The following is a 55,531-nucleotide window of genomic DNA, read 5'->3' on the forward strand; positions in this document are numbered from 1 at the left end:
CGCGGAGAGGATGCTCGGCATTCCGCGCGCCGACGTCGTCCGGACGCGCTCGGTCCTCGACTTCCACCTCCCCGAGGAGCTCGCCGCGACCGCGAAGGACGGTGGTTCGCCCGCCGGGTTCGACGCCCTGGTGCACGTCGCGCGGGAGAAGGGCAGCGACGTCCGCGACTGGACCTACGTCGCCGCCGACGGGCGGCACCGGACCGTCTCGGTCGCCATCACGCCGCGCTCCGACGACCGAGGCGCCCACGCCGGCTGGAACTTCGTGGGCACCGACATGACCGAGGTGCGGGCCACCGAGCGGATGAAGGACCAGTTCGTCAGCCTGATCAGCCACGAGCTGCGCACGCCGCTCAGTTCGATCCTCGGCTACCTCGAGCTGGTCATGGACGACGAGGACCAGCCGCTCACCGCCGAGCAGCGGCAGTACCTGTCCACCGTCGAGCGCAACGCCCAGCGGCTGCTGCGGCTGGTCGGCGACCTGCTCTTCACCGCCCAGGTCGAGAGCGGCCGCTTCACCCTGCAGCCGGACGACGTCGACCTCGGTGCGGTGGTCCGTGCCGCGGAGGAGAACGCACGGGTCGCGGCCGCCGCCGCGGGCGTGGAGGTCGCCGTCGACGTCCCCGCCGACGCCCTGGTCGTCTCGGGCGACCCGGTCCGACTGGGCCAGGCGTGCGACAACCTCGTCTCCAACGCGGTCAAGTTCACTCCCGCGGGCGGGCAGGTGCGGCTGACGCTGCGGCGCGCGTGGCGACAGCCGGACGGGCAGCCGGCGGCGAGCGGCGAGCGGCGAGCGGTCCCCGTCGCCCTCCTGTCGGTGGCCGACACGGGGATGGGCATTCCGGCCGGCGAGCAGGGCCAGCTGTTCACCCGGTTCTTCCGCTCGTCCACCGCGCAGCGCAACGCCGTCCCGGGCGTCGGCCTCGGCCTCGCGATCACCAAGGCGATCACCACGGCCCACGGCGGGACGCTGAGCATGGAGAGCACCGAGGGGGTGGGCACGACCTTCACGATGGCGCTGCCGTGCCCCGGCGACCGGTGACCGCCCCGACCGGCACGCGCCCCCCGATCCCGCCCGGGACGGGGGGCGTGCCGCGTCCGGGGGCCGTCGCACTCCCGACTGCGTGGTTCCCGCCGATCCCTTGCGGATTCCTTGCGGAAGGCGGGCGGGTGGCGTGCGGAACGACCTTCAGAGTCCTTGGTGTCGCCGGAGGACACGGCGGCACCGACACGGACACCGGGAGATGCAGGACATGACCGCCAAGACCGCCACCTCGAACACCCGCAAGGTCGTCGGCTCGCTCGGCGTTCTCGCCGCGGCCGCCGCCGTCGCCGGCCTGGGGACCTTCGGCACCTTCACCGACAGCACCACCCCGGTGACCAGCACCGTCGCCACCGGCACCCTCACCCTCACCGCCACCCAGCAGGGCACCCTGCCGTTGGACGTCTCCGGCTTCGTGCCCGGCGACAGCCTCACCCGCTCGATCAACCTGCACAACGACGGCGACGTCGCCTTCTCCGGCATCCAGCTGCACACCACCGACGCGACGCCGACCGTGCTGACCTCGGATGCCACGAACGGCCTGCAGCTGTCCGTCCGCTCCTGCGGTGTCGCGTGGAGGCAGTCCGGTACCGGCTACACCTGCGACAGCGGCGAGAAGTCCCTCGGCTCCGGTCCGGTCCTGCGAAGCACCTACCTGAGCGGCGCGGGCTCGCTCGCGGTCGACGGAACCGACTTCCTCGCCTACACGGTCTCGCTGCCGACGACGGCCGACGACACCTTCCAGGGCAAGTCCGCCGCCCTGAGCCTGACCTTCTCGGGCACGCAGCGCACCGGCATCACCCGCTGACCTCCGCCCGACGACCACCCGGAGACCGCCATGACCACCGTCCTCTCCGTCCGTCGCCCGGGGGCAGCCGCAGCGCCGCTCCCGGCCGGGGACGAGCGCTCCACGGCCGGCCGCCGCGCCGACCGGGGCCACCACGTCCTGGGCCGCACGGCCCCGTGGCTGGTCCGCGGGGTCATGGGGATCGCCGTGCTGGCCTTCGCGTTCCTGGCCGTCGGGCCGCACGCCTTCGGCTACCGCACGATGACCATGCTGACCGGGAGCATGGCCCCGGACATCGAGCCGGGTGACATCACCGTCGTCACCCCGCTCCGGGTCACCGACGTGACCGAGGGCATGGTCATCGCCTACCACGTGCCCATCGGCGACCGCAGCCTCGTGACCCACCGCGTCGTCTCGGTCGAGCACACGCCGGACGGCCGCGTCCAGGTCCGGACCAAGGGCGATGCCAACGCGGCGATCGACCCCTGGACCGCCGTCCTGGAGGGTGACACGGCCTACCAGGTCCGCGCCGTCATCCCCGAGCTCGGCTCCGTGGTCCAGCTGCTGCGCACCCCGGGAGTGAACCAGGTGCTCCTCTACGGGGCTCCGACCCTGCTCGCCGGCTGGGCCCTCCTGAGCATCTGGCGTCCCACCCGGAACGAGCCGGAGGACGTCCGAGCATGAACACCGCCCGCCGCGCCCTGTCGGTCGCCGGCCTCGTCCTCGCTCTCGCCGCCGGCGGCGCCCTCCCCGCCTGGGCGGTGTTCGGGGACTCCACCACCGTGGCCGCCGGCATCTCGACGGGGACCGTCCAGCCGCCCACGGAGGTCGACACGGCCGGGAGCTGGTGCCTGCTGCTCTCCGATGCCCGTGTCTCCTGGACCCTCAGCACGTCCCCCGACGTGAGCGGCTACCTCGTCACCGGGCACCGCGAGGACGGGAAGACGTTCGTGGTGGGCCGCACCGGCCCGCAGGAGACGAGCCTGAGGGCGATGTACCTGACCCTGGCCCTGGGTTACAGCTACACCTTCACCGTCACCGCCGAGACGCCCTACGGCTGGACGGCGACGTCGGACCACTCCCCGGCCGTGCAGTGCTGACCGCCCTCGTCGTCGACGGCGACGCCACCACTCGCGACCAGGTGTCGGACCTCCTGTGCCTGGGGGGATGGCAGGTGCAGCAGGCCGCCGGCCCGGAGGACGCCGTCCGGCACGCCCTGGTCACCGACGTCGACCTGGTCGTCACCGACTCGGACCTGACCGGTCGCAGCGGTACGGAGATGCTCCGCCGGATCCGGCGCAACGGGTCACGCGCCCGGTTCGTGGTGCTCACCGCCCAGCCGGACGAGGAGGTCCGTCTCCAGGCCTCCGCAGCCGGCGCGCTGACCACGCTCACCAAGCCCGTCTCCGCACGGGCGCTCCTCGACTTCCTGCGCAGCCGGACCACGGGGCCGGCTGCGCAGGTGGACCTTCCGGCCGATGCTGCCGACGACATCGAACTGGTCGTCGGCGAGCTGATGCCCCGGCTGCAGCGGCTCTACGCCGATGCCCTGCCCGCCCGGCTGTCCGCCATCGGCCGGCACACCCGGGCGGGCGACGCGACGGCGGTGGCCTCGGCGGCGCAGACCCTCGCCGGCAGCAGCGGCCAGCTCGGGCACCCGGAGGTCGCCGCGCTCTGCCAGGCGATCGCGGCGGACGCGCGCCGCGGCGTCCTGGCGCACTCCCGGGTCGAGCAGTTGCAGGCCCTGGCGGGCGGCTGACGCGTCCCGGGCGGGGAAGCGTACGAACCGTCCGCTACGCCACGAGGCGGTAACCGACCCCTCGGACCGTACGGATCTCCGGCGAGTGCAGACCGGCGGCCACCAGCTTCCGCCGCAGGTTCGACATGTGGGCCTCGACCAGGCGGAGGTTGCCCTCCCAGTCGGTCTCCCAGACCTCGCGGAGCAACGTCTCCCGCTGCAGGACGCGTCCCGGGCGGGACGCCAGCGCGGCGAGCAGGTCGAACTCGGTGCGGGTGAGGTCGACGACTGCGCCGTCGACCCGAACCTCGCGGCTGTCCTCGTCCACCTCCAGATCGGCCAGCCGGCGCACCGACTCCTGGGCCGGGGCGGCGGCCGGCGCGGCTGATGCGGCGGTGCGCGGGAACCGCAGCATCGCCTGCACCCGCGCCACCAGCTCGCGCGGCGAGAAGGGCTTGACCATGTACCCGTCGGCGCCGACGGCCAGCCCGATGAGCAGGTCGACCTCCTCGGCGCGCGCGGTGAGCATCAGGACGTAGCAGGCGGTCTCGGTGCGGATCTGGCGGCAGATCTCGGTGCCGTCGGCGTCGGGCAGACCGAGGTCCAGGACGATCAGGTCCGGGGCGTCGCGCCGGACCTCCTCCAGCGCGTCAGCGCCGGTGCCGACGGCCCGCACGGCCAGCCCGGCCCGCGCCAGCACCGTGGTCACGAGTTCCCGGATCTCCTGGGTGTCCTCCACCACGAGCACCGACTGGTCGGGCACGACGTCTCTCCTCTGCTGCGGACGGGGATGCGGGAGAGGTCCTCGTCCCGTCACCTGACCCGGTGATCGGCAGCCGGGAGCCCGCGCTTGAGCGCCGGGGGAACTGCCCGGTCCGGTGATGCCACCCGGAGGGGTGAGACGGACGGGGACCGCCTCAGGGCACCCGCGGGTCCGGCCGTTCCCTCTCCTCGAGACCCACCCACTCCCCCGCCACCTCGACCACCCGGAGCTTCGGTGCCTGTTCCCCTCCCCACCGGCGTACGCCCGACCGGCGCGCCGCCTGCCGCCGTTCTCGCCGGCGAGGCCGCACGATGACCGCCGTCCTGGGTGAGCTGGACCTGCTGCTCACCGACCACCACGTGCACTCCACCTGGTCCGACGACGCGGTCAGCGCGCCGATGGAGAACCTGATAGCCGCCCGCGACACCGGGCTGGCCAGCATCCGCATGGTCGACCACGTCCGGACGACGACGGCATGGGTGCCCGGCTTCCTCGCCGAGGTGGCCGCGCTGCCCCGCGTCGAGGGGCTGGAGGTGCTGACCGGCGTCGAGGCGGAGATCCTGGACGCCTCCGGGCGGCTCGACGTCCCCGGGGACCTGGTGGTCGGGACCGGCGGGGTGGACCGCATCCTCATCGCCGATCACCGGTTCCCCGGGCCGGACGGTCCGTGGAGCCCGCGCCGCACGCTCGAGGAGATGGCCGGCGGGCTGTCGGCCGAGGACGCGCTGTCGATCCTGGTCGACGCGACCGTCCGGGCGATGGACCGGGCCGGCCGGGGCCAGCTGGCGCATCTGTTCTCGCTGCTGCCGAAGATCGGCATGCACGAGAGCGGGCTGCTCGACGAGCACATCGCCGCGATCGCCTCCGCCGCCGTCCGCACCGGGACGACGGTCGAGGTCAACGAGAAGTGGCGCTCCCCCGGACCGCGCGTGGTGCTGGCCCTGGCCGCCGCCGGCGTGACCCTGGTCGGCTCCACCGACAGCCACGCGGCCGCGACCGTGGGCCGCTACTCGTGGGTGGCCGACGCGGCGTCGGCGACCCGGCTGGTGGGCGCCCGCTGACCGACGTCCGCTCCGCCGCCCAGACCGCGGCCCGGCCGTCCCCCTGACCCCGGGGCGGCCGGGCCGCAGCTCCCGCCCGACTCAGACAAAGGCGCTGACCCCGGTCAGCGCGCGCCCGACGATGAGCTGGTTGATCTCCCGGGTGCCCTCGTAGGAGTAGAGGGCCTCGGCGTCGTTGAAGAACCGGACGACGTCGCGCTCGAGCAGGATGCCGTTGCCGCCGAGCAGCTCCCGCGCCCAGCCCACGGTCTCCCGGGCCTGGCTGGTGACGTAGCTCTTGGCCAGCGCGGCGTGGTCGTCGCGGAACACGCCCTCCTCCTGGAGCTGCGCCACCCGGACGGCCATGCCGAGGCTCGCGGTCACGTTGCCGGCCATGCGCGCCAGCAGGTCCTGGATCAGCTGGAAACCGGCGATCGGGCGGCCGAACTGCTGCCGCTCCTTGGCGTAGGCGAGCGCGGCTTCGAATGCGCCCATCTGGCAGCCGACGGCGTTCCAGGCGACCCCGCCGCGGGTCAGCTTGAGCACCCGGTTGACGTCCTTGAACGTGTTCCCGCCCTCGAGCTTGTTCTCGGCCGGGACCCGGCAGCCCTCGAAGGTCAGGTCGGCGTTCTGCACCGTGCGCAGCGCGTACTTGCCCTCCATCTTCCGTGCGGTGAACCCCGGGGTCCCCTTCTCCACGACGAACGTCTTCACCGAGTCGTCGGCGACGTCCCGGGCGAAGACGACGACGAGGTCGGCGAAGGTGCCGTTGCCGATCCAGCGCTTGGCGCCGTCGATCACCCACTCGTCGCCGTCCCGCCGTGCGGTGGTCTCCAGACCGAGCGCGACGTCGGACCCGCCGTGCGGCTCGGTGAGCGCGAAGCAGCCGATCTTCTCCAGGGCCAGCATGCCGGGCAGCCAGCGGCGCTTCTGCTCCTCGGAGCCGAGATGGACGATCGACCCCATGGCCAGCCCGTTGTGCACGCCGAGAAAGGTGGCCATCGACGGGTCGACGCGGCTGGTCTCGAGCGAGATGAAGCCGGTGAACAGCCGCGAGCCCCGGGGCGAGCCCTCGGTGTCGTAGCTGCGGCCGACCAGCCCCGCCTCGGCGAAGCGCGGGATCAGGTCCATCGGGAAGGTGGCGGCCTCCCAGTGGTCGTTGACCCCGGGCCTGACCTCGGTCTGCAGGAACTCGCGGATGCCGGCGAGCTCCTCGCGCTCCCCGTCCGACAGCAGCGATTCGTAGGCGTACAGGTCCCCGGTGATCAGGTCGTCGGTCATGTGCGCGTCCTCTCGTCGATGGCCTCCCGGCGGTACCCGTCCTGCGCGGCGCCCAACTCGACGGCGGCCGACGGCATCGGGACCGGCCACTCGGACTCGGGCACGGGCTGCTCAGCTCAGCCTCCGGGTGCCCGGTGGCAGCACCCCGCCCGCGAGCAGCGCCGTCGCCGCGTCCTGCAGCGCGGTGAGCGCGACCCGCTGCATGAACGGGCCGGTGGAGACCCGCGCGACGTCCAGGTGCAGGTCCAACGGGATCCGCTCGCCGTTCCCGTAGCCCAGCGACGCCGGACGGCATGGCCGGCGCCGGCGGCTCCTGATCAGGCGGTCTGGCGCGAACCGGTTAGGAGAGGCTAACCTCCGGGCGTTGCCCCGGTGTGCGCACCGGGGCCCGTCCGCCCGCCGTCTCCCGTTAGGCGACCACTGCATGTACGTCTGCCACTGCAACGTGGTGACCGACCGCGATGTCCTCGAGGCGATCGCCAACGGCGCGAGGTGCGTCGCCGACGTGGCACGGGCCACCGGAGCGGGACGAACCTGCGGCAACTGCGTCGACTCGCTCCGCGACCTGGTGTGTCAGCATTGCCCGGTGCGAGCCGGGGGCACCACCGAGCGCCCGGCCGAGCGAGAGCTGGGAGTAGCCGGTGCAGCCCGTTAGCCCCCGCGTGGTCGAACTGCTGAACGACGCGCTGACCTTCGAACTGACGGTCACCAACACGTACTTCCTCAACGCCCGCATGCTCGACGCCTGGGGCCTGCCGAAGCTCGGCAAGGTCTTCTACGACCTCTCCATCGACGAGATGCGCGACGCCGACGCCCTGATCCAGCGGATCCTGCTCTTCGACGGCCACCCCAACCTGCAGCGCCTCGGCGCCATCCGGGTGGGCGAGACCGCCGAGGAGATGCTCGTCCTGGCCCTCGACAGCGAGAAGGCCGCCGTCGCCCAGTTCAACGCCTCCGCCAAGGAGTGCCACGACCTCGGCGACCACGGCACGGCCTCGGTCTTCGAGGAGATGGTGCTCGACGAGGAGAAGCACGCCGACTGGTTCGAGGCGCAGCTCGCCGCGATCGAGCGGGTGGGCGCGCCGCAGTACCTCGCCGCGCAGATCGTCACCGAGACGCCCTGACAGCAGCTGCACCCGCGCACCGAGGGTCCCTTCCGATCGCGGGAGGGACCCTCTTTGCATCCGCGGTCAGCCGGCCAGGAGGCCCTCGAGCGGGTCGAGCTGCAGCTGGGCCCGGTGGCCTTCACGGCCGCCGGCGGAGAGGCCGCGGCTCCGACGCCTCCCCGAGCGCGTTCGGGTGGACGATCACCGCGTTGGTCCCCTGGAGGACCGGCTCGACCCAGCGCACGCCGATCGGCCGGCAGGCGTCGTGCCCCTCGGACGCCTGGCTCATGTCGACGTAGGTGACGCCGGTCTGCCCCGCCGCGCGCCACACCCCGTCGTCCAGGGTGGCCTGCAACCTGCGCAGGTAGGGACGTCACCCTCGGCGATCGTCATGCGGTCGAAGCAGCCGCCGCTCGCCGGCATGATCCACGGGTAGCCGAAGATCGCCACCTTCGTCCGGGAGGCCTCCTGGCGGACCGCCCGGAGGGTCTCCACCAGCGCCGGGAAGGTCGTGGAGCGGATGGTGTCCTCGAAGAGGAGCCGTAGCGGTCCTTGCACGGGCTCCCCGTGCCCAGGGTGGCCAGCCCCGCGGTGGAGCAGGCGAGGATCGAGTTGATGAAGAGAGGCTGCTGTCGTTGCCGCCGATGGTCATGGTGACCAGCTGGGTGTCCTGGCCGAGGGCGTCGAGCTGGGGGCCACGCCCGGGTGCTGTTCGGCGAAGAAGTCGCCGGTGTCGGCGCCTCCGCAGGTGACGTCGGTGAGCTGCGCGCCGATGGCACCGGCGACGACGTGCGGGTAGTGCGGACGGAGCGCAGGCACTGCGGCGGTGCCGTGAGGTCCGGCGGCAGCACGCCGGAGGCGGCGCTGTGGAGTCGCCGAGCGCGACGTACCTGATCCGCCGTCGGCGGGTCCACCGTGGTGGTGAGACCAGCGAAGCTGCATTCCAGCTGCGCCGCGAGGCCAAGGTGGTGATCACCCAGGGACCTGAGCGCGGCGTTGCCCGACGTCCGGGCCGATGCGCAGGCGCTTCGACAGCCCGACGTCGTCACCCGTCGGGCTCGCTTCGACTGCCACCCCGAGGACGCCGCCCAGCTCACCGGACCGACAGCCCAGGTGGGCAGCTCGAGCTAGTGGGACGGGCGGCACCATCGACCGGTGGATATGACGTTCTGGACGCACTGCAGCCGGAGGCTCACAGATCTAGGCGCGGACCTGGACGACCATCCCGCTGCGCGGAGAGGTCGGCATCTGCGTCAGGTCCACCGTGAGGTCCTGCGGCGGGACGTCGTGAGGCAGCGCCGCGAGCAAGCCGACCGCGCGCTCCAGCAGCCGGACCGTCGGCCACTCGCCCGCGCAGCGGTGGGTGGTGGCGTGGTCGCCACCACCCTGAGGCACGAGGTCGAACGGCCCCGGCGTCCGCTCCCGGAACCGCTCCGGGCGGAAGACTTCGGGATCGCCCCATATCCGCGCATCGTGGTTGGTGGCGTACAGGTCGAGCAGCAGCCACTCGCCGCGCCGGAACGTGCGGTTGCGCCAGGTGAACTCCTCCGCCACCCGGCCGCCCACCACGGGGAAGAAGGCATAGAAGCGACGCACCTCCTGTGCGAAGGCGCGCAGCGCCTCGTCGTCGGCCAGCCGGGCGCGCTGCTCCGGATGCTGGTGCAGCGCCAGCGCGGCGAAGACGATGAACCTGCCGATGGCAACCGTCGGGCGCAGCACGTTGATCAGCTCGACCGCGGCGACCGCGGTGCTCAGCAGCTCGCCGTCCAGGCCGCGGTGCGTGGCGATGGCGCGCAGGGGCCGCCCCTGAGGGACGTCCAGCCGGCCGCCGCGCACCTGGTCCACGAGATCGCGCACCCACTGCTCGGCCGAGTGCCGCCGCAGCTGGCCGCGCCAGTTGCGCGGGCCGAAGGCTCCGGCGCCCTCGAACATCGACACGAGCTGCCGGGTCCGCTTCGGCACCTCCTCCTCGGCCAGTGGCACTCCGCTCCACGCGCACACCGTGCGGCACAGCACCTCCTGCACCGCGTCGAGCAGCACCACCTGCTCCTGGGCGGCCCAGCGCCGCTCGGCTTCGGCCCACTGCTGCTCGAACAGGGCAACCAGCTCGTCCAGCGCGGTCGGCGTCATCATGGACAGGAACATGGCCTTCCGGTCCCGATGGTCCGCGCCATCCAGCACCTGCACGCTGCCGACGTCCTGCAGCAGGGCGAGGGTGGGGAGCGGCAGCGCGCCCTTCCGGGTCAGCCGGTCAGGGGTGTAGAAGTGCCGCGCCGCCTCCTCCCCGTAGGTGAACGTCGCACGGGTCAGCATGAGTCTGGTGTCGAACAGATCGGCTCCGGCCCGGGCGAACCGGCGCGTGCCGAACTGGTAGCCCTCCCACAGCAGGCTCACGCTGCTGTCGACCAGGTCCAGGGCAGGGGCCGCCGCCGCCACGACCCGGCTCGCGGCCGACGTCATCTGCCGCACCGAACTGTTCAACTGCATCCCTGCCACCCCCACTCGGTGTTGACCCTCCCTAGCCCGAAGCCGGTGAGCCAAACCGGCTCTACGGAGATCGGACGGGCGCGGTGATCATCACTGCCGCTGCCCGCCGGTGGTGGCGGGGGCAGCCCACTCAACCGCCGTGGCGAGTCCGGAGCCTCCAGTCCTCGAGGAGGGTGGAGTCGTGCTGCAACCGCTACTCGCCGCTCGGACACGTGCAGGCCCCCTGGGCACGACATCGGTCTCGGATGGCCACCACGGTGGCGCCGAATACAACTCAGGCCGTCCCTCCGGAGGAGGAACGGCCTGGTCGTCGGGGTGGAGCTGAGGGGACTCGAACCCCTGACCCCCACACTGCCAGTGTGGTGCGCTACCAGCTGCGCCACAGCCCCGATCCGACCCGATTCGGTGCGTCCGGGCCGGGACCAACTGTACAGCCCCGCGTCGGGGGACCCACGGAGGGGGTCGGCGGCGCTCCAGGCGTGGCGGAACGGGCTCGGGCCTGCGCCATCTGCACCACGCGGATGAGGTTGCCGAACGGGTCGCGCAGGCCGACGTCGATGCCGTAGCGCCGGTCGACCGGCTCCTCGGTCACCTCGCTCGCGCAGCTCGGCGTGGGTCTTCCAGGCGTCGTCACACGTGGAAAGAGGTCGCGGCCCGCGGCACCCTTGCTCATCGGCTCGCACACCTGCGCGGCGGGCTCCGCGCTTTCGCCGGCGCGCCGGGTTCCTCAGGCAGGACCGCGCGGCGCGTCGGACCTCAGACGTCGACGCCCCGGGCGGCCAGCCACGGGAGCGGGTCGACCCGCTTGCCGTCGATTCCGCCCTTGTGCACCTCGAAGTGCAGGTGCGGTCCGGTCGACTGGCCGCGGTTGCCCAGCAGGGCGATCGTCTCCCCCGCCTCCACGTACTGGCCCGGCTGGACCAGGATCTTGTCCATGTGGCCGTAGACGGTGACGTCGCCGTTCTCGTGGAGGATGTACACGGCCAGACCGAAGCCGCTGGCCGAGCCGGCCCGGAGCACCACGCCGTCGACCGCCGCGTACTCGGGCGTGCGCATAGGAGCAGCCAGGTCGATGCCGTAGTGGAAGGTGCCCCACCGGCTGCCGTAGCCGCTGGTCAGCCGGGCCCCGGCCACGGGGAGGACGGCCTTGGGGCGGGCGGCCTCCGCGGCGGCCTCGGCGGCCGCGGCAGCCGCGGCCTGGCGCTCGGCGCGGGAGGCGGCCACCTGCTCCAACCGGGCCTCGGCCTCGGCGACCGAGATCGACGCCTGCGGCAGGACCTCCGCACCCTCCTCGGTGGTCAGCAGCGCGTCCGAGGCCTCGAGCACGGACGTGGCATCGGCCGAGGCGGCGGGCGCACCGTGCAGGCTCACCCCCGCCGCGACGACACCGCCGAGCAGCAGGGCGCCGAGCAGCATCGCGGGGCTCCGCCGCGCCCGGGGGGTAGGACGACGACGAGCCCGCCGCCCGGCGGACCGACCGGCGGAGGGGTGCACCGCGCTCAGCACCTCGGTGCGGGCCTCCTGGCCGATCCCTGCGTCCATGCACCTGTCCGTCTCGCCTGGGTGGTGGGGGTGGCCCGAGCGGGCGAGGGTCATCGAAACATTGCGTGACGAGGTCGTGACCTGGCGCCCGGCGCGTCGCTCGGGACACGCCGTGAAGGCGTCACCACTGGACCCACGAGCCCCATGCGTTACCGACAGCGGTGGATTTCCGACCCGGTGTGCGGCGGCCGAAGGGCGTCGGTGATCATGGACACGCCCGGCAGGTGGGTGCGAGACGTTTCAGGGGCCCCGCAACGGGCACTCCTGTCCCTCCGGCGTGAAACATCCGCGCCGGCCCGGCGCCTCCGCGTCCGCGAAGCGGTGCCGGACCTTGCGCGGCACCCGGCACCACCCGTGTACTGCTGACCCCGGAAACCCGGGACCCGTCGGTCCGGTGCGCCGTGCTCAGGACAGAGAAGGAGGGACGCGATGTCACAGGCCGAGCTCCTGCCCCTGCGGATGCCTGCCGGGACGGCTCCGGCCGGGCATCCGGCGGTCCCGGTTCCTCCGGGCGGGGTCTCCCCCGCGCGCAACGTGGTTGCCGCCGCCGATGTCCACCCGCTGACCGATGCGACCCTGCCGCTGCACGAGGCGCAGCTCAGCGTGCCCACCTACGACCGGTCGGCCCTGACCCCGGCGGTCGTGCACTTCAGCGTCGGCGGGTTCCACCGCGCCCACCAGCTCCTCTACTTCGACGAGCTGGCCGAGCGCCGGATCAGCGACGGCTGGGGGGTCGTCGGTGTCGGGCTGCGCAGCCGGACCATGAAGGAAGCGCTCGCCCCGCAGGACCACCTCTACACGGTGGTCGAGCGCAGCCCCGACGGCGAGCGCGCCCGCGTCGTCGGCGTCATGGTGGGCTACCACTTCGCGCCCGAGGATCCTGCGGCCGTGCTCGACCTGCTGACCGACGAGCGCACGCGCATGGTGTCGCTGACCATCACCGACAGCGGCTACCGGCTCGACCCGCGGACCGGGCTCTTCGACGCCGACGACCCCGACATCCGGGCCGACGTGCGGGAGCCCTCCTACCCGCGCACCGTGTTCGGGTACCTCGTGGAGGCGCTCGACCGACGCCGCCGGGCCGGTCTCCAGCCGTTCTCGGTGGTCTCGTGCGACAACATGCACCGCAACGGCGACGCGGCCCGTGCCGCCGTGGTCGGGTTCGCGCAGCTGCGCGACGAGGTGCTCGCGCGGTGGATCGCCGACCGCGTGGCCTTCCCCAGCAGCATGGTCGACCGGATCACGCCGCACACCAGCCCCGAGGAGCGGGCGGCGGTGGCGCAGCGCTACGGCGTCGACGACCGGTGGCCGGTGATCACCGAGCCGTTCTCCCAGTGGGTGATCGAGGACACCTTCTCCGCCGGCCGGCCCCCGCTGGACGCCGTCGGCGTCCGGTTCGTCGCCGACGTCGGCAGCTACGAGCTGATGAAGACCCGGCTGCTCAACGCCAGCCACTGCGCCCTGGGCTACCTGGGCTCGCTGGCCGGCTACGCCAGCCTCGACCAGGTCATGGCCGATCCGGTGCTCGCCGGCTACGTGGCCCGACTCATGGACGTCGAGGTCACCCCGCTGCTACCACCGCCCGACGGCATCGACCTCGCCGAGTACAAGCGCACCCTGCTGCAGCGGTTCGCCAACCCGGCGATCGCCGACGGCCTGCCCCGGCTGTGCCGGCGCGGCTCGACCAAGATGCCCCACCACCTGCTGCCGTCGCTGCGCCAGGCGATCGAGGAAGGGCGGCCCCACGGCCTGCTCACCCTCGCCGTCGCCGGATGGTTCCGCTACCTGCGCGGCACGGACGAGGCCGGCCGGCGGCTGCCCGTCGAGGACGCCCTCGCCGAGCAGCTGCAGGCGCTGGCCCGCGCCGGCGGCAGCGACCCGCGGCCCCTGCTCGGCGAGACGTCGGTGTTCGGGGACCTCGGCTCGCACCCGGCGTTCGTCGCCGACCTGGCAGCGGCCCTCACCGCCCTGGACCGCGACGGGGTCCGGGCCACCGTGGCCGCCCGCACGCCCGGCCCCGCGGCGCAGCCGCGGTGACCACCCCGTCCGCCGCCCCGTCCCCGAAGGGAGCCCACCCGGTGCCGACCGTTCCGCCGACGCTCATCGAGCGGGTGCAGTACCTGCTCTGCGACGCCGACGGCAACCTGTTCCCCTCCGAGGAGCCGGCGTTCGACGCCTCCGCCGAGGTCACCAACGCGTTCCTCGCCTCCATCGGCATCGACCGCCGGTACACCGCCGACGAGCTCCGGCACGCCGCGACCGGCAGGAACTTCCGGTCCACGGCCCTCACCCTGGCCGCCGAGGCCGGCGTTCCCGACGTCGACGTCGAGCCGTGGGTGGCCGAGGAACGTCGCGCGGTCACCGAACACCTGGGCACCACGCTGCGGCCGCACGGGCCCACGCTGGACGCGCTCGGCGCGCTGGCGGGTTCGCTGCAGCTGGCCGCGGTGAGCTCCAGCGCGCTGTCCCGGCTGGCGGCCTGCTTCACCGCCACCGGGCTGGACGAGCTCATCCCACCGGCGCGCCGCTACAGCGCCGAGGACTCGCTGCCGGTGCCGACCAGCAAGCCCGATCCCGCCGTCTACCGGCACGCCTGCGCCGCTCTGGGCATCGCACCCGAGCAAGGGCTCGCGGTGGAGGACGCCGTCGCCGGTGTGCGTTCGGCCGTCGGCGCCGGCTGCCCCACCGTCGGCAACCTGCTGTTCGTGCTCCCCGAGGAGCGGGCGGCACGCGCTGAAGCCCTGCTGGCTGCCGGCGCGCTGACCGTCGTCGAGTCGTGGCAGGAGCTCGCCGACCTGGTGCTCCCCGTGCTCGCCGGTCGGCCGCACGCCGACGACGCCCTGACCGGAGCCGCCCGGTGAACATCGTCTACGTCGCCTTCCGCGGGCACTTCTCCGACAGCCCCCGGGCGCTCTACGAGGCGCTGCTCGAGCAGGGCGTCGACGCCACCCACACCTGGCTGTCGGCGCCGCACACCCAGGCCGGCTTCCCGTCCGAGGTCGAGACGCTGACCTTCGGCAGCCCCGAGTCGATCGCCGCGCTCGAGGGCGCCGACCTGGTCGTCTCCAACGACCACATCGCGCTGGACTGGGAGAAGCGTCCCGGGAGCATGTACCTGCAGACCTGGCACGGGACGATGCTCAAGCGCATCCACAACGACGTGCTCTGGGCGCCGGAGGGGCGGTTGGCCTACCTGGACCAGGACATCGCCCGCTGGGACCTCCTGCTCTCGCCCAACGCCGTCACCACCGAGCGGCTGCGCAAGGCGTTCGGCTACACCGGCCCGATCCACGAGACCGGCCTGCCGCGCAACGACCTGCTGAGCAGCCCCCGCCGCGACGAGGTCCGCGCCCGGGTGCGGTCGGACCTCGGTATCGGCGAGGACCAGACGGTGGTGCTCTACACCCCCACCTGGCGCGACGACCTGGTGTTCCAGGGCAGCGGGGAGCGGGACTTCGAGTTCCCGATCGACCTCGACGAGTTCGGTTCCCGGCTGGGCGAGGACCACGTGCTGCTGCTGCGGCTGCACAACATGGTCATGAGCCGGCTGGAGATCACCGACGGGTCGGCCGTCCGGGACGTGTGCAACCACCCGGACATCGCCGACCTCTACCTGGCTGCCGACATGATGGTCACCGACTACTCGTCGACGATGTTCGACTTCGCCATCACGGGCAAGCCGCAGCTCTTCTACACCTACGACCTCGACCGGTACCGCGACCAGCTGCGCGGCTTCTACTTCGACCTCGCGGAGGTCGCGCCCGGTCCGCTGATCGCCACCAGCGACGAGCTGATCTCGGCGATCGCCGACATCAGTACGGTCACCGCGGAGCACGCCGAGCGCTACGCCCGGTTCCGCGAGACCTTCTGCCACCTCGAGGACGGCTCCGCCACGCAGCGCGTCCTCGATCTGATCCTCCCGACCGCGACCGCGTCCGGGCAGAACACCAGCACGACCACTGAAGGAGATGATGTCCGTGCGGACCGGTGACCACGTCCTCAACCCCGTCCGTCGGGGTGTATCCCCCCTGCCGGCCCGCACGACGCCCCGACGGCTGCAGACGCCGTCGGTGCAGGTCGTGATCCTGGCCGCGGGCATGGGCACCCGGCTGGGCCGGCAGGATCCCAAGCCGCTGACCCGGCTCGACGACGGCCGCAGCATCATGCAGCGGCAGCTCGACGGCCTGCGCGCCGTCCTGGGTGCCGACGTGTCGGTGACCGCGGTCGTCGGCTACCGCAGCAAGCGGATCATGAAGGCCGCCCCCGACCTGCTGTTCACGTACAACCCCGACTTCGCGGTGACGAACACGTCCAAGAGCCTGCTGCGCGGTCTGCGGACCACCCGCGAGGGCGGCGTGCTCTGGCTCAACGGTGACGTCGTCTTCGACCCGGCGGTGCTCGAGGTCGCGCTCCCCTACATGGCGGCCGACCAGAGCTTCGTCTGCGTGGACACCAGCACGGTCGCCGAGGAGGAGGTCAAGTACACCCTCGACGGCGACGGTTACATCCGCGAGCTGTCCAAGATCGTCCGCGGCGGCCTGGGCGAGGCGGTGGGGATCAACTACATCTCCTCCGCCGACAAGGCCACGCTCATCGAGCACCTCGACGAGTGCTCCCACGAGGACTACTTCGAGCGGGGCCTGGAGACGGCGATCGCCGAGCGCGGCCTGCGTGTCCGACCGGTGGACATCTCGGCCTACGCCGCGGTCGAGGTCGACTTCGAGGGGGACCTCCAGCGGGCCAACACCCTGTTCGGGTCCGACGGCCCGAACGTCGTCGCCGAGGTCGGCTGACCTCCGGGGACCGCCGTCAGGCCACCGGCACCGGATGGCCGGCGGCGGTTCCTCCGGGCGTGGCGTCGACCTCGCGGAACCGGCGCACCGCGGCGACGCCCCCGAGCGCCAACCCGACGCCGAGGGCCGCCAGCGCCCCCACCGCGACGCGGGCGACGGGCTGCGGCCCGGCCGAGGAGACGTTCGCCGACCACAGCACGTCGACCTCGGGCAGGCCCTGCACCAGCAGCAGCCAGCCGGTGACCACGGCCAGCAGGCCGGTCATGGCTCCCCGGCCGCGCAGCGCGGCGCGCGCCCCGAGGACGGCGCACAGCAGGGTCGCCGCGGCCGGCAGGAGCGCCGAGACGACGGCGCCGACGTGCGAGCCGGCGGTGACCGACGGCTCCGGGGTGGCCAGGGCGTGCCACAGCGCCGCGAGAGCCCCTACCGCGAGCAGGCCGCCCAGCAGCAGCGGGGTCCGGGCCAGCAGCCCGGCGGCGACCGCGGCGAGCAGCACGGCGGCCGCGAGCGGCCACACGACCCACGGCGAGGGCGGCGGGCTCCAGGTCAGCACCCCGGCGACCTCCGCCTCCGTGCTGCCGTGCCGCAGCGGCACGATCCACTCCGACACCACGTGCTCCCGCGTCGGATCGGCGGTGACCTGCGGCGGCAGGAGGTCCTGGCTCATCCAGTGCGTGCGGTGGTCGTGCCACACGTACTCCGGCTGCGTGGAGATCTGCTCCCACTCGGGAGCGGCCCCGGGATCGGCGGAGTCGGGCAGCGTCGTGCGCCCGTACCGGTCCAGGTTGATGTAGGTGGCCGGGCTGTGCGCGTTGCGCCAGACGCCGTCGGGGCCGATCCGCAGGTAGGGCTCGTCGGAGTAGCCGGGCACGAGCACCTCCGTGCCGGACCGGTTGACCAGCTCCAGCTCGTCCCCGAACTGCAGCACGCGCACGGCCACACCGGGCAGCTGCGGGGCCACCGAGGTCACGCGGCCGTCGAAGTCGCTGCCCGCCGCCTCTCCCCCGACGTGCGCCGAGGCCGGACCGGCCAGCGCCAGCAGCGCGAGGACACCGGCCAGGACGGCGAGCAGCCGGCCGAGGCCCGGGCTCACGCGCCCGCCACCACCTGCAGGTCGTCGGCGATGTCCTGGTGGGTGTTCCCGCCGTCGAAGGCGACGTGCGCCTCGTCGTCGGCCCCGTACAGCAGTAGCAACGTCGAGTGCAGCCGCCCCTCGTCCTCGGCCTGCGGGACCCCGGCGGCCAGCTGCGCCTGGTCGATGCTCTCCTGGTCGCCGGTGAGGCCGACGAACGGCGTCGGCAGGTCGGCGTCGAACCGGCCGAGGTACTCGCCCAGCGCCTCGGGGGTGTCGGTGGCCGGGTCGGTGGTCACGAAGACGACCTGCACCTGCTCGGCGAGCTCCCGGTCCAACCCGCGCAGGGCGACCGCGACGTCGGCCATCGTCGTGGGGCAGACGTCCGGGCACTCCGTGTAGCCGAAGAACAGCAGCGTCGGCCGGCCGGCGGTGGCGACGCCGAAGTCGAACGGTGCACCGGTGGTGTCGGTCAGCGTGAACGACGGCCGGCGGTAGGGCTCGTTGAGGTCCAGACCCGCGTAGCGGTCCTCCGGCGCCTCGACGGCGGCCGGCGCGCCCGCGGTGTGGTCGTGCCCCCCGGCGTCGCCGTCCGCCGCGCTCCCGCAGCCGGCCAGCAGGAGACCCGTGGTGAGCAGCAGTGCCGGGACGGCCCGGCGGGAACGGCGGCGGACGGCGGAGGTCACGAGGACACGGTACGTCGGTTGGCGCGGACGCCGAGGCCGACACCGGCGAGCGCGACGAGCAGCGCCAGGATGGAGAAGAACAGCGCGAGGGCGCCCGGGTCGTCGGCGTGGCCACCCTCGTCGTGGGCGTCGGCCGCGGTCGCGAGGTCGGCCGTGCCGGCGCCATCGGCGGCCTGCTCGGCGGCCAGGGACAGCACCGGCGCCGGGTGCTCGGGCTCGTCCTGCCCGGCGATCGTCGGCTCGATCCACGCCGACTCGTTACCGTCGCTGTAGGTCTGGATCACCGGGAAGCTGAGCTGCTCGGCATCCGGGAAGGGCCCGCCGGAGAGCGCGAACTCCTGGAACTGGCCGGGCGCGATGCCGCTCCCCCCGTCGGCGCGGAACTCCACCACCGAGACGGAGGAGCTCGTCTCCTGCCCGTGCACCTCGACCGGCTCCGCCGGGTCGGCGGTCGTGGTGGTCACGGTCCAGCCCGCCACCGGCTGGGCCCGCAGCGAGCCCATCGCGGACTCCTCGGGGATCTGGATGCGCAGGGCGACGGTGCTGGCGGTGTTGCTCTCGTTGGGCACGCGGAAGGTGAGCTTGCCGAAGCCACCGGGCGCGGCGTCGCCGGAGGAGACGGTGACGTGCGCGGAGGCGGACGTGGCGAGCACCACGCCGGCCGTGCCGGCGGTCAGGGCGGCGAGCACCAGCACGGCCAGCCGGTGCAGCGGGCGGGGCGAGGACATGGATCTCCTGTTCATCGGTGGAGCGGTGGGGCGTCAGCGCACCGGGAAGTCGGTGGCGGCGCTGAGCGCGGTGAACTCGTCGAGCCGGACCGTCACCGTGAGGGTCCAGGTGCCGGCGCCGGGGATCGCCATACCGTCGCCGACGAAGTGGCCGGGGCCGGCCGGCGCGAGGCCGACGTCGAGCGGGCCGATCCCCTGGGTGCGCTCGGTGAGCGTCACCCTGATCTCGGCCGGCTGGGTGAGCCGGCCGGCGTCGTCGAAGAGGTAGACGTGCAGCGCATTGCCGCCGGGGCGCGCGGGCTCCACCGACACCTGCACGCTGCCCGCCGCCGCGCCGGTGCCGCCCTGCAGCGGCAGCACCGTCTCCATCGGCTGGGCCAGCGCCGTGCGCGCGGGCGGCGTGGCCACCAGCACCGCCGACAGCGCCAGCACGACCGCGGCCACGCCCGCCTCCAGGAGCACCGAGCGGCGCAGCGAGGGCAGGTGCTCGGCGGCGTTCTCGGCCTGCACCCGGTCGCGCTCCGCGGCGCCGGCGACCTCCGCGGGGGCGGGTCCGGTCCGGTCGGTCGCCGCGAACGTCTGCGCGGTGATCGTGCGGGGTCGCCGGGGCCGGCGCACGCCCAGGCGCTGCTGCACCCAGACGCGGGACACCCCGGCCGCGGCGAGCAGGAGCACGACGAGCAGCAGTTTCGCCCCGAGCAGCTGTCCGTACGTCGTCCCGACCAGCGCGGTCGGGGAGCCGACCTCCCGGACCGACTGCACGATGCCGGACACCACGAGCACCACCACCGAGCCGAACGCCAGCCGGGAGAACCCCGGTAGCACGGCGGCCACCTCGGCCGGCGCCGTGCCCGGCCGCAGCGCGACGGCCAGCAGCCCGGCGAGGCCGCCCAGCCACACCGCCATCGCCCCCACGTGGACGGCCGCGACCAGCACGGCGAGCACCGGCCACGGGCCGGCCACCGGGTGCCCGACCGCGGCGGTCGCGAGCACCAGGCCGCCGGCGAGGACGGCGCCCGCAGCCGTCCAGTCGCGGCCGAGGGCGTCGTTGTCCCGCCAGACGCGGCGCAGCACCAGGAGAAGCGCCAGGGACAGGAGCACCCGCGCCAGGGCGGTCCAGCCGACGCCCGCGCCCAGCGTGGCGCCGAGCAACGCCGGGTCGGCGACCGCCCCCAGCCCCGCACCCGCGGCGTACGGGCCCTGGAGCAGGAAGGCGCCCAGCCCGGAGAGTGCGACCGCGACAGCTCCGCCGGTGGCCATCCGCCGCAGGCGTTCCGCGCGCCGGCCGGCCGGCCAGCAGGCGAGGACGAGCACCGGGACGCCGACAGCGAGCGCCAGCCCGGCGTACCCGACCCAGCGCGCCACCGGCAGCAGCGCGCCGACGACGGGATCGGTGGACCCGGCCTGGTCCTGCCCACCGGTGGTCAGGAGCTCGCCGTCGCCGACGGCGAAGGAGAAGGCGCCGGACACGGGGTGCGAGTCGGCGGAGATCACCCGGTAGGTGACGAGGTACCCGCCGTCGGGCAGGTCTGCGCGCAGCGGGACGGTGACGACGCCGCCGTCGGCGGAGGCGGCACCGGCGTCGACCCGCTGCTGGTCGGCGCCGAGCACCCGGGCGTAGCCGGCGCCCAGCGAGACGCCCTCGCTGAAGCGCAGCGTGACCTTCCCGGGTGCGGCGTCGAGGCGGGCGCCCTCCCCCGGCTCGGTCGAGACGAGCGTGGCGTGCGCGGCGGCCGGGCCGGCCGTCCCGATGCCCGCGCCCAGCCAGCCGGCGAGCAGCAGGGCGACCAGGAGCGCCGAGCGCCTCACGCCAGCACCCGCCGGTCGGCCACCGCGGGAGCCGGGCGGCGCCGGTGGCTCCGCCACGCCACGGTCGCGACGACGGCGACACCGGCCAGGACGAGGAGGTGGGCGAGGGCCCGGTCGGCGTGCACGTGCCCGGCCTGCAGGTCGGCGACCGTCAGCGGCAGCAGCAGCGCCGTGAAGGACCCGAGGAAGGGCAGCGCGCCCGCAGCCAGCCGCGGGCCGGCCGCCACGGCGACGAACGCCGCGGCCACCGCCAGGTTCCAGGCGCCGCTCTCGCGCGCCATGTGCACCGGAGCGCTCATCGCGCCGGCGCCGGAGACCAGCACCGGCAGGGCCAGCGCCGCCTGGGCGACGCCGACCGCGACCAGGACCAGCCGCAGCGCCGTGTCCGCCAGCCGGGCGCGCGCGGCGGCGCGCGCCCCGGGCAGCTCGCGGGGCAGCGCGCCGAGCACCGCGACGGTGAGATCGGGCACCGGCGGGGCGAGCGCCAGCCGGGCCCGGCGGGTGACCTGCTCCGCCGCGGCCGCCCACCCGGTGCACCCCGGGCACGCGGCCAGGTGCGCGTCGAGCTCCTCGGTGGGCAGCCCCAGCGGCTCGCCGTCCAGGCGCGCGGAGAGGGCCTCTCGGCAGGTGTGGCAGGACATGGTTGATTAGTCGCCGCCGGACGCCGTCCGGTTCCCGGCCCTCCGGGTGACCTGCGGAACACCCTGGCGAGGACATGGACGACCTGGCCCGCGTCGCCGCGGACGCCGCCGCCGGCGACCCGCTGGCCGCGGCCGCCCTCGTCCGGGAGACCCAGTCCGACGTCTGGCGGCTGTGCGCGGCCCTGGGCGACCGCGACGCGGCCGACGACCTCACCCAGGAGACGTACCTGCGGGCCTTCGCGGCGCTGCACCGCTTCGAGGGCCGCTCCTCGGTGCGCACCTGGCTGCTGGCCATCGCCCGTCGCGTCTGCGCCGACTCGCTGCGCTCCCGCCGTCGGCGCCGGCTGTCCCTGGTGCGGGAGGCGAGCGACCTGGAGCTGCTGGCCGCAACCGGTTCCGGGGACGCCGTCGCCGAGGGCGCCGCGGTCACCGACCTGCTCGGCCGCCTGGCGCTGGACCGGCGCGAGGCCTTCGTGCTGACCCAGCTGCTCGGGCTCTCCTACGCGGAGGCCGCGGACGTCATCGGCTGCCCCGTCGGCACGATCCGGTCGCGGGTCGCGCGGGCGCGCGCCGACCTGGTGACCTCCCTCGCCGGGGGGAGCGAGGACGGCGACCGGGGCGACGCCGCTCACCGCTGACCTCGCGACGAGCTGTGTCCACGTGCTGGACACCTATGCTCCGCGGCGGTCGTACGTCCGCCGCGGGCGGGGCGACCGAGCCGACATCCGAGACGGAGCCTCCGCGTGCCCTTCAGCCTGACGCCCAAGGACTCGAGCTTCTACCCGCTGTTCACCGCGTCCGCGCAGAACCTGGTGACGGCGACCGAGGTCCTGGGTGAGTTCGTCCACGACCACGCGCGCCGCGGCGAGCTGGCCATCCGGCTGCGCGACCTGGAGCACACCGGCGACCAGTCCACGCACGCCATCTTCCGGGCGCTCAACACCAGCTTCGTGACCCCGTTCGACCGCGAGGACATCTACCGCCTCGCGAGCGATCTCGACGACGTCATGGACTTCGTCGAGGCCGCCGCCGACCTGGTCATCCTCACCGGCCTGGGCACCCTGCCCGCCGAGATGCACCAGCAGGTCTCGCTGCTGCAGCGCTGCGCCCAGACGACCGCCGAGGCGATGCCGCAGCTGAGGACTCTCAAAGACCTCTCCGAGTACTGGATCGAGGTCAACCGCCTGGAGAACGAGGCGGACAAGCTCTACCGGCGGCTGCTATCCCGGCTCTACAGCGGGGAGTTCGACGCGCTGGAGGTCCTGAAGCTCAAGGAGGTCGCCGACCAGCTCGAGGAGGCGGCCGACGCCTTCGAGCACGTGGCCAACGTGGTCGAGACGATCGCCGTCAAGGAGTCCTAGGCTGCTATGGATCTCCGCTGATGGACGCGGCCTTCCTGGCCCTGACCGCCATCATCCTGGTGGCCCTGGCGTTCGACTACACCAACGGCTTCCACGACGCGGCCAACGCGATCGCCGTCGCGGTGTCCACCAAGGCGCTGACCCCCCGGGCGGCCCTGGCGCTGGCCGCGGTGATGAACCTGATCGGGGCCCTGCTCTCCACCGAGGTCGCCAAGACCGTCGGCGCCGGCATCATCGATCCGCCCGAGGGCGGCGAGGGCCTGGAGATCGTCTTCGCCGCGCTGATCGGCGCGATCACCTGGAACCTCGTCACCTGGTGGTTCGGGCTGCCGTCCTCGTCGTCGCACGCGCTGATCGGCGGGCTCGTCGGCGCAGCCCTCGCGGCCGCCCACTCCGTGCAGTGGATGGGCGTGTTCGAGAAGGTCATCGTCCCGATGGTCGTCTCGCCGCTGGTCGGCTTCGGCCTGGGCTACCTCGTCATGCTGGCGCTGCTGTGGGCCTACCGGAACGCCCACGTCACCCGCGCCAACCGCGGCTTCAAGCGGGCGCAGATCGTCAGCTCCGCGACGATGGCGCTCGGCCACGGCATGCAGGACGCCCAGAAGACGATGGGCATCATCACCCTCGCCCTCTACACGGCCGGGGAGATCGACGACTTCGAGGTTCCGTTCTGGGTGGTGCTCGCCGCCGCCGCCGCGATCAGCGCGGGCACCTACGCCGGCGGGTTCCGCATCATGCGGACCATGGGCCGGCGGATCATCCAGCTCACCCCGGCCGGTGGCTTCGCCGCGCAGACGGTCGCCTCCAGCGTCATGGTGACGACGGCGACGGTGTTCGCCGTCCCGGTGTCGACGACGCACATCACCACCACGTCGATCATGGGCGTCGGCTCCACCCGGCGGCTGTCGGCGGTCCGGTGGGGTGTCGCCGGCAGCATCGTCACCGCCTGGGTGGTCACGCTGCCCGCCGCCGCCGCGATCGCGGGGATCGCCTACGTCCTCATCGACCTGGTGGTCGGCTGATCGTGGGCTCGCGCGGCCCCGGAGCGGTCGTCCCGTCCCACCAGGTGAACCCGATTGACGCCTAAGTGCATCGATCTGGTAGACATATCACCGTGACACGGACGACGGCGCTCCTCCTCGTGAGCCGGCGACACGTCGACCTGCTGCGCGTCTGCACCGCCGCCTGTCCGGGGTTCTGATCCGCCGCGCCATTGCCCGGCGCCCGCTCGACCCCCTGTCAGGCCGCCTGCTGCGGCATCCGTGAGACCGGAGTCCGTCCCCCCGTGAAGACCTTGATCCTGCTCGCCCTCGCGGGCCTGGGCGCACAGCTCGTCGACGGCAGCCTCGGCATGGCCTACGGCGTCACCTCGACGACGCTCCTGCTGGCCATCGGCACGAACCCCGCGGCGGCGTCGGCGACCATCCACCTCGCGGAGATCGGGACGACGCTGGCGTCCGGGTTCTCGCACTGGAAGTTCGGCAACGTCGACTGGAGGGTGGTCGCCAAGGTCGGGCTGCCCGGCGCGGTCGGGGCCTTCGCCGGCGCCCACTTCCTGTCCGGCCTCTCGACGGAGATCGCCGCGCCGGTGATGTCGCTGATCCTGGTGTCGCTGGGCGTGTACATCCTGGTGCGCTTCACCCTCCGCGGCATCGACCGGCGCCACCTCGGCAAGCCGGTCCGTGCGCGCTTCCTGGGCCCCCTCGGCCTGGTGGCCGGGTTCGTCGACGCCACCGGTGGCGGCGGCTGGGGCCCGGTGGGCACGCCCGCGCTGCTGGCCAGCGGCCGGATGGAGCCGCGCAAGGTCATCGGCTCGATCGACACCTCGGAGTTCCTGGTCGCGCTGGCGGCCAGCCTGGGCTTCCTGGTGGCGCTGGGCTCGCAGGGCATCGACCCGCTGTGGGTGGCCGGGCTGCTCGCCGGCGGCCTGATCGCCGCCCCGATCGCCGCCTGGCTGGTGCGGCACATCCCGCCGCGACTGCTCGGCTCCCTGGTGGGCGGCATGATCGTGCTGACCAACGTCCGCACCCTGCTGCGCAGCGACTGGGTCGACGCCGGCGACGTCACGAGCGGCACCGTCTACACCGTGCTCGCCGCGATCTGGGTGCTGGCCGTCGTCCACTCCTACCGCCAGTACCGCAAGGACAAGGCGGTGGAGTCCGCCGACGCCCTCGCCGAGGTCGCCGAGCACGAGGTCCTCACCGACGTCACCGCCCCGGCCGAGGGTCAGCCCGTGGGCGCCGGCCGCCCCAGCGCCCCGCGCGACTGACCGAGGACCGTCCCACCGGGCGGCGAGCACCCCGGGCACCGACGCCCACCCCCTCGGCATCCCCGCCGGTGACCTCCCGGCAGACCACGCCCCGAGCCTGCGAGGCAGGGGCCTCCGTCAGACCGCCCGGCTGGCCGGCAGGTCGGGGACCTGCGGGAGCGGGGTCGAGCGGGCCGCGGCCAGCACCATCTGCGGCGACGGCGGCAGACCCCGGCGCGTGCACAGCCGCAGCGCCCGGGCGCCGGTGAGCACGTCGGTCTCCGGGGGGACGACCAGCAGGTCGGCCCGGCGGTTGCCGCCGGCCCAGGTCAGGCAGACCACCTGCGGGTCCATGCTGCGGAAGCCACCGGCCCGGACGGTGCGGCCCTGCACCTCGAGCTTGCGGGGCGCGGGCTGCCACGCGTCGAGGGCGTAGGTGAACCGCTCCACCCGGACGCCGCGCCGCTCCAGGGCGGCGATCAGCTCGGGCAGCTCCACCGCGAGGTCGCGGCTGCGCGGGAACCAGGCGCCGTCGAAGGCCGAGTCCCCCGATCCGGCATCGGCGCGCAGACTCACCCGGACGTCGATCCCACCCCGGAAACCCTCGGTCGCCGGAACCGTGCGGGTGATCGTCGTCATCAGCGTTCGGCCGCCTCTCGTCACTCGCTCGCCGCGGGCCCGGACAGAGGACCCCGACACGAACCTAGGACGCGGCGCGTGGGGTCGCCGGTGAGCTCGGGACGGGCGGGTCGCCTCGCTACGGCCGGTCTTCACGATTCGTGACCTACCGACCACGACGCCCGGGTCGGTCCCGACACGAGGAAGGCCCCGACCGGGGGTCCGGACGGGGCCTTCCTGGGGCGGCTCGCGATCAGGCGGGCTTGGGCTTGCGGTTCTTGGCCTTGCCGCGCTCGGTCTGGTCCAGCACCACCTTGCGGATGCGGACGCTGCCCGGCGTGACCTCCACGCACTCGTCCTCGGCGCAGAACTCCAGCGCCTGCTCCAGGTTCAGGATCCGCGGCGGGATGAGCCGCTCCAGCTCCTCGGAGGTGGACTTGCGCATGTTGGTGAGCTTCTTCTCCTTGGTGATGTTCACGTCCATGTCGTCCGGACGGGAGTTCTCACCGACGATCATGCCCTCGTAGACGTCCGTGCCCGGCTGCACCATGAGCTGGCCGCGCTCCTGCAGCGAGAACATCGAGTACGTCGTCGCGACGCCGGAGCGGTCGGCGACCAGCGAGCCGGTCGGGCGGGCACGCATGTCGCCCAGCCACGGCTCGTACCCCTCGAGGTTGTGGTTGAGGACGCCGGTGCCGCGGGTCTCGGTGAGGAACTCGGTGCGGAACCCGATCAGGCCGCGGGAGGGGACGATGTACTCCATCCGCGCCCAGCCGGTGTCGTGGTGCACGAGGTTCTCCAGGCGCGCCCGGCGGGTGGCCAGGGCCTGGGTGAGGGTGCCGACGTACTCGCCCGGGGTGTCGATGGTGACCCGCTCGACCGGCTCGTGCAGCGCGCCGTCGATCATCTTGGTGACGACGGTCGGCCGACCCACGGTGAGCTCGAACTCCTCGCGGCGCAGCTGCTCGACGAGGATGGCCAGCGCCAGCTCCCCGCGGCCCTGCATCTCCCAGGTGTCGGGGCGGTCGGTGGGCAGCATGCGCACCGACACGTTGCCGACCAGCTCCTGGTCGAGGCGGTTCTTGATCAGGCGCGCGGTGAGCTTCTTGCCCGACTTGCCCGACAGCGGCGAGGTGTTGATCCCGATGGTGATCGAGATGGACGGCTCGTCGACGGTCAGCGGCGGGAGCGGGCGCGGGTCGCTGGGGTCGGCGAGGGTGTCGCCGATCATGATGTCCTCGATACCGGCGATGGCGACGAGGTCGCCCGGGCCGGCGCTCTCGGCCGGGGTGCGGGTCAGGCCCTCGGTGACCAGCAGCTCGGTGATCTTGACGTTCTTGATGGTGCCGTCGACCTTGCACCAGGCCACCTGCTGACCCCGCTTCATCTCACCGGAGTGGATGCGCAGCAGCGCCAGCCGGCCGAGGAACGGTGAGGCGTCGAGGTTGGTGACCTGCGCGCGCAGCGGCTCCTCGGCGTCGTAGGACGGCGGCGGGATGGTGTCCAGCAGCGTCTTCACCAGCGGCGCGAGGTCGTCGCTGTCGGGGACCGTGCCGTTCTCCGGGCGGTTGAGCGAGGCCTGGCCGGTGCGGCCGTTGCAGTAGACGATCGGGAACTCGAGGGCGTCGGCGTCCAAGCCGGCGTCCTCCATGAGCTCCATGAACAGCTCGTAGCACTCGTCGACGACCTCTTCGATGCGGGCGTCGCCGCGGTCGGTCTTGTTCACCGCGAGGATGACCGGCATTCCCTTGGCCAGCGCCTTGCGCAGCACGAAGCGGGTCTGCGGCAGGGGACCCTCGGAGGCGTCGACGAGCAGGACGACGCCGTCGACCATCGACAGGCCGCGCTCGACCTCACCGCCGAAGTCGGCGTGGCCGGGGGTGTCGACGATGTTGACGACGACGGGGTTGCCGTCGGAGTCGGCCAGCCGGATGGCGGTGTTCTTGGCAAGGATGGTGATGCCGCGCTCGCGCTCGAGATCCATCGAGTCCATCACGCGGTCCTGCGTGGAGTCGTTGTCGGTACCCTCGCCCTTGGCGCGGCCGAGTGCACCGGCCTGACGGAGGAGAGCGTCGACCAGGGTGGTCTTGCCGTGGTCGACGTGGGCGACGATCGCCACGTTGCGCAGGTCGTTGCGGGTGGGCATGCGGAAGGGCACCTCGGGCAGCTCGGGGGCGCGCCGCGCGGACGCGCGCGGGCATCAGGACAACGACCTCCGAGGCCGCGACCTTCCCTCCACTCTAGGTGCTCAGCGCGCCGACACCGTTTCTCGCTGCCGGTCGACCACCCCGTAGGTGGCCCCGGCCGCGGCGACAGTGACCAGACTCACCGCGAACCAAGCCGGGAAGCCGGCTCCCAGAGCCAGGACGTGGGCCAGCGCGAACGCCCCGACGTAGAGGGCGGCGAGCCCGGCGGTGACGGCCGGCCCGCGCCGGCGGGCGGCGATCCAGGCCGCGCCGACTCCGCAGAGGGCGAACACCGCGCCACCCAGCGCCCGGATCCCGGCGCCCTGGGCGATGCCGAACCCGGCGGCGAGGCCCACGGCGACGAGCAGGTACGCGGGCACGCGGGCGAGGGCCGAGGTCGACATGTCCTCCAGTGTCCCCGGCGTCGTGTCGACCCGTCGAGGGCGGCCGGCCGGGCCGGGATGCGACCGAGGCCGGTATCCGCGGTGCGGGATACCGGCCTCGGGCGGATCTCGGGGTCGAACCCCGGCTCGATCAGGCGGTGCGGAGCACGGCCTCGATCTCGAGCTCGACGGTGATCTTGTCGCCGACGACCACGCCGCCGCCGTCCATCGGCATGTCGATGTCGACGCCGTACTCCTTGCGGGAGATCTCGGTCTTGGCGCTGAAGCCGGCGCGGGTGCCGCCGTAGGCGTCCGGGCCGAAGCCGTTGAGCTCGAGCGCCAGGACGACGGGCTTGGTGATGCCCTTGATGGTGAGGTCGCCCTCGACGGTCCAGTCGGCGCCGTCGGTCGTCACGGCGGTGGAGCGGAAGTCCATCGTGGTGTGGTTGCCCACGTCGAAGAAGTCAGCGGACTTGATGTGGGCGTCGCGCTGCTCCTGGCGGGTGTCGATCGAGTCCATGTTCACCGTGGCGGTGACGACGGACTGCGTCGGGTCCTCGGCGGTGACGATCTCGCCGGAGAACTCGCGGAAGTACCCGCGGACCTTGCTCACCATCATGTGGCGGACGGAGAAGCCGACGGTGGAGTGGCTGGCGTCGATGTCCCACGTGCCGGCGACGTAGCCGGGGATCTGGACGCTGGTGCTGCTGGTCATGGTGTCTCCCTGGTGGTTCTGGGCGGTCAGGCGTGCCGTCGTCCGTAGCGTAGTTGAGCGTTTGACTATTCCGCCAGTATTCTGTCCGCATGACCGCACCGGTGTCGCCGCAGCCCCTCCCGACGGGCGAGCCCCGCTGGCTCGACGCCGAGGAGCAGAAGGCATGGCGGGCCTGGCTCTACAGCTCGCAGCTGCTGCAGGACCGGCTCGACCGGGAGCTCACCCGCCGCACCGGCATCTCGCACGCCTACTACGAGATCCTCGTCGCCCTCTCCGAGGAGCCGGAGCGGAGGATGCGGATGAGCGAGCTCGCCGACCGGTGCCTGTCCTCGCGCAGCCGGCTCTCGCACGCGGTGTCCCGGCTGGAGGAGCGCGGCTGGGTGCGCCGGCAGGTGTGCCCCGATGACGGCCGCGGGCAGCTGGCCGTGCTCACCGACGAGGGGTTCGCCACCCTCGAGGGTGCGGCGCCCATCCACGTCGAGGGCGTGCGGCGGGAGCTGTTCGACCAGCTCTCCCCCGAGCAGGTGGCGGCGATGCGGGACTTCGGGGAGACGCTGCTACGTCACCTCGACCCCACGCGCATGCCCTGACCCCGTCCGGCCCCGCCGGGCGGGGCCGGACGGCACGGTCTCAGCCGGTGACGTCGTCCGGCGGGGCGGGCCAGCGCGGTACCCCGGCGACGGCGCCGTCGGGCAGCCTCCCAGGGAAGCGCGGTGGCCGCTTCTCCAGGAAGGCGGCCACGCCCTCGGCCGGGTCGGGCCCGTCCCCCAGCTCCACCAGCGCCCGGGACTCCGCGCGGTGCGCGTCCCACGGCGAGGCCGCGCCGAGCATCGACCACAGCAGCTGCCGGGCGGCACCGACGGCGACCGCGCTGGTGTTCTCGACGATCTCGTGGGCGAGCCCGTAGGCCGCCGGGAGCAACTCGTCGTCGGGGACGACGCGGGAGACCAGCCGGCCGCGCAGCGCCTCCGCTGCGTCGAACACCCGCCCGGTGGCCACCCACTCCATCGCCTGGCTGATGCCGACCACCCGGGGCAGGAACCAGGACGACGCCGCCTCGGGCACGATCCCGACCCGGCCGAACACGAAGCCGAAGCGGGCGGACTTCGCCGCGATGCGGACGTCCATGGGCAGCGTGAGGGTGGCCCCGATGCCGACCGCCGGCCCGTTCACCGCGGCGATCACCGGCTTGCGCAGCGCGGCGAAGGGCAGCGCGGCCACGCCGCCGGCGTCCCGCGGGAAGCCGGCGATGTCCTCGCTCAGCGGGCCCGGCGGTCGCTCGCGGGTGCGCCGGTCACCGAACGTGCCGGGTCCGCCGCCCAGGTCGGCGCCGGCGCAGAAGGCCCGTCCGGAACCGGTCACCACGACGACCCGCACGTCGTCGTCGGCGTCCGCGGCCGCGGCCACGCGGGCCAGCTCGTCGGCCATCGTCAGGGTGAACGCATTGAGCCTGTCCGGCCGGTGCAGCGTCACCGTCGCCACGCCGTCGGCCACCTCGTAGCGGAGCTCGGTGAGGTCCGTGGTCTTCCTCCTGTCAGCGGGCGGCGCTCCGGTACCGGAGCGCCTGGACGGGTCGGTCAGGCGCCGAGGGCGCCGGCGACCGCGAGCCGGGCGACGGCGTCGAGGTGCTCGGCCTCGTCGCCCAGCAGCCACCGGTCCACCTTCGCGCGCCGCCGGAACACGTGCGCGTCGTGTGTCCAGGCGGAGCCGATGCCGCTCACCCGACGCCGGGGCGCACCAGGCCGGACTCGTAGGCGAGCACCACCGCCTGCACCCGGTCCCGGACGCCCAGCTTCGCCAGCACCCGGGCGACGTGCGTCTTCACCGTCCCCTCGCCGAGCACGAGGGCGGCGGCGATCTCGGCGTTCGACAGGCCGCGCGCGACCAGCCGGAGCACCTCCTCCTCGCGCGGCGTCAGCAGGACGAGGCCGGGGGCGGCGGCCGGCGTCCCGGCGCGGCCGACGAAGTCGTCGAGCAGGCGGCGCAGCAGCGCGGGCGCCAGCAGCGAGTCGCCGCTCACCGCCGACCGGACGGCGGTGACCAGCTGCTCGCGCGGCATGGACTTGAGCAGGAACCCGGTGGCACCGGCCCGGATCGCCTCGACCAGGTGCTCGTCGGCGTCGAAGGTCGTCAGCATGACGACGGCCGTGCCGTTCCCCGGCTCCGCGGTGATCCGCCGGGCCGCCTGGATGCCGTCCAGCCGCGGCATCCGGATGTCGACCAGCGCCACGTCCGGGCGCAGCTGCCGGCACAGGGTCACCGCCTCGACCCCGTCGGCGGACTCGCCCACCACCTCCAGGTCGGTCTCGGCCTCCAGGATCATCCGCAGCCCGGTCCGGACCAGCGCCTCGTCGTCGGCCAGCAGGATGCGGACGGTCATGCCGGCGCGTGCTCCGCGGCGGGGACCGGCAGCACGGCGCGGGTCCGCCACCCCCGGCCGTCCTCCCGCGGGCCGGCCTCCACGCGGCCGTCGAACAGTGCGACCCGTTCGCGGATGCCGGCCAGCCCGAAGCCCGCGCCCGTCGGCGGGGTCGGCGCGACAGCGCCGTCGTCGGCGACCTCCACCTCCAGGGTCTGGTCGGTGTAGTGCACCCGGACGTCGATCCGGGCGCCGGGCGCGTGCCGGATCGCGTTGGTGACCGACTCCTGCACGATTCGGTAGGCGGTCGCCTCGACGGCTGCCGGCAGCGGGCGGGGGCAGCCGTCCACCGCGAGCCCGGCGGGCCGACCGGCCGACCGCGCCGCCGCCACCAGCTCCTCGACCTCGGCCAGTGAACCGGGCTGCCCGTCCCCGGACCCGCCACCGCCGTCGTCGCGCAGCACCCGGAGAAGCCGCCGCAGATCCTCCAGCGCCGCCCGCCCGGAGGTGAGCACGACGTCCAGCGCGCGCTCCGCCGCCGGCTCCCGCCCGCCGAGGCCCGCCTGTGCCGCATCGGCGTGCAGCAGCATCAACGTCACCGCGTGCCCGACGACGTCGTGCATCTCCCGGGCGATGCGCCGGCGTTCGGCAGCCAGCGCCGACGCCCGCGCGAGGTCCACCTCGCGGGCGCGTTCCCGGGCCGCCATGACCTCGTGCTCGGCGGCCACCGCCCGGTCGAGGCGCTCTCGGGCGAGCCGGGCGAGGACCCACACCACGATCGGGATCGCTGCGTTGCCGATCTCGTCGGCGACGATGACGTCCTCGCCGACGAACGCGTACAGCTCGACCGCGGCCAGCACCGCGAGCAGACCGAGCAGCGCCTCGCGCCGCCGGTCCGCGTACTGGGCGACCGAGTAGGTCACCACCAGGACGGCGACGAAGCCGGAGACGGCCGGGGCGTCGCCGAGGAGGGTCTGGAACGCCAGCCCCGCAGCGACTGCCACGGCCGCGATCAGCGGCCGCAACCGGCGGAGCGCCAGGCTGCCGGTCATCACCGCGAAGGCCACCATCTGCAGGGGCAGCCGCGCGACCGCACCGCCGGCGAGCAGCAGCTCGGCCTGGCCGGCGAGGGTGAGCACGAGGGCCAGCGCCCCGTCGCGCACCCACAGCGGCAGCTCTCGCCAGCGGGCTCCCGATCCGGACATGGCCGCAGCGTAGGACCGCGGGGACCGCTGCGGATCCGCCTCGCGGGCGATCCCGCATCCGCCGTGCGGGAGATCGGGTCCGGGCGGACACCGTCGGCATCTCGGCCGATGGGCAGACGACCGGCGGCCGGCCCAGCGGTTGCGTGGACGGCGCACGGCGCGAAGGGCGCGCCGGCCCGAGGAGGAGACACACATGACCACCACCACGAGCTCCGGCGTCTCGGCGCCCCACGCCACCGGCCGGCGCAGCCCCCTGCCCGCGCTCGCCGGCGTCGGCGCGCTGCTCGCGTTCGCGGCTGCGGCCGTCACCTTCGGCGACCCGATGGGGGGAGCCGCCACACCCGGCGAGGCGGCGTCCGCCCTGGCAGGCGCCGACGTGATGCTCGCCGCGGTGCTCATGGGGCTCTATGCGCTCCTGGCCATCGCCGTCGCCGGGCTGCTGGCCGTGCACCTGGGACGCCGGCGGGACGACGCCGCCGTCCGGCTGCTGCCGTTGCTCGGCGCCGGTCACGTGCTCCTGATGACCGCGGCGACGGCGGCTCCGGCTGCGGCGGTGACGGTCGGCACCCTGACCTTCGGCGACGGGGTGACGCCGACCGGCGCGGAGTTCGCCCTCCTGCTCATGAACGTGGCCCACCCGATGGCCGCCTGGGTGGGCATCGGCTTCCTCGTCGCCGTCGCAGTCGCCGCCTGGACCGCCCGGGTCTCCCGGGTGCTGGTCGGCGTCAGCGCGGTGTTCGCCCTGGGCCTGGCGCTCCCCCCGGTGGGCTGGGCGGTCACCTACCTGATGGCCTTCTGGTTCGCCGGGGTCGGCCTGTGGCTGTGGCGCCGCGGCTGAGCGCTCCCGCGAAGGCCGGTCAGTCGTTCCAGACCTCGGCGACCCGCTGCGCGACCGCCGCCGCCTGGGCGCGGCCGGCCCGCGCGGCGGGTTCCCGGGCCGCCGGGTCGAGGACGTTGCGGCCGATCGCCGTCCGGCTGCCCTCGTCCGGGGCGACGACGGCGACGCGCGCCAGCATGCCGGTGACCTGGGCGTCGACGCTGGCCATCGGCCCGACGCCGCGCGGGAGGGGCGCCAGGACGACGACCCGGTCGTACCCCTGTGCGAGGTCGGCGTTGGCCATCGAGCGCATGCCGCCGTCGACGTACCGGCGGCCGTCGATGGTGACCGGCGGGAAGACGCCGGGCACCGCGCAGCTGGCGGCCACCGCCTGCAGCAGCGGCACGCCCGAGTCACGGTCGAAGGGGCGGAACTCGCCGGTGGCGGCGTCGACGGCGGTCACGGTCAGCGGCCGGTCGGGCCACTCGCGGGAGACCAGCCGGGAGCCGATCACCTCCAGCCGCTCCTCCTCGGTGGGCGTCAGCCCCGCCTTCTCCGCCGCCAGGGCCAGCGTGCCCACGCGACGACGGAACTCGACGTCGCGGCCGCGGCTGACGAGCATCGCCCAGGCGTACCGGGCGAGGTTGCCGCGGGTCATCCGGGCCACCTTCTCCTGCGTGGGCGGCTCGAGCTGGCGGGCGTACATCTCCTCCAGCGGCGCCCCGCTGGTGATCTGCGCCCCGACCACCGAGCCGGCCGACGTGCCGACGACCAGATCGGCGTCGGTGAGGTCGACCCCCGCCTCGGCCAGGCCGGCGAGCACGCCGATCTCCCACGCGATGCCGGTGATGCCTCCGCCGCCCAGGACGAGGGCGGTGCGCTGGTCGCTCATGGGCGACATCCTCACAGAGACCTCGACACGGGCTGTGAGCTGGGCCACCCTGTGCCGGAGTCACCGACGAGAGGAAACGCATGACCACCGTGCAGTCCGCCCCGGTAACCGCGACGGTCGGCTGGCCCCCCGGTCTGCCCCGCTCGCTGGACTACCCGCGGGTGCCGGTGGGATCGATCCTGCGCGCCGCCGTGCGTCGCTGGGGCGACCGGACGGCGTTCCTCGACCACGACGTGCCGCTGACCTTCACCGAGCTGGGCGCCCGCGCGCATGCCGTCGCCGGCTGGCTGGCCGACCACGGCATCGGGCGGGGCGACGTCGTCGCCGTCCACATCCCGAACTGCCGCCAGTACCCCCCGCTCTACTACGGCATCCTGCTGTCCGGCGCCACCTTCTCCCCCACGAACCCGCTGCTCCCGGCCGCCGACCTCGCCGCCCAGCTCAGCGACGCCGGCGCGACGGTGCTGATCACCTGGGACCAGATCCTGCCGTTCGTGCGGGGCGCGCTGGTGCAGACGCCGGTGCAGACCGTCGTCGTCACCGGGAAGGCGCACATCCTCGACTTCGCCGCCCGGATCGACGGGCTGGAGGACGCCGACGTCGACCTCGCCGAGCTGCTGGCGGGCGACCCCACCGACCGGCACCTGGACAGCGGCGTCGACGTGGTCGAGGACCTGGCGCACCTGGCCTACACCGGCGGGACGACCGGTGTCAGCAAGGGCGTGGAGCTGCCGCACCGCCAGGTGGTGACGAACGTGGTGCAGTCGGCCTGCTGGACGTCGGGCTCGGTGCCGGTGCTCGACGAGCACGGTGACGTGACCCTGGAGCAGGTGCTGGATGCCGACGAGTGCCCCACCCGGCTCGGGGAGGCGCGGATCATCAACCTGACTCCGTGGTTCCACGCCATGGGCGCGATCGGCTACCTCAACGGCATGGTCATGGGCGGCACCATGACCGTCATCCACATGCGCTTCGACCCGGTGCAGTACGTCGAGGACATGGTCAGGCACCAGGTGACCGCCATCGGGGGCGCCCCGCCGGTCTTCGTCGCCCTGCTGCAGGTGCCCGGGTTCGCCGAGGCCGACCTCTCGCACGTGCGCGGGGTCAGCAGCGGCGCCGCACCGCTCCCGGTCACGCTGATCGAGAAGATGGGCGCGCTGATGCCCAACGCCACCATCGGCGAGGGCTACGGGCTCACCGAGGTCACGATGATGGCGACCGGCAACCCGACCTTCCGGTCCGGCACCCGCAAGCCGGGCACGGTCGGCGTGCCGATCTTCGACACCGAGATCAGCATCCGGCCGATCGGTGGCGGCGACCCGCTGCCCCCCGGCGAGCGCGGCGAGGTGTGCATCCGGGGACCCCAGGTGATGCGCGGGTACGCGCACCGCCCCGACGCCACCGCCGACGCCATCGACGTCGACGGCTGGTTCCACTCCGGCGACGTGGGCATCCTCGACGAGGACGGTTACCTGGCGATCGTCGACCGCACCAAGGACATGCTGCTCTACAAGGGCTACAACGTGTTCCCGCGCGAGCTGGAGGAGGTCCTGTTCGGCGTCCCCGGGGTCGGTGGCGCGGCGGTGGTGGGTCGGCCCGACCCAGAGGCCGGCGAGCTGCCGGTGGCCTACGTCGTGCGCAAGGACGACGCCGACGGCGCCGCCCTCACCGTCGAGTCGGTCATGGCGGCGGTCAACGGCAAGGTGACGCCGTACAAGCGGCTCCGCGACGTCCGGTTCATCGACGCGATCCCGGTGTCGGCGGCCGGCAAGGTGCTCAAGCGTGAGCTCGCCGCCCGCGAGCGGGAGGCCGTCGGGGGCTGACCGGCCGGGCGCCGCGGCACCCCGTTCGGGTGCGGCGGCGCGCGACCGGCGTGTCCGCTCACTATCGTCCGCGGCGTGGCTGAAGAGCGGAACGGTCTGGAGACCGAGCACACCGGGGTGCGGATCGCCCACGTCGAACAGTCACCGGTCCGCCAGGTGTGGCGGCGCGTGCTCATCGCCGCGGTCGTCCTGCTCGTCGTCGTGCTCGTGGTCTACCTGGACCGAGACGGCTACGCCGACAGCCGCGGCGACGAGATCTCGCTCCTCGACGCGACCTACTACGCGACGGTCAGCCTCTCCACCACCGGCTACGGCGACATCACCCCGGTCACCGAGCAGGCCCGGCTGATCAACGTCCTGCTGATCACGCCGCTGCGCATCATGTTCCTGATCGTCCTCATCGGAACGACGCTCGAGGCCCTCACCGCGCGCTCGCGCGAGGAGTTCCGCATCCACCGCTGGAGGTCCCGCGTGCGCCAGCACGTCATCGTGTGCGGCTACGGCACGAAAGGCCGCAGCGCGATCCGCTCGCTCCAGGCCAACGGCACGCCGCTGGAGAAGATCGTCGTCGTCGATCCCGAGCCCCGGGCGATCGACGAGGCCAACGCCGCTGGGCTCACCGGCATCGTCGGCGACGCCGGCCGCACGGACGTGCTGCGCCGGGCAGCCGTGGAGCGGGCCCGGTCGGTGATCGTCGCCGCGAATCGCGACGACGCGTCGGTACTCATCACCCTGACGGTGCGGCAGCTCAACCCGAGCGTGCCGATCACCACCAGTGTCCGGGAAGAGGAGAACGCCAACCTCCTGCGGCAGTCCGGCGCCGACACGGTCATCACCACCTCGGCCACCTCCGGGCGGCTGCTCGGCCTGTCCACCGACGCCCCGCGGGTGGTGGCCGTGGTCGAGGACCTGGTCACCGGTGGGCAGGGGCTGGATCTCCACCAGCGGACGGTCACCACCGACGAGGTGGGCCTGGGCCCCCGGCAGCTGCGCGACATCGTGCTGTCGGTGACCCGCGGCGGGCGCACGCTGCGCTTCGACGACCCGCTGATCGGGACGCTCCAGCCGGAGGACGTGCTGGTCGTGGTGAAGGCGCACGAAGCGGGCAAGGGGACCCGCTCCCCGACGCAGTAGTCGTCGCTCCTGGCCGCCGGATCCCGTCCTGGCATGGGCCCGCTCCGGCGTCGTCCCCCGATCACCATCCGGCTCATTCAGGCCGGCGACCACCTGTGCGGGTCGCAGGCGTTCCCGCGGGAACGCCTCCTGCTCCTCTCGCCCCGGCAAAGCGCCCACGTGGTCGTGGTCTCGCCGCGACCACGGAGCTCGACCTCGGCGTCCTGCACCCAGTGCACGCGCTCCTCGGGGGCAGCCGCCGGCACGGCGGACTCGCTGGCCACGGCGCGGCCCGGGTGCTCCTTCGCCTGCTCGGTGAGCCGCGCCGCCTCGTTCACCGGGTCTCCGATGACGGTGTACTCCAGCCGGCTGGCCGCGCCCACCTGCCCCGCCCACACCCGGCCGCAGGCGACCCCCACGCCGACGTCGACCTCCCCGCCTCGGCGACGGCGTCGCAGATCCGCCGGGCAGCCCGCAGGGCCGCGCCGGCCGGGTCGGGGTGGTCGGCCGGGGCACCGAAGACGCACAGCGCGGCGTCGCCCTCGAACTTGTTCACCAGGCCGCCCTCGGCCTCGATGGACTCGACGACGACGGCGAAGAACCGGTTGAGCAGGCCGACCATCTCCTCCGAGCCGGTGCGGCGGACCAGCGACGTGGAGCCGGCGATGTCGACGAAGAGCGCCGCCACGGTCCGCTCCTCCCCGCCGAGGGAGACGCCGGTGGCCAGCGCCCGCTGGGCGACCGTCGTGCCGACGTGCCGCCCGAACAGGTCGCGCAGCCGCTCCCGCTCGGCCGGGCCCGCGGCCATGGAGTTCACCCCCTCCTGCAGCAGCCCGATCTCGCCGGCGTCGTCGACCACGACGTCGACGTCGTAGTTCCCCCGGCCGACCTGCTGCACCGCGCGCCGCAGGTCGCGCAGCGGCTGGCCCACGGCCCGGGCGGTGAGGACGGTGGCCAGCGCACCGACCAGCAGCGCGACGACGACGAGGAAGATGACCGCCGTGCGGCCGGGGCCGTCGGGGTTGCTCGGGTCCAGGTACAGCAGGACGACGCCGACCATGGGGACGCCGCTGGTGAGCCCCCAGGTGAGCAGCAGGCGGATGCGCACGCCCAGGGTGAGCGCGCCGGCCGGCGGGTGGGCGGCCAGTGCGGGGGCGGTGACGGCCCGCGCCGCCCGGGCGACCAGCAGGTAGGTGACGCCGGCGGTGACCACGCCGCCGAGGACGACGGCGACGGCGATCCGCGCACCTACCCGGGCGTCGGGGAAGGTGACCGCCCCGACGGCGCCCATGAGGACTGCGCCCAGCAGCCAGACCAGAGCGGCGATGAGCGCGGTGTCCAGCGGTAGCCGCAGGGCGTGCGCCGCCTCGCCGCTCGTCGGCTCCCGGCCGGCCATCAGCCAGCGGTTCGTGGCCCGCTGCCGCCGCAGCCCCGCGACGACGGCGAGCGGCAGGGCGAGGGCGAGGTAGGCCCCGGCCGGCCAGAGCACCTCCGCGCGGCCGGGGCTGCCCCCGCTGTGCTCCACGCCGATCGGCAGCAGGACCACGGTGCCGACCCCGATCAGGTTGGCCGCGATGACCAGCAGCACGATGACCGGGACGGCCAGCCGGCCGCTGGGCGCCCACTCGGTCCAGCCGCTGCCGCGGGCCACCGTGCGCGGCCGGTGGCCCTGCTCGTCGGTCACGGTCGGCGCAACGAGGTCCGGTGGGCGCAGGTTGCGGAGGCTCCCCCGATCGTGGCCGCACCGGCGGGCTCGGCGGGCGCTGAAGCGTCACCGGTCCGCTCTACGGTGACCGCGACGTCCCGGAGTCCACGGAGGCAGCCATGACCGCACTGCAGAACCGTTCGCGCACCGCCCTGCTCGTCATCGACGTGCAGAGCGGCGTGGTCGGCAACGCCTACGAGCGCGACCGCGTCGTCGGCAACATCCGGCAGCTCGTCGAGAAGGCCCGCGCCGAGCAGGTGCCGGTGGTGTGGGTCCAGCACTCCGACGCGGGCCTGCCGCAGGGCTCCGACGAGTGGCAGTACGTTCCGGAGCTGGCGCGCCTGGACTCCGAGCCCCTGGTGCACAAGAGCTACGGCGACTCGTTCGAGGCCACCGACCTGGAGGAACACCTCGCCGAGCGTGCCATCGGCCGGTTGGTGGTCACCGGTGCGCAGACCGACGCCTGCATCCGCTCGACGTTGCACGGCGCCCTGGTCCGCGGGTACGACACCACCCTGGTCGCTGACGCGCACACCACCGAGGACCTGCGCCAGTGGGGCGTGCCGATCGGCCCCGACCAGGCGATCGCCTACACGAACGCCTACTGGGGCTTCGCGTCCGCGCCCGGCCGCCGGGGCAGTGTCACCCCCACCGCGGAGGTCGACTTCTCGGGCGTCTGACCGGTCCGCCACGGCCCGGCGCGGGGCCACCGGGGAGCAGCGCCGGCCACGGACCTGATCACCGGGACGCCCGGGGCGCGCCGTGCCGGACCGCGGGAAGGGACGGCATCGACCCGGGGCCGGACGCACGAGAGCCCCGGTCAGCGACCGGGGCTCTCGCACGCAACAGGGGTGGTGGGGTGTTCGTAGATCTACGAACGGCGAGGTCCGGGCATCCGTTTCTACGAACGGCGCCAGCGGCTTGCACCCGTCGGTCCAGAAATCAGCACCCCCAGCAGGGCACCCAAGCGGAGCTACCGATCCGCGGCCGGCTTCTGGGAGAGGTACACGCGCCGAGGAGCCCGTGCACTCACTGGACCGCCCTTGAGCAGCTGGGCGATGACCCGCTCGGTGGCGCCGCGTCCCTTCAGGCCCTTCACCTGCCCGACGATGGCGCCCTCGGCGGTATGGATCACGATGTCAGCCTCGCTGTGACGCCGTCCGCGCTTGACGCTGCGGTCGGCAGCGCTGTCTGTGGCCATCCCGCCTCCCTTCATGGTGGTGCGCACGCTAGGTGGTCCGTACGACAGAACGGTAGAGGCTCACAGCCTCAACGACAGCCCAGGCCTGAGCAGCCGCGATCGTGGCCCACGCAATGCAGTTCCAGGGTGACAGCAACGGCACCGTGACGATCAGCGCCATGCCGAACAACACAAAGGAGGACACGACGAGCACACGCCGCAGCGGCCAGTGGAGTCGAGCCACCATCACGTGCTCTGGCGCGCGACTGAGCCAGGACAACAGCAAGGCCGGACCCGCGAGCAGGATCGATGCGGGAGACGACCCCGCGGGGCTCTCGGCGATGAAGACGTCGGTGAAGGTCCGGGCCCCCAGCGCCAGCGCTACCAGCACGCCGGTCAGCAGGGCACCCCACAGGGCGACACGGGGCAGGCCACGACGTTGCGGCGTGAGCACAATGTCGGCTGTCGCCGTCGTCAGGCGGTGATCTGGACGGCAGGCAACATGCGCGACAGTCTCCGGGTCCCGACGGGGAGCCCGGTCCTCCCATGCGCTGCCGAGGGTCCCGTCGACGTCGTACTCCCGGACGCGCAAGGCGCGAACACCGAGGCCGGCCGGAGCCTCGACCTCGAAGTGCCAGCTCGCCGCGATACCGAACTGGGGGATGCTGCGGGCGATAGTGGTCGGGATGCTGACCTTGCGGATCTCCGGCAGTTCGTCCTCGTACGAGTACTTCACGATCGAACGAGTCCCGACCACGTCGGCGTCAACCTCGACGGCGAACAAGAAGTTGTGCGCCAACTGGGTGGTCATCGAGGCGAAGACCTCCTGCGCGGGTCCGGACTCGATGTCTTCCTGTGAACCGAGCCATGCCTCGAACTGCGCGACGGCCTCCGGAGCGCCGTTCGGGGAGCAGTACACGACCCCCTCGAGCATGTTCTGGCACTCCTCGGACGAGACGATCGTGTCCGGCAGCACCTGTGCGGCCAGCGCGAGCAGCATCTCGACAGCCAGGCTGCCGTTCTCTTCGGAGTCCAGGATGGGCAGCGGCTGACCGGATGCACCCCGGGTGTTCACCTTCCGCAACGCGCCCTTCCGGACGAAGCCGAGGGGCAGGAGGACCCGCTTCCCGCTGCGCTCGATTGCCGGAGAAGGCAGCGTGTAGTCCAACGACACGTGCAGCGTCGTGCCGCCGTTGGCGTCCATGCGCAGCGACTCCACCCGCCGGTGCATCCAGGTGTTCGAGCGCAACATGAGTCCGGCGAGGATGACCCCGGTACTCGGCCGCGCTGTCAGCTGCCGCAGACGAGACATCAGGTTCCCCACGCGCTCACGCGGTGAAGTCGTCATGCGACCGGTTCGGCGGCAGGGCCCTCCGTCGTCGACATGACCGACACGGGTTTCCTCCAGCTCGTCCGTCGGGTCCTGGCAGGCCCAGGCCCCCGGCAGCCTACGGAGGCGCCAGCTGACCGACGACAAGCCCCCTGTTGCGGGGTCTGGCCGTGCATCGATGCGTTGGGGACAGCTGCCACTCCCCCGCCACCAATGCCCTCGACCGACGCGGTCAGCCAGCCCGAGGTGGGTGCAGGGCGTCTAGGGCCGGGGCTGCGGCAGCCCACAGCTCGCGGAAGGCGATGTCAACGTCATGGATGAGCGCGTCCGGGTCCAGCGGTGCGCCGGCCGGCGGCTGAACGTAGCGCCAGAACGGGAACGTCCGACCCGACGAGCCCTTGAGCTGTGCGCGCACCGGTCGCATCGCCTCGCTGATCTGCCGTCGGCGTTCCTCGTCGGCCGCGTCGGCGGGGAGACGCACGGCGACGTACGGCCACTCGTTCGGCCCCGGGGTGAGCAGGCGGGCACGCTCCCACTGAATGACGACGCTAACGTCTGCGGTCCTGTTGTGCTGCCAGGTCGGGCGGCGCAGTCCCGCCCGGGGCCAGGAACCGGAGTCCAGGTCGTTGGTCTCCAACTCGGCGTCGAGTTCTTCGGCCAGTTCCTCCAGCTGCGCAGCGACACCGACGAGATGCTTGTCGAGGAGCTGGCGTCCTTCTGCGCGCAGAGCCGCCCAACTCTCGATGTCGTGCCGGTGGTCGAGGTAGAACCATGCCTTCGCGTCGGCAGCTTCACGCGTGGGGACGATCGGGTCAGACACGGTGGTAGGCCTCCAGGGTGGCGATGTAGTCGTGGACGCCGGGTGCCGCCCCGGTCATCGAGGTGGCGGCCGCGCGGGCGATGTCGGCGACCTGCTCCCAGGTGACGGCTCGCCACTGGCCGCGGCTGTCCACCGCGGTGGTCGGTGAGCGCTGGCCGCGGGTGAGGAAGACGAAGCAGGGAGCCAGCTCGTTCTGCCAGTGCGCGTAGAGGCGGTCCAGCTGGCGGTCCTGTTCGACCGCGAAGGTCTTGGCCTCCACCACGATCGTCCAGTCGCTGCCGTAGACGACGAGGTCGGCGCGGGTTTCCACCCGCTGTTCCTCCAGCACCACCCGTACGCCGGCGTCCGTACCGGAGCCGTCGATCCCGAGGTGGTCCAGCAGTCTGCCCAGCGCAGCTGGGCCCATGCCGTGGTGTCCGTCTGGGCGCAGCAGCCACGCCAGACCGGCGGTCATGGCGAGTTCTCGGTACTGCTGATCGAGGGCCGCGAGCAGCGTCCGCGGACCGCCTCGCCAGCGTCCGGTCTGCACGAGGTCCCGGTGTGTGTCCCGCAGCCGCTCCAGGCTGCTGCTCCAGTGCGCCACCGCGCTGGCGTCCTTGGCGTCCTCGGCGGCGCCGATGGCTTCCCACGCCGTGGTCAGCGTCGCGTGGAGCTGCTCCCAGGCGTGCACGTCATCAAGGGTGGCTTGATCCGGTCGGGTCACGTGGGCTGCTCCTGCGACATGGTCAACTGCGGACTCCTGCTCGACGGATCAGTGACCCCGCCGTCACGCGACCGTGACGTCCGGAAGAGCGCGTTCCCTGACCTGATGGAGAACGGTCACGATGCCGTCGACCTCGTCCTCGGTGAAGATCGAGTCCGGCCCGTGGGGCGCGCTGTCGGTGAACGGTGATTCGTAGAGGCGGCCGACGTCCATGACCCCGTTGGCGGTCAGGTGCTCGACGATGAGCTGGACGAACCGGATCTGGTTGGACGAGTACGCGCCGTCGGACAGGTAGCGGTCGAACGCGGCGGTCGCGGCCTCGCGGTCGAGGCCGACCAGGGAGCGGATGAACAGCCCGAGTCCGTGGGACTCCTCGCGGGCGCGGGCGATGTCGGCCTCGCTGCCGGCGCCGGACTCCCCCAGCATCTCCTCCAGCGACGCCAGATCCTCCGGGGTCAGCTGGAGGTTCCGACGGAGACGCTGCAGGGCCAGGTGGTCCTCGTGGTCGCGGAGGTAGGCGCGGGCCTTCGCGCGGAACCGTTCCCAGTTCGTGCCAGGGGTGACGCCGGGCAGTTCGATGGTGCTGCTCTCGCCGAGCTCGTCGGCGAAGTTGGAGTAGACGACGGCGCGCTGGGACTTCTCCACGAAGCGCACGAGCCCACGGATTCGGCGCCGGGCGAGCTCGAGCATCGGGAGGGTGACGTCGACCCACCATTCGTCGCCGGACAGCTCCTCGAGCAGCTGCTCCTGTGCCTTGACCGAGGGGATTGTCGTCTGGCCGAGCAGTGCGGCGGTGATGTCCCGCACCTGCGTGCGCAGCCGCTCGAACAGGATGGCATCGCCGTCGAGTTGGGCCAGCTGCAGTCGCAGCAGGATCAGGTCGAAGCGTTTGGCGTCCTCGTCGTCGTCCCGCTTGGTGGAGGGCAGGCCGGCGAGGTGGTGGGCGATGTCGCCGGCCTTCTCCGGGGTCAGCTGGTGCCAGGCATCCCAGTCGGAGTACGTCTCGACCCATTGCCGGGCCGGGCGGACCAGGAAGTTGTCCTCGTTCATGCCGACCACCACCTCGTGCAGCGTCCAGGCAACGTCGACGCGCAGGCCGCGGTCGCTGACCTCGCCCTGGCCGACTTCAGGCTGGCCGCCGGCGTCGGCTCCCGCGCCGGTCTGGTCCAGCGCGGTGAGCAGTCCCAGTCGGGCTTCGAACAGCCGCTCAGCGAGCGATTTCTGCAGCGACCCGCCGGAGTCGGGCAGGTTCTGGCTGAAGAACTCGAGGTTGCCGCAGAAGTCGAAGACGTAGAAGTTCTTCTTGTCTTCGCCGGGGCCGTAGAGGTCGGGGCGCAGGCGGGTGCCGCGGCCGATCATCTGCCAGAACTTGCTTTTGGCGCGGATGAGCTTGAAGAAGACGAGGTTGACCACCTCGGGGACGTCGATGCCGGTGTCGAGCATGTCGACGGAGATGGCGATGTGGGGCGCCTTGTCCTTGATCGAGAAGCCATCGATCAGGTTCTGGGCGTAGGTCACCGAGTGGGTGATGACGCGGGCGAAGTCGCCGGCGTACTCGGGGTAGTTGACGTCGAAGCGCTTCTGGATGAACTCGGCGTGGGCCTGGTTCTTGGCGAAGACGATGGTCTTGCCGAGCCGGTCACCGCCGGCGACCTTGTGGCCGTCCTTCATCAAGGTGGCGAGGACCTTGTCGACGGTATCGGAGTTGAAGAGGAACTTGTTGAGCTCTTCGGCCGAGACGGCGTCAGGGATGTCGCCGTCCTCGTTCCACTCGAACGAATCCCAATCGTCCTTCTCCTCCTCGCTGAGCTCGTCATAGCGGATGCCTTCGCGGAGGAACTTCGTGGGCACCGACACAGCCACCGGCGGCACGAGGTAGCCGGCGGCCACGGCCTCGTCGAGGCTGTAGGCGTCGGTGGGAACCCCGTCTTCGAGGTTGAACAACGAATAGGTGTTGCGGTCGACCTCGTCCTTCGGCGTGGCGGTGAGGCCTACCAGCAGCGAGTCGAACCAGGAAAAGATGGAACGGTACTTCTGGTAGACCGATCGGTGGGCCTCGTCGATGACGATGAGGTCGAAGTAGCCCGGTCCGAACAGCCTCCGACCCGCGTCGGTCTCGTTGATCAAGTTCATCATTGTCGGGTACGTCGAGACGTACACCCGGCCGTCGGCGACCTTCTCAGTCACCAGGTTGACCGTGGTCGCGTTCGGCAGGTGGGTCTTGAAGGCCCCGACGGCCTGGTTGACCAGTGCGGTGCGGTCGGCGAGGAACAGGACCCGCTTGACCCACCCGGCGCGCATCAGCTGATCGACCAGCGCGATGACGGTTCGCGTCTTGCCGGAGCCGGTGGCCATCACCAGAAGGGCGGCGCGCTGCTTGGCGATGAAGGTCTCTCCTACCGCCCGGATGGCGCGCTGCTGGTAGTGGCGCTCCACGATGCTCTTGTCGATGGGCGCGTCGGCCAGCGGCAGGCGGCCGGTGCGGCGCTGCACCATCAGTTCGAGCTCGTCGGCGGTGAAGAAGCCCTCGACCCGGCGCGGCGGGTAGCCGGCGGCGTCGTCCCATAGCCAGGTCTGGTAGCCGTTGGTGTAAAAGATCACCGGCCGGCGGCCGGTCATCTGCTGCAGGCAGTCGGCGTACAGCTTGGCCTGCTGTTGGCCTACCGCCGGCTCGACGGTGGTCTTCTTCGCCTCCACGACCGCCAGCGGCAGCCCGTCGCTGCCCCACAGCACGTAGTCGACGAAGCCCTTGCCCTCGGCGTTTGGCATGCCGGTGACCTCGAACTCGCGGTCCCGGTCATCGGTGAGCTGCCAGCCCGCCTCGCGGAGGAGCTCGTCGATGATGAGGTCGCGGGTCTGGGCCTCGGAGTAGTCGTGAGTGTCCGTCAGCGTGTTCGCGGCCTGCGCGGCCTTGATCTGCTGGCGCAGCTTTTCGATCTCGGCATCCTTCGCCGCTGCAAGATCGTCCCGCTCCTTGAGCGCACGGGCATTGGCCTCGTCCTGCTGACGAAACCTTTCCGCAAGCCGAACAACGTCGGCGCGACTCAAGGGTGCCTGACTACCGGCGAGCTTCGCGTCGAACACGGCCCCGGTCGGCACCGCCTCCGGGTTGGCGGAGTAGCGAAAGGCCGTCCACACAACCACGTGGTGCAACTCGCGCAGCACATCCACCGCAGCCCGAGCCGGGATCGGCTGGACGTCGTGTACGGCACGATTGCCCAGCTTGCGGATCAGGTTCAGCTTCTGCCCAATGCCGACGCCGACCCGCCGCTGGAAGTCCGGCCCGTTGATCCGGGCCGCGAGGTCATCCTTGTAGGGAATGGGCAACCCGTCAACGTCGTGGATGAGTCCAACGAGTTGCTCTACGGCGCGACGTGCGTAAAAGCATGCCGACCGCGGGTCACCACCTAGGTAGCTCTCTGCCCGTCGACAGTCCACATGAATCTGCGGCCATTCGCCGCTGATGAAGTCAAAGTTGCCCATAATGTTCTTCTACAACTGGCCGGCGAACGCGCGGTCGACCAAAGCTGCATGCAGCTCACTGAAGGCATCTGCCTGACGTTGGCATGCATGTCGTTGACGATCGACACTCCCCAGACGCTCCACAAACTGCTCTTGAAGCTCCCGCGGCGGAACGCGGACTTGCAACTCCTTCAACTTGGTCACATTGATCCCCGGCATGACAGCACCTGAGCTCACTGCATGAATCTGGGTAGCGATTTCTCGACTCTCATGAAGCTGGTGAGCGAGAAACTCTGGCACAACCCTGTCGGGATCCATGCGGAGTCGGAGAAGGTCGGAATGCATAATCCCCAAGGGGAGGTGCGAGGGGTACACCGAACAGTTCCCAATGGTCCCCTTTCGAGTCATGACAATGTCGCCGGGAATAATGGAGTACTGAGACAAACGATCGGCAGTTGCCTCAGCCACGAACTCCCACGCTGGGAGTTCGAACCGGGCATTGACGTTCTTGATGCCCCAGAGGGGCACGCCAGCCTCGCGGAACTCGGACTTTTGCAACTGAGTGCCGAAGGGGCCACAACGGATGTCGTCGCGAGTGGCGCAGAGGTCGACCAACCTCCGCCTCGGCCACTCCGTTCCAGCAAACATCTCCAAGTAGATCGAGTTGCCCAAATCGCCAAAGTGATCGAGGGTTTCCTGACGATTGGCGCGCAAGGATTCCGCGCGACTGAGAACCGTCGCGATACGACGCTGGTCAGCGAGGGGTGGGAGTGGGATCTCGATGCTTCTAAGTGATTTTACGGAGAGATGCTTTACCGTAGCGAAGGGAGTCGCGTTCTCGATTTTCTTGAGCATCTTGGGCAGGAAGCGCACGAGATAGCCTAGATCCAGAGACGGATCGAGCCCGGCGATCTTGCACACTCGCTGATTCAGGAGAGCAGGGCCCCCACGCCACCTCGCCAGGTTGAACTCACCGTCCATCCCGATGAGATAATCTCCATCAGAAACGAGGAAGCGAGGGTCGTACTCCCCTGAGTAGTACGTGCTACTCCGCCCCGGAACTACGTCACGGATCCGGACGAGCGGCAGACCGACACCATCGGTGTTGAACGCCGATGACTTGAATGCGAATCCCGAGACGAACTCGGCTAGATCGCCAAGCGAGAGCACCTTCATCACGAGAGCATAGCTCTCAGGTCCGCGAGGCCCTGTTGAATCTCAGCTTCGGACTTCTCGAGGTCTGCGATGATTTCCAAGGACGGCCGGTGGTCGGTCTCGACATGGACGACTTCCTTGTACCGATTCAGCGAGAGATCGTATCCCTGGGCAATGATGTCGGCCTTGGGGACACAGAAGCTCTGTTCTGCGCGTCCTCGCTTGAGCTCCTCCTTGTCGCGCTCAGCCCAACGCGCAAGCACGTCGGACAGGTCGTTGGCCGTCGTTGGGATGCGCTTGTCGTCCAGACTGAATCCGTCCGCCCGAACGTCGTAGAACCACACGTCCTGGGTTCCGCCACTGTTGGTCTTGGTGAAGAGCAGGATGGCTGTGGACACGCCCGCGTACGGTCGGAACACCCCCGACGGGAGCTTGACCACGGCGTCGAGCTTCTGCTCCTCGACCAGGATCCGGCGTAGGGCCTTGTGCGCCGTCGACGACCCGAAGAGCACTCCGTCGGGGACGATGACCGCTGCGCGCCCACCGGGCTTGAGCAGCCGCAGGAACAGGGCGAGAAAGAGCAGCTCGGTCTTCTTGGTCTTGACCACCCGCTGCAGGTCCTTCGACGTCGACTCGTAGTCGAGGCTGCCTGCGAACGGCGGATTGGCGAGGATCAGCGAGTAGAGGCCTTCCTCGCCCGCCGCGCCTTCGGACAAGGAGTCGCGATAGCGGATGTCCGGCTGCTCGATCCCGTGCAGCAGCATGTTCATGCTGCCGATGCGCAGCATGGTGGAGTCGAAGTCGTACCCGTGGAACATGCTGCGGTGGTAGTGCTGCCGCTGCTGCTCGTCGGTCATCACCGTGGGGTGCTCGCGGCGCACGTACTCCGATGCGGCGACGAGGAAGCCGGCGGTGCCGCACGCAGGGTCGCAGATCTCGTCCGACGGCTGTGGGGCGGTCATGGCCACCATCAGCTGGATGATGTGCCGGGGGGTGCGGAACTGGCCGTTCTGACCAGCTGAGGCGATCTTGCTGAGCATGTACTCGTAGAGGTCGCCGTTGGTGTCACGGTCCTGCATGGGGACGTCGTCGAGCATGTCCACGACGCGGGAAAGCAGTGCCGGGGTCGGGATGGTGAACCGCGCGTCCCTCATGTGCTCGGAGTAGGTGGACCCGTCGCCGCCGAGCCGACGCAGGAACGGGAAGACGCCCTCGCCGATCACCTGGTGCATGACCCCAGGCTCGAAGTCCTTGAACCGGGACCAGCGCAGGTCCGCCTCACCGGGCTGGAAGATCGGGTCCTCGATCGGCTTGCCGGTGCGGTTGGCCTTCCGCTCCTTCAGCGTCTGGAGGTCGTCGAGCCGACGGATGAAGAGCAGGTAGGTGATCTGCTCGATGACCTCGAGGGGGTTGGAGATGCCTCCGGACCAGAAGGCGTCCCAGACTCTGTCGATCTTGCCCTTGAGCTCCCCGGTGATCACGCTGACGCCTCCGTCATTGGCGCCACCAGTCGCACTGAGTCGCGGAGTTGGTCTGCTGCTGTGAACAGCACGTCCTCGAACTTCAGCGGTTCGTACTTCTTCGCGCGCGGCGGCACGTGCAACTCCCTCGGTCGGTTCAAGCACAGGCACGGTAGCCCGACGGCCGCCGCACAGTGGAGAACCGGACACGGTCGGTCATGCCAACGAGCGGTCACCTCCTCTCGGCGTTGGCCTGACGCGACGTGTGTCCTGCCGCGATCGCCATCGGCTTCGGGCACCGGTCGGCCGCGGGCGGCAACGCCGTCGGGATCACCTCCTTCGGTGACGGCTGCCAGCCGCCGGCGACCCGGGGTCGGTTGATCTCTGTGGAGTTGTCAAGCTGCGATCGGCGGCACCTCGGGACGCCGCGGCCGAGCACGGTCACCGGGCGCTTTCCTTCGTCAATCGGGCGGCCCAGTCGAATGCCCCGACGACTCCAACCGGCACAGCTGAGGGCGCGGATCGTCCGCCGCGGCCCATTGGGTCGCCAGCAACCGGAGGTGCCGGCATGTCCGTGCTCCCCTTCCCGTCCGTCGACCACGGCCACCGGCCGTGGCCGGCGGATCGCGTCGCCACCGCCTCGGACCAGGCTGTGCTCGGCCGCGCCGCGGACCTGGTGGGCATCCCCGCCCATCTGCTGCCCCTTCCGCTGCGTTGGGGTCCCGCCCCCGCGCAGCTAGCGGTCATCCGGGTCACCGCGGAAGTGCTCCTGTCGCGGCTGGAGGAGACCTCCGGTGCGTGCTCCGACTGCGCCGGCTCGGACCGGGCGATGGACTGCGCCCGTGAGCTCGGCAAGCTGGAGGCGCGGCTGGACGCACTGGCCCGTGACGCAGAGCTGGTGCTGGGCTGGATGGCGGCGCCGACGGAGCGATGACCGGGGCTTGCGCCTTGTGAAGCCGCGCGGAGGGGTGACGCGGACGGGCCTCGGCCCGTTCGCGTCACCCACACCGCCGGTGCCGGGAACGCCGATCGGCACGGAGAAGCCGATGACCCCCAACTCACACGCCCAGGGCGCCAGCACGCCCGAACCGCTGCGCGACTACCGGCTGCGGAAGCTCCTGGTTCGCCGGCAGGTGCTCGCCGACGCCGCCGTCGAGCACCTCTGCCACGACCTCCCCGGCGCGGACCTCCTCTGGGAGAGCCTCCACCGCGTCGAGGAACGCCTGCGGCAGGAGTACCCCGCCGTCTGGGCCCAGTCGAACGCCGACTGGGTGGCGGCCGACGCCGCCCGGCTGCACACCGCTGGTCGGTCGGCAGCGGAGACCTGCCGGCTCTGTCGGCAGTGGCACGTATCCGACGCCGAGGTCCGCCCGGCGTCCTGAACGCCACCGTGGCCCCGCCCGTAAGGGCGGGGCCACACCCATGTCCGGATCGGGTGCGCCGGCGGTCCCCGCCAGCAGCGTCAGCCAGGCGGCTCCCCTGCGGCCGGATCGACCTCATTGCCGATCCGCCCCATCGCCGGACCTGTACCGGGCATGACCGCTACCGCCGACGGCCGGGGTCCCCGGCTCGACGACCCCGCTGAACTCGACCGCTTCCTCGCCGCCTACGCCCCGACCGGTGTGGCCGCTCAGTGCTGGGCTGTTCTCGCGCCCGACGCCATCGCCCTGGTCAAGAGGGCAGGGCCGCTGACCCGGGCCCGCGTGGAGAAGGACATCCAGACGCTGGGTGCGGTCGCCGCCCGACTGGTCGAGCGCAACCGCGACCTGTCGCTGGACGAGGCCCTGGCGGACACGACGCTGCTGGACTTCGACCTCGCACTGGGGCGGTGCGGCGCGTCGGACAAGACCCGGGAGAACCGCCGCGGCATCCTGCGCCGGCTGCAGGCGGTGCACCACGGCGTGCCCTGGCGTCGGGAGCGCCGCGGCGATGGCGAGCGGGTGGACGCCCTGCCTTCACCGTCCCTCGTAGGCGAGGTCGCCCGCGTCGTGGCCGTCGCTGGGGCGGACCGCGGCGCGGACGCGGCGGCGTTCATCACCGCGGTGAATGCTGCTCGACGTGCCCGCCGCGGAGACGCCGAGGCCGCCACCGACCCGGCGGACTGGCGACGGGCCCGGGCGTTCGCCGAGCGCCACGGGCTCGGGCTGACCTCGCGGGCGCTGGCCGCGGCAGTCACCCACGAGGTGCTGCTGACAGAGCAGCCGCTGGCGGTGCACATCGCCGCAGCGGGGCTGACCCGGCGTGACCTCGACCTCGGCCTTACCCACGCCGCAGCACTGCCGGACCAGCCGTCCGACCGGCACAGGGCGGTGCTGCGCGGCGCCTGACGACCGCCAGTCGCGGTGATTGCCGTACCGAGCCGCCCCCGCACGGTCCCGGCCCGAGCTGCCCGGAGAGGCCGAGCAGCCGGAACGGGGAGCCGACCGTGACGAGCAACTCCACCCGACCGCGCAAGCCCAGCAAGGCGGCGATGGCCCGCCAGCTGGCACAGGTGCAGGCACAGCACGAGCAGGAGCGCGAGCTGCCACCCGCGCTGGCGCAGCTGATCGACGACTACGCCGGTGCCGGCTACACGGCCGTGCAGATGGCCGCCATCCGGCCGTTCCTCCGCACCGTCATCACCGCCAGCACGCTGACCGGTGCCGAAAGCGTTCGCAAGCACTGCACGCACATCGCCGGACTGGCGGCCTACGCGACCCGGCGCGGCGTGACCCTCGAGCCCGTCCAAGTGCTGACGACCGCCTTCATCGACGAGTACGTGCGCCTCGGCATGGCAGGAGCCGGCGAGTCGGTCAAGGCGGAGCGTCGGCGGCGCCTGCTCGCCCTCGCCCGCACCGTCAACCCGGGACCGACCACCCCGGCACGGCTCACCCCGATCGGGCACAGCGCGGTCAAGCCGCCCTACACGCCGACGGAACTGGCGGTCATTACCCGCGTCTGCCGCACCCAGCCGACCGAGGCCAAGCGCCGTGACCTGTCGACCGTCGTGGCCCTCGGCGCTGGCGCCGGCCTGGACAGCGTCGACCTCCGCCACCTGCGCATCGAGCACATCGAGGACCTCGGCATGCAGGGCCTGCAGGTCCACGCCCAGGAGCCGAGGCCGCGGATCGTGCCGGTCCGTTCGCGGCTGGAGGCCCTCCTCCGCTCCGCCGTCGACGGCAGGCGGGCCGGCGAGCTGGTGCTCGGGGACAAGGTGGACCGGCGGAACACCGCGGCCCGCGCCGTCGAGAACGCCGCGCTCTACAACGTCCCGCACATCGAGGCGGCGCGGCTGCGCGCCACCTGGCTGGCCGACCTGATGACCGACACCGTCCCCATCGGCGTGCTGTTGCAGGCGGCCGGGCTGAAGTCCGCCCGCACGCTGGTCGACCTGGTTCCCCACCTGGGTCCGTGGCTGGAGCACAAGGGCCTGACCAAGCCCGCCGCCGGCGCGCTGCGCGGGGGTGCCCGATGAGCGCCAAGCACCTCACCCCGGCACTCGTCGACCGCACCGTGCACGTCATCGACAGCAGCGGCGTCCTGGACCTGGCTTGCCCGCCCCGGCAGCCCGGCAAGCCCGGCCGAATCGGCAGGATCCGGGACAACACCCGCCTGCTGTTCATCGGTATGCACCTGTGCACTCGGCTGGGGCACGAGACCACGCTGGCCAGCATTCACCAGGTGCTCACTGAGGCCCTGCCCCGTGACAAGCAGTGAGAGCTCGGCGTGCTGCGCCCGCCGACCACGACGAAGCGCACCAACGCCAAGCCGTTCGACCCCGACGCGCCTGCGCTGGTCAAGAACGGCAAGCCCCGCAAGAGGATCTGGGCCGAGGACGGCGTCGAGGAGATCGGCTACGACGACCTGTCCAACGCCGCCACCGCCCTGCGGAAGCGGCTCGACTACGGCCACGGCGCGGCCCCGCAGCTCGACGACACCGAGCGCGCCGCTCGTCAGGGGACCGTCGAGCAGATCATCGACGCGCTCATCGCTGTCACCACCATCCCGCGGACCGGCAGCACCAGTGCGCTGGACGCCACCGGGCAGTGGGCCTGGACCCGCGGCCCCGGCAAGCGGAAGAAGGAGCTGGAGAAGGACCTCGCCGACGGCGTCACCGACGGGGCGGACCCGGACGCGCTCGAGGTCGCCGGCATCGCCACAGACGACGAGGGCGCCACCGCGCCCGAGGACCAAAGCGCGCCCGCGCCCGCCGCCGCCCGCGGCCGCTGCCTCGACGCCGCCTGGGGCTACAAGACCAGCAAGAGCGGCGAGAAGGAGGTCGGCTTCGGCTTCCACCAGCACACCATCTGCCGGGTTCCCGACCCGAACGCCGACGACGACTCCGAGCCGGTGCTCATCGACGGGTTCGTCCTCACCCCCGCCAACGCCGACGTCGTCGAGGCCTCGCTCGGGCTGATCGACCGCATCCGCAGCCGCCACCAGATCACCCGGCTCGTGGGCGACATGCTGTACACCAACCTCAAGGGCGGCCGGTGGGCCGTACCGCTGGCCCAGCGGGGCATCGAACAGGGTCTCGCCATGCGCACCGACAACCACAGGGTCGTCGACATCAACGGCGCGCAGATGCAGCACGGCTGGCTGCACTGCGCCGCCGCCCCAATGGACCACCGGCCGCTGCCGCCGGAGCGCGCCACCGCCGAGGAGTGGGACGCCTTCCACGACGACGTCGACGAGTTCCAGCGCAACTGGGCCTTCGACCGCAAGGAGAGCGGCCTCGGCAAGAGCGTGACCAGCAAGTGGATCTGCCCCGCCCGCGCCGGCCGCGCCGGCTGCCACGCCCTCGGCGCCGCGCAGGTCGAGGCGGCCACCCAGCTGGGGCTCCCGATCATCACCCCGCCGGAGGACCACACCACCCGCAAGTCCTGCACGAACAAGACGATGGACTTCACGCCCGACTCGGACGACGCGAACCACCAGCGCAAGCTGATGCAGCGTGAGTACTACGGCAGCCGCCGGTGGCGGCGGCTGTTCAAGCGGCGGGCGCTGGTCGAGGGGGTCTTCGGGATTCTCAAGAACGCCAGCCGGCAGCGACTGCGCCGCGGTCAGAACCGACTCCCCGGCCTGGCGATGGCCTCCATCGTCGCCGCGGTCAAGGCCAGCGTCTTCAACGAGGAGCAGCTCCGCAGCTGGCACGACCGCACCGCCCGCGGCTCGGCCGACCACCCGCTGCTGCAGCCCGACCCGCCCTACTGGGGCTTCCGCGACCTGACGAAGGAGGAGGCGAAGGCCGTCGACGCCGAGCACCTGCGTCGCCTCCGCGGCGGCCACATGCAGCAGGTCCTCGAGGCTGCCTGACACCTGCGTGAGACGACGAACCGCCCCGGACCTGTAGGTCCGGGGCGGTTCGTCAATCTACGAAGAGTCTCCGCACAATCTGCGAAGACCTCGTGGTGGAGGTGGCGGGAATCGAACCCGCGTCCTTCGACGCATATCCAGGGCTTCTCCGAGCGCAGTCTGCTGTGCCTCTGCTCGGCCCCACCGATCACGCAGACGAGTCGGTGTGACGGGCCCAGTCGCTGTTGGATGTCCCGTGCGCGCCCGCGACCGGCACGCACGGTGAGTCATCTAGCTGATGCCAGGATCCGGGCCGATGACGAACCCGGGCTGACAGACCCGCCTAGCTACCGTCAGGCAGCGAGGGCGTAGTCGCGCTGATCAGAGTCGGCGCTTGTGTGTTGTGCAACGCGTGGTTAACGAGCTCATCGTTGCCTTCCTCGGCTCGCTTCCCCTGGACACCCGACCGAAGTCGAGACCAATCACCCCCTGTGTAGTTGTGCGAACAGGATAACCGGCCGCACAAGCAGGTTGTTCCCGCCGCCCGGGACCGCCCGGATGCTTCCCGACCCGCCGCAGGTCCCGCGCTCAGATCCAGTCGCGACGCTTGAACACCAGGTAGAGCGTGAGGCTGACGCCGAACATGAGCAGCAGCGCGAACGGGTAGCCCCACACCTCGTCGAGCTCGGGCATGTGGTCGAAGTTCATGCCGTAGACGCCGCCCACGAGACTCGGCGCGAACAGGATCGCCGCCCAGGCCGAGATCTTCTTGACCTCCTCGCCCTGCGCGATGCTGGTCTCGGTGAGTTCGCGGATCTCCTCGTTCTGCCGCTGCGCGACCAGCGTCGCGTTGACGGTGAGGATGTCGCGCAGCTGCAGGCGGAATCCCTCCACCCGCTCGTTGACCTGCACCACGTGGTCGGCGACGTCGCGCAGGTAGCTGCGCAGCTCCTCGTCCACGCCGTACTTGTCGAAACCGGCGGTGATCGCGGCGATGATGCCGGTCAGGGGCTGCGCCGCGCGCTGGAACTCCAGCACCTCCTGCGACAGCTCGTAGATGCGCCGGGAGACACCGGGGTCACCGCCGAACACCTGGGTCTCGATCTCGTCGATGTCGTTGGCCAGGCCCTCGACCACCGGCCCGTACCCGTCGACGACCGCGTCGAGGGCCGCGTACAGCACCGCCTCGCTGCCCTTCGCCAGCAGC

Annotated in this window: 58 protein-coding genes, 1 tRNA gene and 1 other RNA gene (2 of these 60 cut by a window edge); 27 read left to right on the top strand and 33 right to left on the bottom strand. The window is 72.2% G+C overall.

The genetic code is table 11. From position 1 onward, the window contains the following. The 5 genes from ACI791_RS02850 to ACI791_RS02870 all read left to right on the top strand — a co-directional run. Positions 1–1,042: the 3' portion of a sensor histidine kinase gene (locus ACI791_RS02850; protein WP_456584640.1), read on the top strand. It extends 737 nt beyond the left edge of the window; only the last 1,042 of its 1,779 coding nucleotides appear in the window; the start codon falls outside the window, past its left edge; the stop codon is at positions 1,040–1,042. A 211-nt stretch (positions 1,043–1,253) separates the two neighbouring features. After that, positions 1,254–1,850, top strand: coding sequence for a TasA family protein (locus ACI791_RS02855; RefSeq protein WP_456584641.1), 597 nt, complete (start codon positions 1,254–1,256; stop codon positions 1,848–1,850). A gap of 30 nt (positions 1,851–1,880) precedes the next feature. Next, complete coding sequence (locus ACI791_RS02860) at positions 1,881–2,513, top strand: signal peptidase I (protein ID WP_456584642.1); 633 nt, start codon at positions 1,881–1,883, stop codon at positions 2,511–2,513. Then, the gene (locus ACI791_RS02865) at positions 2,510–2,929 is read left to right on the top strand and encodes a hypothetical protein (protein ID WP_456584643.1); all 420 of its coding nucleotides are present in this window, start codon (positions 2,510–2,512) and stop codon (positions 2,927–2,929) included. Before ACI791_RS02860 ends, ACI791_RS02865 begins: the two co-directional genes overlap by 4 nt. Further along, complete coding sequence (locus tag ACI791_RS02870; protein WP_456584644.1) at positions 2,923–3,588, top strand: response regulator; 666 nt, start codon at positions 2,923–2,925, stop codon at positions 3,586–3,588. Before ACI791_RS02865 ends, ACI791_RS02870 begins: the two co-directional genes overlap by 7 nt. Positions 3,589–3,622: 34 nt before the next feature. Here ACI791_RS02870 and ACI791_RS02875 read toward each other — a convergent pair whose 3' ends face one another. Continuing rightward, positions 3,623–4,330 (bottom strand): response regulator, encoded by a 708-nt coding sequence (locus tag ACI791_RS02875; protein ID WP_456584645.1) that lies wholly within the window; start codon positions 4,328–4,330, stop codon positions 3,623–3,625. Between the two features lie 311 nt (positions 4,331–4,641). Between ACI791_RS02875 and ACI791_RS02880 the strand changes: the two genes are divergently transcribed. After that, positions 4,642–5,391, top strand: coding sequence for a histidinol-phosphatase (locus tag ACI791_RS02880; RefSeq protein WP_456584646.1), 750 nt, complete (start codon positions 4,642–4,644; stop codon positions 5,389–5,391). A gap of 81 nt (positions 5,392–5,472) precedes the next feature. On the opposite strand, the gene ACI791_RS02885 is transcribed toward ACI791_RS02880, so the two are convergent. Then, positions 5,473–6,651, bottom strand: a complete 1,179-nt coding sequence (locus ACI791_RS02885) for an acyl-CoA dehydrogenase family protein (RefSeq protein WP_456584647.1) — start codon at positions 6,649–6,651, stop codon at positions 5,473–5,475. Between the two features lie 111 nt (positions 6,652–6,762). Further along, the gene (locus ACI791_RS02890) at positions 6,763–6,900 is read right to left on the bottom strand and encodes a hypothetical protein (protein ID WP_456584648.1); all 138 of its coding nucleotides are present in this window, start codon (positions 6,898–6,900) and stop codon (positions 6,763–6,765) included. A 175-nt stretch (positions 6,901–7,075) separates the two neighbouring features. Between ACI791_RS02890 and ACI791_RS02895 the strand changes: the two genes are divergently transcribed. Continuing rightward, complete coding sequence (locus ACI791_RS02895) at positions 7,076–7,306, top strand: (2Fe-2S)-binding protein (protein WP_456584649.1); 231 nt, start codon at positions 7,076–7,078, stop codon at positions 7,304–7,306. Beyond that, positions 7,293–7,775 carry a bacterioferritin gene (gene bfr / locus ACI791_RS02900; protein WP_456584650.1) on the top strand — a complete coding sequence of 161 codons (483 nt, stop codon included), beginning with the start codon at positions 7,293–7,295 and terminating at the stop codon, positions 7,773–7,775. Before ACI791_RS02895 ends, bfr begins: the two co-directional genes overlap by 14 nt. A 121-nt stretch (positions 7,776–7,896) precedes the next feature. On the opposite strand, the gene ACI791_RS02905 is transcribed toward bfr, so the two are convergent. The 5 genes from ACI791_RS02905 to ACI791_RS02925 all read right to left on the bottom strand — a co-directional run bounded on the left by ACI791_RS02905 (position 7,897) and on the right by ACI791_RS02925 (position 11,786). Next, a complete protein-coding gene (locus tag ACI791_RS02905) occupies positions 7,897–8,112 on the bottom strand; it encodes a hypothetical protein (protein ID WP_456584651.1) in 216 nt (71 codons plus the stop codon). 293 nt (positions 8,113–8,405) lie between these two features. Further along, entirely contained in the window at positions 8,406–8,576 is a 171-nt protein-coding gene (locus ACI791_RS02910) for a hypothetical protein (RefSeq protein ID WP_456584652.1), read from the bottom strand. 381 nt (positions 8,577–8,957) lie between these two features. Beyond that, positions 8,958–10,244, bottom strand: a complete 1,287-nt coding sequence (locus ACI791_RS02915) for a cytochrome P450 (protein ID WP_456584653.1) — start codon at positions 10,242–10,244, stop codon at positions 8,958–8,960. Positions 10,245–10,560: 316 nt separating this feature from the next. Beyond that, positions 10,561–10,633 (bottom strand) — tRNA-Ala (locus tag ACI791_RS02920). 367 nt (positions 10,634–11,000) lie between these two features. Next, complete coding sequence (locus ACI791_RS02925; protein WP_456584654.1) at positions 11,001–11,786, bottom strand: M23 family metallopeptidase; 786 nt, start codon at positions 11,784–11,786, stop codon at positions 11,001–11,003. Positions 11,787–12,215: 429 nt separating this feature from the next. Between ACI791_RS02925 and ACI791_RS02930 the strand changes: the two genes are divergently transcribed. From ACI791_RS02930 to ACI791_RS02945, 4 genes are read left to right on the top strand one after another with little or no spacing between them, the layout of a single operon-like run. Next, positions 12,216–13,823 (top strand): mannitol dehydrogenase family protein, encoded by a 1,608-nt coding sequence (locus tag ACI791_RS02930; protein WP_456584655.1) that lies wholly within the window; start codon positions 12,216–12,218, stop codon positions 13,821–13,823. A gap of 41 nt (positions 13,824–13,864) precedes the next feature. Beyond that, entirely contained in the window at positions 13,865–14,647 is a 783-nt protein-coding gene (locus ACI791_RS02935; protein WP_456584656.1) for an HAD family hydrolase, read from the top strand. Further along, on the top strand, positions 14,644–15,777 hold the full coding sequence (locus ACI791_RS02940; protein WP_456584657.1) for a CDP-glycerol glycerophosphotransferase family protein: 1,134 nt from the start codon (positions 14,644–14,646) through the stop codon (positions 15,775–15,777). The genes ACI791_RS02935 and ACI791_RS02940 overlap by 4 nt, the downstream gene beginning before the upstream one ends. Then, positions 15,764–16,579, top strand: a complete 816-nt coding sequence (locus ACI791_RS02945) for a phosphocholine cytidylyltransferase family protein (RefSeq protein ID WP_456584658.1) — start codon at positions 15,764–15,766, stop codon at positions 16,577–16,579. Before ACI791_RS02940 ends, ACI791_RS02945 begins: the two co-directional genes overlap by 14 nt. A gap of 16 nt (positions 16,580–16,595) precedes the next feature. On the opposite strand, the gene ACI791_RS02950 is transcribed toward ACI791_RS02945, so the two are convergent. From ACI791_RS02950 to ACI791_RS02970, 5 genes are read right to left on the bottom strand one after another with little or no spacing between them, the layout of a single operon-like run. Further along, positions 16,596–17,672: a hypothetical protein gene (locus tag ACI791_RS02950; RefSeq protein WP_456584659.1), complete on the bottom strand. Its 1,077-nt coding sequence runs from the start codon at positions 17,670–17,672 to the stop codon at positions 16,596–16,598. Then, positions 17,669–18,337, bottom strand: coding sequence for an SCO family protein (locus tag ACI791_RS02955; RefSeq protein ID WP_456584660.1), 669 nt, complete (start codon positions 18,335–18,337; stop codon positions 17,669–17,671). Before ACI791_RS02955 ends, ACI791_RS02950 begins: the two co-directional genes overlap by 4 nt. Then, positions 18,334–19,065, bottom strand: coding sequence for a YcnI family copper-binding membrane protein (locus ACI791_RS02960; protein WP_456584661.1), 732 nt, complete (start codon positions 19,063–19,065; stop codon positions 18,334–18,336). Before ACI791_RS02960 ends, ACI791_RS02955 begins: the two co-directional genes overlap by 4 nt. A 33-nt stretch (positions 19,066–19,098) precedes the next feature. Beyond that, positions 19,099–20,874 (bottom strand): copper resistance CopC/CopD family protein, encoded by a 1,776-nt coding sequence (locus ACI791_RS02965; protein WP_456584662.1) that lies wholly within the window; start codon positions 20,872–20,874, stop codon positions 19,099–19,101. Next, complete coding sequence (locus ACI791_RS02970) at positions 20,871–21,515, bottom strand: zf-HC2 domain-containing protein (RefSeq protein WP_456584663.1); 645 nt, start codon at positions 21,513–21,515, stop codon at positions 20,871–20,873. The genes ACI791_RS02965 and ACI791_RS02970 overlap by 4 nt, the downstream gene beginning before the upstream one ends. A gap of 74 nt (positions 21,516–21,589) precedes the next feature. On the opposite strand from ACI791_RS02970, the gene ACI791_RS02975 reads away from it, so the two are divergent. The 4 genes from ACI791_RS02975 (at position 21,590) to ACI791_RS02990 (ending at position 25,145) form a co-directional block, all read left to right on the top strand. Beyond that, a complete protein-coding gene (locus ACI791_RS02975; RefSeq protein WP_456584664.1) occupies positions 21,590–22,153 on the top strand; it encodes a sigma-70 family RNA polymerase sigma factor in 564 nt (187 codons plus the stop codon). Positions 22,154–22,258: 105 nt separating this feature from the next. After that, the gene (locus ACI791_RS02980; RefSeq protein ID WP_456584665.1) at positions 22,259–22,876 is read left to right on the top strand and encodes a DUF47 domain-containing protein; all 618 of its coding nucleotides are present in this window, start codon (positions 22,259–22,261) and stop codon (positions 22,874–22,876) included. Positions 22,877–22,896: 20 nt separating this feature from the next. Continuing rightward, a complete protein-coding gene (locus ACI791_RS02985) occupies positions 22,897–23,898 on the top strand; it encodes an anion permease (RefSeq protein WP_456584666.1) in 1,002 nt (333 codons plus the stop codon). 263 nt (positions 23,899–24,161) lie between these two features. After that, on the top strand, positions 24,162–25,145 hold the full coding sequence (locus tag ACI791_RS02990) for a sulfite exporter TauE/SafE family protein (RefSeq protein ID WP_456584667.1): 984 nt from the start codon (positions 24,162–24,164) through the stop codon (positions 25,143–25,145). Between the two features lie 117 nt (positions 25,146–25,262). Here the strand turns inward: ACI791_RS02990 and ACI791_RS02995 are convergent, their stop codons facing one another. The 4 genes from ACI791_RS02995 to ACI791_RS03010 form a co-directional block, all read right to left on the bottom strand. Continuing rightward, entirely contained in the window at positions 25,263–25,763 is a 501-nt protein-coding gene (locus ACI791_RS02995; RefSeq protein ID WP_347059703.1) for a DUF5994 family protein, read from the bottom strand. A gap of 232 nt (positions 25,764–25,995) precedes the next feature. After that, positions 25,996–27,888: a translational GTPase TypA gene (gene typA, locus ACI791_RS03000; RefSeq protein ID WP_347059702.1), complete on the bottom strand. Its 1,893-nt coding sequence runs from the start codon at positions 27,886–27,888 to the stop codon at positions 25,996–25,998. 102 nt (positions 27,889–27,990) lie between these two features. Further along, complete coding sequence (locus ACI791_RS03005) at positions 27,991–28,332, bottom strand: hypothetical protein (RefSeq protein WP_456584668.1); 342 nt, start codon at positions 28,330–28,332, stop codon at positions 27,991–27,993. Positions 28,333–28,462: 130 nt separating this feature from the next. Beyond that, positions 28,463–29,026: a YceI family protein gene (locus ACI791_RS03010; RefSeq protein ID WP_456584669.1), complete on the bottom strand. Its 564-nt coding sequence runs from the start codon at positions 29,024–29,026 to the stop codon at positions 28,463–28,465. Between the two features lie 89 nt (positions 29,027–29,115). Between ACI791_RS03010 and ACI791_RS03015 the strand changes: the two genes are divergently transcribed. After that, positions 29,116–29,616 (top strand): MarR family winged helix-turn-helix transcriptional regulator, encoded by a 501-nt coding sequence (locus ACI791_RS03015; protein WP_456584670.1) that lies wholly within the window; start codon positions 29,116–29,118, stop codon positions 29,614–29,616. A 40-nt stretch (positions 29,617–29,656) separates the two neighbouring features. Here the strand turns inward: ACI791_RS03015 and ACI791_RS03020 are convergent, their stop codons facing one another. From ACI791_RS03020 to ACI791_RS03035, 4 genes are read right to left on the bottom strand one after another with little or no spacing between them, the layout of a single operon-like run. Beyond that, positions 29,657–30,607, bottom strand: a complete 951-nt coding sequence (locus ACI791_RS03020) for an enoyl-CoA hydratase-related protein (RefSeq protein ID WP_456584809.1) — start codon at positions 30,605–30,607, stop codon at positions 29,657–29,659. Then, a complete protein-coding gene (locus tag ACI791_RS03025) occupies positions 30,604–30,747 on the bottom strand; it encodes a hypothetical protein (protein WP_456584671.1) in 144 nt (47 codons plus the stop codon). The genes ACI791_RS03020 and ACI791_RS03025 overlap by 4 nt, the downstream gene beginning before the upstream one ends. After that, on the bottom strand, positions 30,744–31,406 hold the full coding sequence (locus tag ACI791_RS03030; RefSeq protein ID WP_456584672.1) for a response regulator: 663 nt from the start codon (positions 31,404–31,406) through the stop codon (positions 30,744–30,746). The genes ACI791_RS03025 and ACI791_RS03030 overlap by 4 nt, the downstream gene beginning before the upstream one ends. After that, positions 31,403–32,590, bottom strand: a complete 1,188-nt coding sequence (locus ACI791_RS03035) for a sensor histidine kinase (RefSeq protein WP_456584673.1) — start codon at positions 32,588–32,590, stop codon at positions 31,403–31,405. Before ACI791_RS03035 ends, ACI791_RS03030 begins: the two co-directional genes overlap by 4 nt. Before the next feature lie 193 nt (positions 32,591–32,783). Between ACI791_RS03035 and ACI791_RS03040 the strand changes: the two genes are divergently transcribed. After that, a complete protein-coding gene (locus tag ACI791_RS03040) occupies positions 32,784–33,428 on the top strand; it encodes a hypothetical protein (protein ID WP_456584674.1) in 645 nt (214 codons plus the stop codon). A gap of 19 nt (positions 33,429–33,447) precedes the next feature. Here ACI791_RS03040 and ACI791_RS03045 read toward each other — a convergent pair whose 3' ends face one another. Beyond that, positions 33,448–34,299, bottom strand: a complete 852-nt coding sequence (locus ACI791_RS03045) for a patatin-like phospholipase family protein (protein WP_456584675.1) — start codon at positions 34,297–34,299, stop codon at positions 33,448–33,450. Between the two features lie 80 nt (positions 34,300–34,379). Here ACI791_RS03045 and ACI791_RS03050 point away from each other — a divergent pair, with 80 nt between their 5' ends. Beyond that, entirely contained in the window at positions 34,380–36,122 is a 1,743-nt protein-coding gene (locus ACI791_RS03050) for a class I adenylate-forming enzyme family protein (RefSeq protein ID WP_456584676.1), read from the top strand. A 75-nt stretch (positions 36,123–36,197) separates the two neighbouring features. Continuing rightward, on the top strand, positions 36,198–37,256 hold the full coding sequence (locus ACI791_RS03055; RefSeq protein ID WP_347059692.1) for a potassium channel family protein: 1,059 nt from the start codon (positions 36,198–36,200) through the stop codon (positions 37,254–37,256). 77 nt (positions 37,257–37,333) lie between these two features. On the opposite strand, the gene ACI791_RS03060 is transcribed toward ACI791_RS03055, so the two are convergent. Beyond that, positions 37,334–37,654, bottom strand: a complete 321-nt coding sequence (locus tag ACI791_RS03060) for an adenylate/guanylate cyclase domain-containing protein (protein WP_456584677.1) — start codon at positions 37,652–37,654, stop codon at positions 37,334–37,336. Continuing rightward, complete coding sequence (locus tag ACI791_RS03065) at positions 37,570–38,919, bottom strand: adenylate/guanylate cyclase domain-containing protein (protein ID WP_456584678.1); 1,350 nt, start codon at positions 38,917–38,919, stop codon at positions 37,570–37,572. The genes ACI791_RS03060 and ACI791_RS03065 overlap by 85 nt, the downstream gene beginning before the upstream one ends. A 140-nt stretch (positions 38,920–39,059) precedes the next feature. Here ACI791_RS03065 and ACI791_RS03070 point away from each other — a divergent pair, with 140 nt between their 5' ends. After that, complete coding sequence (locus tag ACI791_RS03070) at positions 39,060–39,620, top strand: isochorismatase family protein (RefSeq protein WP_456584679.1); 561 nt, start codon at positions 39,060–39,062, stop codon at positions 39,618–39,620. 293 nt (positions 39,621–39,913) lie between these two features. Here ACI791_RS03070 and ACI791_RS03075 read toward each other — a convergent pair whose 3' ends face one another. The 7 genes from ACI791_RS03075 to ACI791_RS03105 all read right to left on the bottom strand — a co-directional run bounded on the left by ACI791_RS03075 (position 39,914) and on the right by ACI791_RS03105 (position 49,071). Then, the gene (locus ACI791_RS03075) at positions 39,914–40,168 is read right to left on the bottom strand and encodes a hypothetical protein (RefSeq protein ID WP_456584680.1); all 255 of its coding nucleotides are present in this window, start codon (positions 40,166–40,168) and stop codon (positions 39,914–39,916) included. A 1-nt stretch (position 40,169) separates the two neighbouring features. After that, a complete protein-coding gene (locus ACI791_RS03080; protein ID WP_456584681.1) occupies positions 40,170–41,372 on the bottom strand; it encodes a hypothetical protein in 1,203 nt (400 codons plus the stop codon). Positions 41,373–41,682: 310 nt separating this feature from the next. Beyond that, positions 41,683–42,270 (bottom strand): hypothetical protein, encoded by a 588-nt coding sequence (locus ACI791_RS03085; RefSeq protein WP_456584682.1) that lies wholly within the window; start codon positions 42,268–42,270, stop codon positions 41,683–41,685. After that, on the bottom strand, positions 42,263–42,973 hold the full coding sequence (locus ACI791_RS03090; RefSeq protein ID WP_456584683.1) for a PD-(D/E)XK nuclease family protein: 711 nt from the start codon (positions 42,971–42,973) through the stop codon (positions 42,263–42,265). Before ACI791_RS03090 ends, ACI791_RS03085 begins: the two co-directional genes overlap by 8 nt. Positions 42,974–43,036: 63 nt before the next feature. Beyond that, positions 43,037–46,456 (bottom strand): DEAD/DEAH box helicase family protein, encoded by a 3,420-nt coding sequence (locus tag ACI791_RS03095; RefSeq protein WP_456584684.1) that lies wholly within the window; start codon positions 46,454–46,456, stop codon positions 43,037–43,039. Between the two features lie 9 nt (positions 46,457–46,465). Further along, the gene (locus tag ACI791_RS03100; RefSeq protein ID WP_456584685.1) at positions 46,466–47,611 is read right to left on the bottom strand and encodes a restriction endonuclease subunit S; all 1,146 of its coding nucleotides are present in this window, start codon (positions 47,609–47,611) and stop codon (positions 46,466–46,468) included. Further along, entirely contained in the window at positions 47,611–49,071 is a 1,461-nt protein-coding gene (locus tag ACI791_RS03105; protein WP_456584686.1) for a type I restriction-modification system subunit M, read from the bottom strand. Before ACI791_RS03105 ends, ACI791_RS03100 begins: the two co-directional genes overlap by 1 nt. Positions 49,072–49,618: 547 nt before the next feature. Between ACI791_RS03105 and ACI791_RS03110 the strand changes: the two genes are divergently transcribed. The 6 genes from ACI791_RS03110 to ACI791_RS03135 all read left to right on the top strand — a co-directional run bounded on the left by ACI791_RS03110 (position 49,619) and on the right by ACI791_RS03135 (position 54,345). Then, entirely contained in the window at positions 49,619–49,984 is a 366-nt protein-coding gene (locus ACI791_RS03110; RefSeq protein ID WP_456584687.1) for a hypothetical protein, read from the top strand. 112 nt (positions 49,985–50,096) lie between these two features. Next, complete coding sequence (locus ACI791_RS03115; RefSeq protein WP_456584688.1) at positions 50,097–50,432, top strand: hypothetical protein; 336 nt, start codon at positions 50,097–50,099, stop codon at positions 50,430–50,432. Positions 50,433–50,585: 153 nt separating this feature from the next. Further along, a complete protein-coding gene (locus ACI791_RS03120) occupies positions 50,586–51,377 on the top strand; it encodes a hypothetical protein (RefSeq protein WP_456584689.1) in 792 nt (263 codons plus the stop codon). A 98-nt stretch (positions 51,378–51,475) separates the two neighbouring features. After that, positions 51,476–52,504 (top strand): hypothetical protein, encoded by a 1,029-nt coding sequence (locus ACI791_RS03125; protein ID WP_456584690.1) that lies wholly within the window; start codon positions 51,476–51,478, stop codon positions 52,502–52,504. After that, positions 52,501–52,746, top strand: a complete 246-nt coding sequence (locus ACI791_RS03130; protein ID WP_456584691.1) for a hypothetical protein — start codon at positions 52,501–52,503, stop codon at positions 52,744–52,746. Before ACI791_RS03125 ends, ACI791_RS03130 begins: the two co-directional genes overlap by 4 nt. 9 nt (positions 52,747–52,755) lie before the next feature. After that, positions 52,756–54,345: a hypothetical protein gene (locus ACI791_RS03135; protein WP_456584692.1), complete on the top strand. Its 1,590-nt coding sequence runs from the start codon at positions 52,756–52,758 to the stop codon at positions 54,343–54,345. A 93-nt stretch (positions 54,346–54,438) separates the two neighbouring features. On the opposite strand, the gene ssrA is transcribed toward ACI791_RS03135, so the two are convergent. Both ssrA and ACI791_RS03145 read right to left on the bottom strand, forming a co-directional pair. Beyond that, positions 54,439–54,814, bottom strand: a transfer-messenger RNA (tmRNA) gene (gene ssrA, locus ACI791_RS03140). Between the two features lie 98 nt (positions 54,815–54,912). After that, positions 54,913–55,531, bottom strand: partial view of a magnesium and cobalt transport protein CorA gene (locus ACI791_RS03145; RefSeq protein WP_456584693.1) — the 3' portion only. It continues 530 nt past the right edge of the window; 619 of the gene's 1,149 nt are visible here — the last part of the coding sequence; the start codon falls outside the window, past its right edge; it ends in the stop codon at positions 54,913–54,915.

It is taken from the genome of Blastococcus sp. SYSU DS0973 (genome assembly GCF_054051055.1).

Excerpts from the sequence above, each read along its gene's own strand:
- ACI791_RS03110 (WP_456584687.1), top strand. The coding sequence starts at position 49,619 with ATGTCCGTGCTCCCCTTCCCGTCCGTCGACCACGGCCACCGGCCGTGG.
- ACI791_RS03115 (WP_456584688.1), top strand. The coding sequence starts at position 50,097 with ATGACCCCCAACTCACACGCCCAGGGCGCCAGCACGCCCGAACCGCTG.
- ACI791_RS03070 (WP_456584679.1), top strand. The coding sequence starts at position 39,060 with ATGACCGCACTGCAGAACCGTTCGCGCACCGCCCTGCTCGTCATCGAC.
- ACI791_RS02925 (WP_456584654.1), bottom strand. The coding sequence starts at position 11,786 with ATGGACGCAGGGATCGGCCAGGAGGCCCGCACCGAGGTGCTGAGCGCG.
- ACI791_RS03035 (WP_456584673.1), bottom strand. The coding sequence starts at position 32,590 with ATGTCCGGATCGGGAGCCCGCTGGCGAGAGCTGCCGCTGTGGGTGCGC.
- ACI791_RS02885 (WP_456584647.1), bottom strand. The coding sequence starts at position 6,651 with ATGACCGACGACCTGATCACCGGGGACCTGTACGCCTACGAATCGCTG.
- ACI791_RS03130 (WP_456584691.1), top strand. The coding sequence starts at position 52,501 with ATGAGCGCCAAGCACCTCACCCCGGCACTCGTCGACCGCACCGTGCAC.
- ACI791_RS03095 (WP_456584684.1), bottom strand. The coding sequence starts at position 46,456 with ATGGGCAACTTTGACTTCATCAGCGGCGAATGGCCGCAGATTCATGTG.
- ACI791_RS02930 (WP_456584655.1), top strand. The coding sequence starts at position 12,216 with ATGTCACAGGCCGAGCTCCTGCCCCTGCGGATGCCTGCCGGGACGGCT.
- typA (WP_347059702.1), bottom strand. The coding sequence starts at position 27,888 with ATGCCCACCCGCAACGACCTGCGCAACGTGGCGATCGTCGCCCACGTC.
- ACI791_RS03015 (WP_456584670.1), top strand. The coding sequence starts at position 29,116 with ATGACCGCACCGGTGTCGCCGCAGCCCCTCCCGACGGGCGAGCCCCGC.
- ACI791_RS03040 (WP_456584674.1), top strand. The coding sequence starts at position 32,784 with ATGACCACCACCACGAGCTCCGGCGTCTCGGCGCCCCACGCCACCGGC.
- ACI791_RS02865 (WP_456584643.1), top strand. The coding sequence starts at position 2,510 with ATGAACACCGCCCGCCGCGCCCTGTCGGTCGCCGGCCTCGTCCTCGCT.
- ACI791_RS02995 (WP_347059703.1), bottom strand. The coding sequence starts at position 25,763 with ATGACGACGATCACCCGCACGGTTCCGGCGACCGAGGGTTTCCGGGGT.
- ACI791_RS02860 (WP_456584642.1), top strand. The coding sequence starts at position 1,881 with ATGACCACCGTCCTCTCCGTCCGTCGCCCGGGGGCAGCCGCAGCGCCG.
- ACI791_RS03120 (WP_456584689.1), top strand. The coding sequence starts at position 50,586 with ATGACCGCTACCGCCGACGGCCGGGGTCCCCGGCTCGACGACCCCGCT.
- ACI791_RS02895 (WP_456584649.1), top strand. The coding sequence starts at position 7,076 with ATGTACGTCTGCCACTGCAACGTGGTGACCGACCGCGATGTCCTCGAG.
- ACI791_RS02915 (WP_456584653.1), bottom strand. The coding sequence starts at position 10,244 with ATGCAGTTGAACAGTTCGGTGCGGCAGATGACGTCGGCCGCGAGCCGG.
- ACI791_RS02975 (WP_456584664.1), top strand. The coding sequence starts at position 21,590 with ATGGACGACCTGGCCCGCGTCGCCGCGGACGCCGCCGCCGGCGACCCG.
- ACI791_RS02960 (WP_456584661.1), bottom strand. The coding sequence starts at position 19,065 with ATGTCCTCGCCCCGCCCGCTGCACCGGCTGGCCGTGCTGGTGCTCGCC.
- ACI791_RS02880 (WP_456584646.1), top strand. The coding sequence starts at position 4,642 with ATGACCGCCGTCCTGGGTGAGCTGGACCTGCTGCTCACCGACCACCAC.
- ACI791_RS03010 (WP_456584669.1), bottom strand. The coding sequence starts at position 29,026 with ATGACCAGCAGCACCAGCGTCCAGATCCCCGGCTACGTCGCCGGCACG.
- ACI791_RS02970 (WP_456584663.1), bottom strand. The coding sequence starts at position 21,515 with ATGTCCTGCCACACCTGCCGAGAGGCCCTCTCCGCGCGCCTGGACGGC.
- ACI791_RS03050 (WP_456584676.1), top strand. The coding sequence starts at position 34,380 with ATGACCACCGTGCAGTCCGCCCCGGTAACCGCGACGGTCGGCTGGCCC.
- ACI791_RS03005 (WP_456584668.1), bottom strand. The coding sequence starts at position 28,332 with ATGTCGACCTCGGCCCTCGCCCGCGTGCCCGCGTACCTGCTCGTCGCC.
- ACI791_RS03030 (WP_456584672.1), bottom strand. The coding sequence starts at position 31,406 with ATGACCGTCCGCATCCTGCTGGCCGACGACGAGGCGCTGGTCCGGACC.
- ACI791_RS02985 (WP_456584666.1), top strand. The coding sequence starts at position 22,897 with ATGGACGCGGCCTTCCTGGCCCTGACCGCCATCATCCTGGTGGCCCTG.
- ACI791_RS02855 (WP_456584641.1), top strand. The coding sequence starts at position 1,254 with ATGACCGCCAAGACCGCCACCTCGAACACCCGCAAGGTCGTCGGCTCG.
- ACI791_RS03100 (WP_456584685.1), bottom strand. The coding sequence starts at position 47,611 with ATGAAGGTGCTCTCGCTTGGCGATCTAGCCGAGTTCGTCTCGGGATTC.
- ACI791_RS03080 (WP_456584681.1), bottom strand. The coding sequence starts at position 41,372 with ATGTTGCGCTCGAACACCTGGATGCACCGGCGGGTGGAGTCGCTGCGC.
- ACI791_RS03045 (WP_456584675.1), bottom strand. The coding sequence starts at position 34,299 with ATGAGCGACCAGCGCACCGCCCTCGTCCTGGGCGGCGGAGGCATCACC.